Genomic DNA, 56,347 nt, shown 5'->3' on the forward strand with positions numbered 1-56,347 from the left:
CCTTGCTGATGGCGCTGTAATTTTTTGTTTCCAGAAAGTGGAGATGGTCCTGGACGATTTTTGTCGGCAGGGAATCGGCCAGGTTAAGGCGTGTAAGCTGCAGGAGCAGGGATTCCTTGACATTGCGGGCGCCGACTCCGGAAGGGTCCATGTCCTGGATTTGGGCAACCATTTTTTCAGCCATGGCCGCATCGCAGCCGGTGGCTTCCATGATCTCCTCGTTCGTGACCTTGAGGAATCCGTCCTGGTCGAGATTGCCCAGCACATACATACCGACTTCTTTTTCTTCTTCCGTGATGTCGGAAAGATTGAGCTGCCAGCTCAGGTGGCTGTGCAGGTCGGGCTTCTGGGTGAGGATGTCAAAACGGGAAGGCTGCTCTTCGCCGGGGCTTTCCCGCGGTTTGTAAGCGCCGCCGCTTTCGTATTCATTGAAGTAATCGGACCAGTCTATTTCGCCCAGGGTGGAAGGATTTTCTCCGATGTTGACCTCGGTTGTCCTTTCAGTCAGGGCGCCGATGTTGACCTCGGGCGCTGTCTCCATTCCCTGGCCGGATTCACCTTCCGGCATGTTGCCGGGGAGTTCCTCTTCCAACAGGGGATTTTGTTCAATCTCGTGCTGGATGGTATCCACCAGTTCCAGGCGGGAAAGTTGAAGCAACTTGATTGCCTGCTGCAGCTGGGGAGTCATCACCAGTTGCTGAGTCAGTTTAAGATGCTGCTTTAATTCAAGAAATGACATTTTTTGAATTTGTTCCCGATGTTGTATTTCGTGGCTGCCCAAGGCCGCCGCTCAAAATGAAGTTGCTTTCTCTCTGCGATGAGACTCTCTTCTTTTTCTATCACATTACAAAGTTCCGGCCAAGGTACATTCGCCGCGCCTCTTCGCAATTAACGATTTCTTCAGCGGCGCCGCTGGTCAATGTCCGCCCGTTGCTCACTATATAAGCGAAATCACAGACGGCAAGCGTTTCACGCACATTGTGGTCGGAGATCAGCACTCCCAGCCCTTTTTCCTTCAATTCCCTGATGATCACCTGCAGGTCCGCCACCGACAGGGGATCGATGCCGGCAAAGGGTTCATCAAGCAGGATAAAACGTGGATTCGTCGCCAGTGCCCGCATGATTTCCACCCGGCGGCGTTCTCCCCCGGACAGGCTGTGACCTCTGTTTTTGGCCAGATAGCCGATTTTCAGTTCTTCCATCAGTCGGCTGATGCGCTGTTTTATTTCCTGGCGCGGTATGCCGAGCGGCTCCAGGATAATGCGGACATTTTCCTCCACCGTCAGCTTCTTGAAAATTGACGGTTCCTGGGCCAGATAGGAAATGCCGTTGAGCGCCCTTTTGTGAATGGGGAGTGTTGTTATGTCCTTGCCGTCCAGCAAAATTCGGCCGGAGTCAGGCCGGATAAAGCCGGCAATGGTGTAAAACGAGGTGGTTTTCCCCGCTCCGTTCGGGCCCAGCATGCCGATCACCCTGCCGGTATCCACCTGCAGGCAGATGCCGTCGACCACCTTTCGCTTCCGGTAGGTTTTCACGATGTCCCGCGCTTCGAGAGTCGACATCACTTCTTTTCATCCGGGTAAAAAAACGCCTTCACCCGGCCGCCGCCTTCTTTGGCCGGTTCAATAACCGTTGTCTCCGTATTGAGATCAAGAAGAATTTTCTCGCCGGTGACCAGGTTGTTGTCCTGCCAGACTTTGGTGTTGCCGGTCAACAGCACCTTGCGTTCCTCGGCAAAGAATTCCATCTGGTCGCCGGTGGCCACCAGGCCTTCCTGGACAATTTTGACATTGCCCTTGGCAAAGAGCTTTTTGATTTGCTGGGAGCCGGTCTTTTCTTTACCGGTTTTGCCGTCGCCGGACTGGGTCTCATGGTGGACGGTCATTTCATCGGAATAGATGATCAGGTCGCCCTGTTTAGCCTCCACGTCGCCGGTGAAGATGATGGCGTTTTCCTGCTGTTTGGAAACCATGCGGTCCGCCTCGACATGAATCGGGGCCTTGGAGTCCAGGTTGTCCGCGCCGGTGACGATTGACGGAGGCAGCAGGAAAAGGGCGGCGGTGAAAAGAAGGAATATTTTGTGCATTGGCATGAAAAGATTTATCGCGGCTGCCTGCTGTTCGTCAATATGTCTGCGGATGCAAGGGGAAAGTGCTTTGCGCGGCAAAGCACCGCGTGGCATCCCTCCGGTGATTTTGCTATGTCGGTTTTTGTGGTCATGCGTTTGTTCATGCCCGAATAATAATGGTTGAAATGAAGAATGTAAAGAAAGGAAAACTTCAAGGCGCTGAAATTGCAAATATCTGCTTGTTTGCGTTCTTTTCCTTTGCTTCGCGGGAATCTTTGCGGTAAACAAATTCATTTGTCATTCCCTCTAACCCCAGCAGGATGATTTCGTTTATGGAAAAAGGAATAGAAAAAGCGGAAATTCTTATCGAGTCACTTCCTTATATCAAGGAATTTTATGGAAAGACCATTGTCATCAAGTATGGCGGCCATGCCATGGTGGATGAGGAGCTGAAAAAGAATTTCGCCCTTGACATTATTTTGATGAAATATATCGGTATCAACCCGGTGGTGGTGCACGGCGGCGGGCCGCAGATCAACATGTTTCTCAAGAAGATGAATATCCAGTCGAGCTACGTTCAGGGCATGCGGGTCACCGACGGCGAGACCATGGATGTGGTGGAGATGGTGCTGGTGGGCAAGGTCAACAAGGAGATCGTCGGTCTTATCAATTTTCACGGGGGCAAGGCCATCGGCCTGTCCGGCCGTGACGGCGATCTGGTCAAGGCGAAAAAGATGACCATCATGAAAAGCCAGGCGGAAAATGCCCCGCCGGAACTGATCGATCTCGGCCGGGTGGGGGCCGTCACCCAGGTCAATCCCGAGGTGTTGATCGCCCTTGACCGGGAGGATTTTATTCCGGTTATTGCTCCGGTCGGCGTGGGCGAGGACGGCTGTTCCTATAATATCAACGCCGACCTGGTGGCCGGCGCGGTGGCCTCCCGGCTGCGGGCGGAAAAGCTCATCCTGCTCACCGATGTCGAGGGCGTGCTGGATGAGGAGGGCAAGCTGGTTGCCTCGATGAGCAGCGGCGAGGCGGATCAGATGATCTCCTCCGGAGTGGCGGCGGGCGGCATGATTCCCAAAATCAAATGCTGTCAGGATGCCCTGGCCAACGGCGTGGGCAAGGCCCATATCATTGACGGCCGCCTGAAACACGCAATTTTGCTTGAGATGTTCACCCGCGAGGGAATCGGTACCGAGATCGTACGCTAGAGGATGACGGCATGAAAAGTATTATGGAAAAAAGCGACAGCCTTTTTATGAATACCTACGGGCGCTTTCCCGCTGTGATGGTGGAAGGCAGGGGGTACCTGCTGAAAGACGAAAGCGGCAGGGAGTATCTGGATTTTTTGTCCGGCATCGCGGTGTGCGGTCTGGGCCATTGCCACCCTGACGTGACGGCGGCCATTGTTGCCCAGGCCGGAAAACTGGTGCATGTCTCCAACCTCTTTTATACCGCGCCGCAGACGGAACTGGCCGAACTGCTGGTGGCAAACAGCTTTGCCGACCGGATTTTCCTGGCCAACAGCGGGGCCGAGGTGAATGAGGCGGCGATCAAGCTGGCGCGAAAGCATGGCGGCCCCGGTCGTTATGAGATCATTTCGCTGCAGGGCTCCTTTCACGGCCGGACCCTGGCCACGGTTGCCGCCACCGGTCAGGAAAAATTTCACAAGGGTTTCGAGCCGCTGCCCGAGGGATTTGTCCATGCCCCCTTTGGGGATCTCGCTGCCCTGGAGAAGATGATTTCTCCCAAAACCTGCGGCATCCTCTGTGAACCGCTGCAGGGAGAGGGCGGGGTGCGACCGCTGCCGAAAGAATATCTGCGGGGCATCAGAACGCTGTGCGACAAGCACAACCTTGTCCTTCTGTTTGATGAAGTGCAGGTGGGCATGGGCAGAACCGGCACTCTTTTTGCCTATGAACAGTTCGGCGTTGAGCCGGACATCATGACCCTGGCCAAGGCCCTGGGCAACGGACTGCCCATCGGCGCCATGCTGGCCCGGGAAGAGGTGGCCGCCTCATTTTCGCCCGGCGACCATGCCTCCACTTTCGGCGGCAATCCCGTGGCCTGCGCGGCGGCGGTGGCGGTGCTGAAAATTATGCTGGCTGAGGGGTTTCTCGCCGCTGTCGGGAAAAAGGGCGAATACCTGCAAGGCCGCCTGCGGACATTGGTTGATGAGTTTCCCGGGCTGGCGAGCGAGGTGCGGGGACTTGGCCTGATTCAGGGCCTGGTGCTGACCGAAAAGGGCGCATCGCTGGGGGCTGAAATAGTGAAAAGGCTGTTTGATAAGGGTGTGCTGGCCAATTTTGCCGGTGGAGTTGCCCTGCGTTTTATTCCGCCGCTGATTGTCGATGAGGCTGGGGTGGAGAGCATGGTCAGTCGGCTGCGGGAAGTTCTGGCCGGCTTCTGAAAGCGGAAAAAAAACTTCCCAAAGATGTTGTTTTTTTGTATTTGTTACTGTTTGGTTCTTTTATAAAGCCTCGGGGAAAGAGGCCGAAGCAACTCGACAACCAGCAAACGAGCCTTTGAGCCCACAGAGTCGACAGAGCACCAGGTGTGTCTCTCCGGCAAACCTGTGGGCTCTCTGGTTCATATAATGAGCGTGAGATTCATGGCAAAGCATCTTCTGAGCTTAGGTGATTTCGATAAGGAACAACTCTACTCCTACATAAAGCGGGCGTTGAAGCTGAAAGAGGAGTCCCGACAGGGCATCGGCCACAGCCGGCTTGCCGGCAAGGTTATCGGCATGATTTTCGAAAAACCCTCGACCCGCACCCGGGTATCATTCGAGTCGGCCATGTACGGCCTGGGCGGCCAGGTCATTTATCTCTCCGGCCGTGACACCCAGCTGGCCCGCAATGAGCCGTTGAAAGACATGGCCCGCGTCATGTCTCGTTATGTGCACTGCATTGTGGTGCGCACCTTCGGCCAGGAGGTGGTGGAGGAGCTGGGCCGCTATGCCGCGGTGCCGGTGATTAACGCCTTGACCGATCTTTTCCATCCCTGCCAGATTTTAAGCGATATCATGACGGTGGAAGAGGTGAAAGGCGAGATCAGCGGGCTGAAAATAGCCTGGGTCGGTGACGGCAACAATATGGCCAACAGTTGGATTCAGGCGGCCGGGCGCATGGGATTTGAGCTGACGCTGGCCTGTCCGGCAGGCTATGACCCTGATCCGGCTGTCCTCGCCGCCGCGGTGCGGGGAGCGAAAAAACCCATTGTCGTGGTGCGCGATCCCTTTGAGGCGGTGCGGGATGCCGACATCATCAACTGCGATGTGTGGGCCAGCATGGGCCAGGAGGAAGAGCAGAATGAACGCATTGCCGTTTTTCAGCCCTACCAGGTGAACGGCAAACTGTTGGCCGCCGCCAAACCGGACGCCACGGTGCTGCACTGCCTGCCCGCGCATCGCGGTGAAGAAATCACCGACGAGGTGCTGGAGGGACCCCAGTGCTGCGCTTTCGACCAGGCGGAAAACAAGATGCACATTCACAAGGCGATTCTGGAACAACATATCCTGGCAGCAGGTTAAGGGCTGTTACGAAACAATCATTTCCTTTCATTTCGTTACGGCACCCTTGCCGTTAACAGCATTGCTGGGTTCTCGTTTTTTTTGCACGGCGTAAAGGAGCTTTTTATGGCAGGTGAGGTTAAAAAAATAGTGCTGGCCTACTCCGGTGGTCTTGACACCTCGGTAATCCTCAAATGGCTGAAGGAGGAGTATCAGTGTCCGGTGGTGGCCTATGCCGCTGACATCGGTCAGGAAGAAGACTGGGACAAGGTGCGGGCCAAGGGGTTGGCAACCGGCGCGGAAAAGGTGATTGTTTCCGACCTGAAGGAAGAATTTGTCCGGGATTATGTCTTTCCCGCCTTCCGGGCCAATGCCATTTACGAGGGCTCCTATCTGCTTGGCACCTCGCTGGCGCGGCCGGTGATCGCGAAAGAACAGGTGCGGATTGCCCTGGAAGAGGGCGCCGATGCGGTGAGCCATGGCGCCACCGGCAAGGGCAACGATCAGGTTCGTTTTGAAATGGCCTATCTGGGGCTGGCTCCGAAACTCTCCATCATTGCCCCCTGGCGCATCTGGAAGCTCAATTCCCGCACCAAGCTCATGGCCTACGCGGAAAAACACGGCATTCCCATCCCGGTGACCAAGGAAAAACCATACAGTTCCGACGAAAACCTCCTGCATATCAGCTTTGAGGGCGGCATTCTCGAGGATCCCTGGAACGAGCCGGAAGAGTCCATGTTCAAACTGACCCGTTCACTCGACAAGGCGCCGGAAAAACCGACCTATATCGAACTTGCCTTTGCCGGCGGCAATCCGGTGGCAATCAACGGTGAGACGCTGGCCCCTGCCGCCATGCTTGCTCGGCTGAATGAACTGGGCGGCATGAACGGCATCGGCCGTCTGGATATGGTGGAAAACCGTTTTGTCGGCATGAAATCGCGCGGTGTTTATGAAACACCGGGCGGCACCATCCTGCGTATCGCCCACCGCGATCTGGAAACCATCACCCTTGACCGGGAAGTGATGAAAATCCGCGACAGTCTGGTGCCGCGCTATTCCGAGCTGATTTACAACGGCTTTTGGTTCTCGCCGGAGATGAAGCTGCTGCAGAAGACCATGGACGCCACCCAGGAAACGGTAAACGGCGTGGTGCGCCTGAAACTCTACAAGGGCAATTGCATGCCGGTGGGACGGAAATCAGACCAGTCTCTTTACCAGGCGAGTTTCGCCACCTTTGAAGAGGATGAGGTGTATACCCAGTCCGACGCCGGTGGCTTCATCCGCCTCAATGCCTTGCGCATGACCATGCAGGCTTTACGAAAAATCTGATTGGTCGGACTGGTCCAACTGGTCTAACTGGTCGGACTTGTCTGTTGGTCGAAATAATCGAACGAAGCAGGACCAGCAAGACCAGCAGGACCAGCAGGACCAGTCAGACCAATAAGACTAACCGGACCAGTAAGACGAAAATGTCAAACGAAACGAAACTGTGGGGCGGCCGTTTTGCCGAAAAAACCGCTGCCTCGGTGGAGGCCTTCACCGCCTCCATCCATTATGACTGCAGGCTCTACAAACAGGATATCGCCGGCAGTCTGGCCCACGCCAAGATGCTGGTCCGGCAGGGACTGATCTCCGCCGAAGAAGGAGAGCGGATTCGGGTCGGGCTCCTTGAGATTGAACGGGAAATCGAGCAGGGCGTCTTTGCATTCAAACCGGAACTTGAGGATATTCATATGAATATCGAGAAGGTTCTGGTGGATAAGGTGGGCCCGGCCGGGGCAAAACTGCACACCGCCCGCAGCAGGAATGACCAGATCAATCTTGACCTTCGCCTTTATCTGCGCGAAGAAACGGACCGACTGGTTGCGCTGCTCGGCGACGTGCGCGCCTCCTTTGTCCGTCTTGCCCGACGCTACCTGGGCGCCGTGATGCCGGGGTATACCCATCTGCAGCGAGCCCAGCCGGTGCTTATTTCCCATCACATGCTGGCCTATTATGAAATGTTCGGTCGTGACCGGGAGCGGCTGCTTGACTGCGCGAAAAGAATCAATGTGTTGCCCCTTGGCGCGGCCGCTTTGGCCGGTACCGGGCTGCCCATTGACCGGGAATTTGTCGCCCGTGAGCTCGGTTTTCCCAAGGTCACGGCCAACAGCATGGACACGGTGGGCGATCGCGACTTTGCCGTGGAGTTTGTTTCCGCCTGTACCCTGATTCAGCTCCACCTGAGCCGTCTGGCCGAGGAACTTGTTCTTTGGTCCACCGATGAATTCCGCTTTGTCGAACTGGCCGACAGCTTCTGCACCGGCAGCAGCATCATGCCCCAGAAGAAGAACCCCGATATTCCCGAACTGATCCGCGGCAAAAGCGGTCGGGTGGTGGGCAATCTGATATCGCTGATTACCATGTTGAAGGGGTTGCCGCTGACCTATAACCGCGATCTGCAGGAGGACAAGGAACCTGTTTTCGACACGCTCGACACGGTTTCCCGGGAATTGGCCATTACCGCCGAACTGCTCGCCAACATGAAGTTCAATACCGCCCGGCTGGAAGATGCCACCAAAACCGGCTTCATGACCGCGACCGATCTGGCCGATTACCTGGTTGTGAAAAATATTCCGTTCCGGCAGGCCCATGCCATTGTCGGCCGGACCGTTGCCTATTGCGTCAAGCAGAAGAAGGAACTGATCGATCTGTCCCTGGATGAGCTGCAACAGTTCTCCGAGGTGATTGAAGAGGATGTTTTTCATGTTCTGTCGGTGAAGGGTTCTGTCGACAGCCGCCGCTCCATGGGCGGCACCTCCATCAGCCGGGTGCGCGAGGCCCTGGCCCTGGCGGAAAAAGAACTGGGGATTGATGCATGATGCGGCGCGGCTTTGCCATAGGGATCTGCTGTTTGTTGCTGCTGGTCATGACCGGCTGCGGCCGCAAAACTCCGGTTGTTCCTCCCCAGGCGGTGGTTCCGCTTCCCATTGCGGATTTGCAGTGTGTCCTTGACGACAAGGGCGCCACCCTGAGCTGGACCTGTCCTGTCCGGGCGGAAGACGGTTCGCGCATTGAGGATATCAGGACGTTCGCCATCATGAAAAGCGAGGTTTCTTTCGCCAGTTTCTGCGCGGATTGCCCGATTCAGTATCCTTTGCTTATTCCCATGAGCGGCGAGGGGGTGAAACCGGGGTCGAAGCTCACCTATCGCGACACGGATTTAAAAAACCGTCACTACTATAATTACAAGGTGCTTTCCCAAGGCGGCTGGAAGATTGTCAGTCGTGATTCAAACCGGGTTTCCTTTCCGTGGGAAAGCCCGCTTGTCGCTCCGGTCGGCCTGAAGATTGATGTTGCCGATGAGGGACTGACCGTCAGCTGGCAACCTGTCCGAACCCGGCTTGACGGCACTGTGCCCGACCTGCCGGTTGCCTATCAGCTGTACCGCAGCGACGATGGCACGACCTTTGAAAAATTGGGCGAACCCCGTGCCGAACTTTCCCGGATCGATTCGGAAGTGACAATCAACAAAAAATATTTCTATCAGGTACGGGCGGTTGTCATTGCCGACGGCAGTGTGCTGCCGGGCGAAGCCAGTGAAATTATTGCCGGCATGCCGCGGGATTTGACGCCCCCGGCGCCTCCCCACAAATTTACCGTGGCCGCGGGACACGACGGGGTGACCATCCTCTGGGAAAGCACCGAGGTTCGTGATGTCGCCGGTTACCGAATTTACCGCCGCCCGGCGGGCGAAAAAGAGTATGTGCTGGTGGGTGAAACCGGCAGGAGTTCCTTTTCCTTCACCGATACCACCCTGCCGGAGGGAGAGGAAACATTTTTTTACGCCGTGACCGCCTTTGACGCCGCCGTTCCTCCCAACGAAAGTGTTTTTTCACGGGACATAGAATTTCGCCGCAAGGCGCGGCCAAGTTTTTAAGATCAACCAAGAAAGAAAAAAATGAACCATTTTCATTACAGAGACAATGCCCTTTTTTGTGAAGAGGTGGCAGTGGCGGATATTGCCGCCCGGGTGGGAACACCGTTTTACCTCTACAGCGCGGAAACCCTGACCCGCCATTTCAATGCCTTTGACGGCGCCTTTTCCGTGCCGCACATTACCTGTTTCGCCGTCAAGTCGTGCTCCAATATCGCGATCCTCAACCTTTTTGCAAAGCTTGGCGGCGGCGCTGATATCGTCTCGGGCGGCGAGCTTTTCCGGGCGCTCAAGGCCGGAATCGATCCCGGCAGGATCGTCTACTCCGGGGTGGGAAAAACCGAAGAAGAAATGCGTCTTGCCCTCAGCTCCGGCATTCTCATGCTCAATGTCGAGTCCCATCAGGAACTTGAGGCACTGCAGCAGGTGGCGGCATCCATGGGGGTAACGGCCCAGGTTTCCTTCCGGGTCAATCCGGATGTCGATCCCAAAACCCATGCCTACATCTCCACCGGCCTGGCCAAAAACAAGTTCGGCATTCCCATTAACGATGCCCTGGACTCCTATCTGGCGGCGCGGGAGATGGCCAATATCCGTATTGTCGGCGTCAGCTGCCACATCGGCTCGCAGCTCACCGATGTTTCCCCCTTTGTCGAGTCGCTGGTCAAGGTGAGAGGTTTTGTCGGACGGCTGCGGGAAGCGGGCATCGGCATATCGTATCTGGACCTCGGCGGCGGGGTGGGAATCCGTTACAATGAAGAGGCCCCTCCTTTGCCCGCTGCCTATGCCGAAGCACTGGAGCGGGAGATGGGGGGGCTGGACTGTACCCTGATTCTCGAGCCGGGCCGGGTTCTGGTCGGGAATGCCGGCATTCTGGTGACCAAGGTGCTGTATACCAAGCAAGGCGGCAAAAAATTCGTCATTGTCGATGCCGGCATGAATGATCTGGCCCGCCCCAGTCTCTATGACGCCTACCACGCCATCCAGCCGGTAGTGCGGCGGGGAGAGGCAAAGGAAGTTGTCGATGTGGTGGGTCCCATTTGTGAAACCGGTGATTTTCTGGCCCGCGGCAAAGCAATTGCCGTTGCCGAAAGCGGCGACCTCTTGGCGGTGATGAGCGCCGGGGCTTACGGCTTTTCCATGTCTTCCAATTACAACTCCAGGCCGCGGGTAGCGGAGGTGCTGGTCAAAGGCGACACCTTCCACGTTATCCGCAAGCGGGAGAGTTACGAATCCCTTATTGAGGGCGAGACGATTCCCGCCTGATGCCAAATGATTGAAGAACAGATGAATTTCCCAATTGAATTTACCAAGATGAGCGGCACGGGCAATGACTTTATCGTCATTGATCACCGAAAACCCTTCCTTACCAAAGAGGCCATGGGGATTTTTGCCAAGGCGGTGTGCCGTCATAAATTTTCCGTGGGCGCTGACGGGCTGATCCTTATAGAAAATTCCGATCAGGCCGATTTCCGCTGGCATTTTTATAATGCCGACGGCAGCGAGGCGGAGATGTGCGGCAACGGCGCCCGCTGCGCCGCCCGCTTTGCCCACGGCAAAGGCATTGCGCCGGAAAAGATGCGTTTTCTCACCATTGCCGGCGAGATCCGGGCCGAGGTGACGGGCAGCAGCGTCAAACTGGAAATGACACCGCCGACAAATCTTGCCCTGGATCAGCGGGTGGAACTGGACGGCATGGCCCGCACGGTGCATTTTCTCAATACCGGCGTTCCCCATGCCGTCTGTTTTGTTGACGCCAATCAGGACACACCGGTAAAAAACTGGGGCGCAGCCATTCGATTTCATGAACTTTTCCAGCCCGCCGGCACCAATGCCAATTTCGTCGAGGTGCTGGGACCGGACCGGCTCCATGTGCGGACCTATGAACGAGGGGTTGAGGATGAAACCATGGCCTGCGGCACCGGGGCGGTGGCATCGGCCATCATCGCCGGGCTCCTCGGAAAGGTCACGGCGCCGGTCACGGTGACCACTTCCGGCGGCGAAAAACTGATCATTCACTTTGTGCTTGTGGATGGAGGCGGCTTTTCCGGGGTCTGTCTGGAAGGGCCGGCCCATTTCATATATGACGGCCTGCTGCATGCCGAGGCAATTGCATAATAAAGAATAACAAAATTTTTTTATAGAGGATGAGAAGGAGGAAAATATGACACAGTTTCAAGGAGCTTTTGTCGCCATTGTCACCCCTTTTGTTGACGGGAAAATTGATGAGCAGGGCTTGAAGGATCTTATCGAATTTCAGATCGGCAACGGCACCCACGGCATCGTCCCCTGCGGCACCACCGGCGAATCCGCCACCCTGAGCCACGATGAGCACCGCCGGGTGGTGGAACTGACCATCGCCACGGTGAACGGTCGCGTGCCGGTGCTGGCCGGCACCGGTTCGAACTCCACCTCGGAAACCATCGAGTTGACCAAACACGCCAAAGAGGCGGGTGCCGACGGTGCGCTGGTGATCACCCCGTACTATAACAAGCCTTCCCAGGAAGGATTGTACCAGCATTTCAAGACCGTGGCCGAGGCGGTGGACATTCCCTTGATCCTTTATAACGTGCCGTCCCGCACCGCAATTGACATGCAGCCTGCCACCGTAGCCCGCTGCGCCGAGGTCGACAACATCGTCGGCATCAAGGAGGCGACCGGCGACATGAATCGCGCCTGTGACGTGATCCGGCGCTGTCCGAAGGATTTCGCCGTTTTGTCCGGCGATGATTTCACCGCCATGGCCCTGGTGCTGCTGGGTGGAAAAGGTGTTATTTCCGTGACCTCCAATGTTGATCCGAAAAACATGGCGGACCTGATGAACGCGGCGCTGGCCGGTGACGTGGCCAAGGCCCGCGCAATCCAGTACAGCATCTTTCCCCTCATGGGTTCCATGTTTTTTGACACCAACCCGGTGCCGGCCAAAAAGGCGCTGGAACTGATGGGGAAAATCAAGTCAGGCCTGCCGCGCCAGCCCCTGTGGAAAATGGGGGATGAGCCCATGGCCAGAATGCAGGCGGTGTTGAAAGAGCAGGGATTGATCTGAGCCGTTGTGCTGACAATTCTATAAGCGGTGGGTTTAAAGAACGGAGAATTAATATGGCAAAAGTCATTGTGGCCGGTGCCGCCGGCCGGATGGGAAAAAGAATAGGCTACATGGTGACCCAGAACAGCGCTCTCACGCTGGTCGGGGGTTTTGAGCAGGCGGGCAGCCCGGAAGTTGGCAAGGATATCGGCGAGGTGGGCGGTTACGGCGCGGTGGGAGCAACCATTGCCCCGGGTCTTGAATCCATTATTGACACATGCGACGTGATCATTGATTTCACTTTTCATGCCGCCACCATGGAATTTGCCAAGATTGCCGCCAAACACAAAAAGGCGATGGTCATCGGCACAACCGGTCTCAGCCCGGAAAATCTGGCGGAACTGAAAAGGCATGCGGAGCAGATTCCCATCGTCCAGGCGCCCAATATGGCGGTGGGGGTCAACGTGCTGTTCAAGCTGACCCAGAAGGTGGCCGCCATTCTCGGCAATGACTATGACATTGAAATTGTCGAGGCCCATCACCGGATGAAAAAGGACGCTCCCAGCGGCACCGCGCTCAAGCTCGGTGAGATGGCGGCGCTTGGCGTGGGTCGGGATCTCGCCAAGGTCGGCGTTTTTGAGCGCAACGGCATCATCGGCGAGCGCACGGATGAAGAGATCGGTATCCAGACCATCCGCGCCGGCGATATCGTCGGTGAGCACACGGTTTATTTTGCCGGGCCGGGTGAGCGGATCGAGCTCACCCACCGGGCCCACAGTCGCGATAATTTTGCCCGGGGCGCAGCCGTGGCCGCAGCCTGGGTGGCCGGGAAGGCAAACGGCATGTATACCATGTTTGATGTGCTCGGGCTGACCGATATTTAGGAGCCGTTACGAAATAACATGGCCATTTATTTCATCTCGTTACGGCTCCTTATACCCCTCAAGGGGGTACTGAAAAGAGTGCCGTTCCGCGCATTTTTCCGGCCGTGTTATTTGTTTTACAACCGCTTCGTCAAAAGCGCTGCATTATCATGAAGATTGTCCGCTGCCGATTTGACCAAGACGTCCGTTACGGCCTGCTGGAAGGTGATGCAATCCGTCTGCTGCGGGGAACTCCCTATGAGGGTATTGAGCCGGACGGCCGGGTGGTCGGGAGCAGCGAGGTGAAGCTGCTCGCCCCCTGCGAGCCGTCAAAGATTGTGGCGGTGGGCATCAACTATGCGCCCCATGCCAGGGAGCTTGATTTCCAGATTCCGGCGGAGCCGCTCCTGTTTCTCAAGCCGTCCACCGCGGTGATCGGGCCGGATGAGGAAATCATTCTGCCGGCCATGAGCGCCCAGGTCGATTATGAAGGGGAGCTGGCGGTGGTCATCGGGCGGCGTACAAAAAATATCAGTGAAAGCGAGGCGTTGCGGTGCGTTCTCGGCTATACCTGTTGTAACGATGTCACGGCCCGCGATCTGCAGAAAAAGGATGTCCAGTTTACCCGTTCCAAGGGATTTGATACCTTTGCCCCCCTTGGCCCCTGCATTGAAACGGAACTGAACCCGGGTGACGTTGTGATCCGCAGTTTTGTCAACAGCGAGAAGCGGCAGGAGGCCAACACCTCCTCCATGATCCGCTCGGTGGCGGAACTCATCAGTTTTATTTCCAGGGTGATGACCCTGCTGCCCGGCGATGTCATCGCCACCGGCACCCCGGCCGGCGTGGGCCGCCTGCGGAACGGCGACCGGGTAAGCGTCGCGGTCGAGGCCATCGGCATTCTGTCCAATCCGGTGCGGGGGTAGGCGTTGGCACGGGCCGTCATAGGTCTTGGCTCAAATCTTGGAGACGGCCGGGAAAATCTTCTGGCCGCCTGGAAGATGCTTGGGGCAAAAGGGGGCAGATCCATTGCACTTTCTTCCCCTTTTCTCACCGAGCCGGTGGAGATGGAAAGTAATTTTTTCTTTACCAATGCGGTGGGAGTGCTGGAGACTACCCTCCCGCCCCTGCAACTGCTTGCCGTGATGCATGCCGTTGAGGCTGAGTTTGGCCGGGACCGAGCCAAGGGCAAGGACAGGACGGTTGATCTGGACCTGCTTTTTTATGATGAGCTGGTGCTGGAGACGGATGAGCTGGTCCTGCCCCATCCGCGCATCGCCGCCCGCCGCTTTGTTCTGGCTCCTCTTGCCGAGATCGCGCCGGACTTAATTCATCCGCTGCTGAGGCGGACAACGGCGGCCATGCTGCGTGAACTTGACGATGCCGGCGGGGTGACGCCGATGGAGTGGCAAAGGAAATGAGCCCTGTCCGCATCATAATACTGGCGATTCTGGCATATATTCTCTATCGATTGCTCTTCGGCGCCAAAAAACAGAAGCCGCAAGTCCCGCCGGACCACGGCAAATCAGCGCCCACCGAGGATGTCCTGGTCGAGGATCCGGTCTGTCATACCTATGTGCCCAGCAAGCAGGCAATCCGCGCCGTCAAAAACGGCAAACAATATTATTTCTGCAGTGAGAAGTGCTGCCAAACATTTTTAGAGGATAAAGGAGAAAGGCAATGAAATTTTTTATTGATACCGCCAATATTGATGAGATTCGCAAAGGCGTGGACATGGGAATGGTCGACGGCGTTACCACCAATCCATCGCTTATCGCCAAAGAAAAAAAACCGTTCGAAGCCATTCTCAAGGAAATCTGTGAAACCGTGGACGGGCCGATCAGCGCCGAGGTGATCAGTCTCGATGCCGAAGGAATGCTGGAGGAAGGCAGAAAGCTTGCCGCCCTCCACGCCAATATCGTCATCAAGGTGCCGATGATAACCGAGGGGCTCAAGGCGGTGAAACGCTTTACCGGTGAGGGGATCAAGACCAACGTTACCCTGGTTTTCTCCGCTACCCAAGCACTGCTTGCCGCCAAGGCCGGCGCTACCTTTGTCAGTCCCTTTGTCGGACGGCTTGATGATATTTCCCTTACCGGCATGGATCTGGTCAGTGATATCATGACCATCTACGACAACTACGGCTACCAGACCGAGGTCATTGTCGCCAGTGTCCGCAATCCCGTGCATGTGCTTGACGCCGCTTTGATCGGCGCGGATATTGCTACCATTCCCTACAGTGTGATTGCCCAGCTGGCCAAACATCCGTTAACCGATATCGGCATGGAAAAATTTCTGGCTGACTGGAAAAAAAGAAAAAAGTAAGCTGACGTCCGCATTTTCTGCAAGTATAATAGGGAAGTGCCTCGTTGCAGCGAAACTTCCGGTTCGTGCGGACAGCAATGCATTTGCTTCGATGGTTTTATAACCCTTTGAAATTGCGAGATGGGAACAAATCTTCTGAAGGCATGCCTCATAGCTCTGTTGATCGTGTCGGCCATGGCCGCTGGTGCCCATGCGGAAATGTATTCCTTTGTCGACGCGAAGGGAGTGCGCCATTTCTCCAATGTCCCCAATGACCGCCGTTATGCAAAGGTGGAGTGGGTCAAATCCCGGGAAATGCGCATGCCCACGCCGCGATATGTTGACCCGCAAGCGTTTGAAGGGTATTTGCGGGAAGTCGGTGAACATTATCGCCTTGATCCCATGCTGATCAAGGCGGTCATCAAGGCGGAATCAAATTTTGACTGTCTGGCTGTTTCGCCGAAAGGTGCCCAGGGATTGATGCAGCTCATGCCCGGCACGGCGAGGGACATGCGGGTCTTTGACTCCTTTGATCCCCGGCAGAATATCCGGGGCGGCGCTCGTTATCTGCGAAAAATGCTGAATCTTTTTGAAGAGGATATCGCCCTTGCCCTGGCTGCGTACAATGCCGGCCCGGAAGCGGTAAAAAACTACGGCGCCGTTCCCGATTACCCGGAGACAACCGCCTATGTGGAAAGAGTTTTGCGCCACTATAAACGTTATCAGACCGTTGCCGCCTTCAGCAGAGGCGGTTGAAGCGGACAGGTGTAAAAGTCATTGAGCCAGATTGCCTACGTGCCAAACATCCTGACGGGCTACAGATTTCTCGTCGCGCCGCTTCTCCTCTTTTTTCTTTATCCGGGTGCGGGCAAAGTGGTGAGCCTGGTGGGTTTTGCCCTCTACCTTTCCGCCGCCCTCACCGACCTGGCCGATGGCTATATCGCCCGGAAATATCAGGTGGAGTCGGTGCTGGGGAAACTGATGGATCCCCTGGCCGACAAGGTTCTGGTGCTGGCGGTGCTTATCATGCTGATTCCCCTGGGCAGAATGCCGGCCTGGGTCGCTTTTCTTATTCTTTCCCGTGAGATGATCGTTACCGGTCTGCGCGGCATTGCCGCTTCATCCGGCCTGGTTATTGCGGCAAGCAAACTCGGCAAATGGAAAAGCCTGGTGCAGCTCATTGCCCTGGGAACCCTGGTTTTCCCCATGGGGGTACTGCCCCTTCCTTTTCTGCACCAGCTTGGCCTGGTGCTCCTCTATATCGCCCTGTTCCTGACCATCTGGTCGGGAGTCGATTATTTCTACCGTTTTCAGAAGGTTTATCTGAACACCTGAAATTCCATCAGCAAAGAACCATTTTTTTCCTTCTCACTTGTCACTGAATTTTTCGCCCCTGTCTTTTTCGCGCTATTTTCCTATAGCTGATAACGGCATGATCAATATTACCAATTTGACTTCCCTCTGGGATCAGCTATCTTTGGTGCTGATAATTGTTCATGGAATCAGCCGCCCTGAAGGACGGCTGAGACGCATCAGACAAAGGTTTTTGTGGGAGGGAAGCAAACGATGGTGGAATTTGAGGTCAAGGCCTATCCCGAGTTGTGGCAAGAATTGGATATGGATGTGGAGCGGTTCGACAAGGCGCGGCAGATGCTGGGCAACGCCTATGCCGCCATGTACCTGTCCCAGCGGAACAGGCCGGGAAAAATGGCCTATTTCGACACCATGATCGCCGAAATTCACGGTGGCCGGGTGCAGGAACTGGTGGACGCCAAAAAAGAGGGCAGGCCGGTGGTCGGCACCTTCTGCGTCTATATTCCCGAAGAGGTGGTGGTGGCGGCAAACGGCATCTGTGTCGGCCTCTGCGGCGGCTCGCAAGGCTCGATTCCGGATGCGGAAAAAATCCTGCCGCGCAATATCTGCCCCATGGTTAAATCCGCCTTTGGATTCAAAGCGGGCAGGATCTGCCCCTATTTCCAGGCGGTGGATTTCGTCTACGGCGAAACCACCTGTGATGCCAAGAAGAAAACCTGGGAGATCCTTGACCGGCTGGTGCCCACCTATGTCATGGAGATCCCGCAGATGAAAAACAAGCGGGACAAGGCCCTCTGGCTGGAGGAGGTGAAGGATTTCAAGGCCAAGGTGGAAGAGGTCAGCGGCAAAAAGATCAGCGAGGATGACCTGGCCCGGGCCATTAAGGTGATCAACGGCAAACGGCTCGCCCTGCAGCGCCTGACCCGCCTGCGCAGCCATAATCCGGCGCCCATCAGCGGCAAGGACGCCCTGCTCATCGAACAGATCGCCTTTTATGACGAACCGGTCCGTTTCGCCGAAAAAGTCAATGAGCTCTGCGACGAACTGGACGACCGGGTGAAAAGCGGCCACGGCGTGCTCCCCGCCGATGCCCCTCGCGTCATGGTCTCCGGCACGCCCATGGCGCTGCCGAACTGGAAGCTGCATCATATCGTCGAGTCGGCGGAAGCCGTCATCGTCAATGAGGAGAGCTGCATCGGCACCCGCTACTTCAAGGATCTCATCGACGAAGACCGGAAAAGCATGGCCGAGCAGCTCGACGTGCTGACCGACCGCTACATGCGGATCGACTGCTCCTGCTTCACCCCGAACAACGAACGCATCGACCAGGTAATCAAGGAATACCGGCAGTCCGGGGCCCAGGGCATTATTCACTACTCCCTGCAGTTCTGCCATACCTACAATATCGAGGAAATACGGATCAAGGAGGCCTGTCAGCAGGAGGGCATTCCCTATCTTTCCATTGAAACCGATTATTCCCCGGAAGATGTCGGCCAGCTGCAGACCAGGGTCGAGGCCTTTCTCGAGCAGATAAGGGGGTAGGGGATGTACGTCGGCATTGATCTGGGGTCGCGGACGGTGAAAATCGCCGCGTGGCAGGATGGTGAACTGATCGGCCATCAGATCCGGGAAAGCAGCTTCGACCCCCACAAGCAGTCCCTGGAGATGCTCGCCGGCTTTGATCCGGTACGGGTGGTGGCCACCGGCTACGGTCGCCACCTGGCCCACAAGCATTTTGCCCATGAAATGATCACTGAAATCAAGGCCCACGCCCTGGGCGCCCGCCACTATTTTCCTGATTGCCGGACCATTGTCGATATCGGCGGTCAGGATTCCAAGGTGATTTCGCTCGATGAAGCGGGACGGGTCACCAATTTCCAGATGAATGACAAGTGCGCGGCCGGCACCGGGCGATTTCTGGAAATCATGGCCGCCACCCTGGGCTATAGCCTGGATGAATTCGGCCCGGCCGCCCTCGGCTCAGCGGCGGAGGCGTCGATTAACTCCATGTGCACGGTTTTTGCCGAATCGGAGGTGATCTCCATGAAAAACCGGGGGGTGCCGCCGCAGGATATCGCCATGGCTGTGCATCTCTCGGTGGTCAGCCGGCTGGTCGGCATGTTGAACAGGGTCGGTTACGGCGAATGCATAGTCTTTTCCGGTGGTGTTGCCCGGAATCCGTGCATGGTGAAGATGCTGGCCATGAAACTTGACGGGGTCAGGGTCGTGTCGCCCGCGCACCCGGACATTGTCGGCGCACTCGGCGCGGCAATTCAGGCGGGGCGAAATTGAAATGCGTCTTTACCGGACCCCTCTTTTTACCAAGGGGCTGCAGCAGCTTGAAAAAAGCGATAAAAAGGGCGCGCTTGCCGCTGCCCGGGCGGAGGAGATCATCCGCCACCTGACAACCCGGGGCGTGACCTCGCTTGAGCTGAAAATCAAGCTCACCAAGCATGGCGAGCTGCGGATGCGAAATTGTTGCAAGTTTGATCTGGGCAGCGGCTACCGGTTGATCTGCCTGAAACGGCAGGACTGTTTTTTTCTGCTGTATATCGGCAGCCATGATGAATGCGATCGCTGGTTGAACAACAAGCGGAGCAGCAGGCTTGAGGTTGACCCGGCCGATTTTGTCTTTGCCCCGCCCCTCCCGCAAGCGGATGATGCTGTTTGGCTGGATGATGAGCAGGAAAGCGGCAAGGATATCGACGAATATGAACAGCAGCTGGCCGCCCGACTGGATGAAAAAACCCTGCGCCAGGTCTTTCGCGGCATTTGCCGGACCTGATCTTCTTTTTCAGGACCGCAAAAACTCTTGAAAAAGAAGGGGAAGTAGGATATTAGTTGGTGCGGTTCCACTGAAAATCATGCACATGCCGGAGTGGTGAAACTGGTAGACGCACGGGACTCAAAATCCCGCGGGCGCAAGCCCATGTCGGTTCGATTCCGACCTCCGGCACCAATATAAAGGGGTTGCAGCGCGATTGCTGTAACCCCTTTTTCTTTGTTTTTTTGCCTGTGTAATTCCGGTGTAATTACGTCAAGAAAATGATTTCCCTTTCGCCTTGTTAGCCTGCGGTTTTCCAACACATCCATAGCCGCTTGAATATGCTCCCCGTTCTGGCGGCTATAGCGCGCCACCATTTGCGGGGTTTTGTGGCCGGATCATGGTATTGCCGATGCGCTATTGAAAAGGTTGAACAAACCCGGAGTCAATATCTGACAAAGGCTGCCCCATGGGCTTGTCTTCTCCTGCCTGTCATGCCGTCAATATTTCCCCTTTGTGGAGGCTCAAACTTGATTCCCCCTCTGTTGATGTTCTCCTGCGAGGAACCGGCATCAAATCCCTTGACCGGTGCGGCTATTAACTGCTAAGAACGGATATTATCAATCACTCTTGCGGGGCCTATGATGACTGAAAAGCAGGACAATGTGCTCACCATCGAAGAGTTGGCCGTCTATCTGAAAATCTCCAAATCTACCCTTTATAAACTGGCCCAGAAGGGGGAAGTTCCCGGTCAGAAGGTGGGCAAGCACTGGCGGTTCAGGCGGGATATTATCGACCAGTGGCTGGCGGACAGCCAACAAGCAACCAAGAGGAAATAAGACCAATGCCGGACAAGGAGCAAAAGTTTCTCGATTCCCTGGATAAAAAGCTGTGGAATGCGGCGGACAAGCTGCGCTCCACCCTGGATGCGGCCCAGTACAAGCATGCGGTGCTGGGATTGCTCTTTGTCAAATATGTCTCGGATGCCTTTGACATCCGGCGGCTGGAGTTGACCGGGCAGTTCACAAATCCGGAGCATGACTATTTTCTCGATCCCGAGGACTATGCCTCGGATGACGAGTACCGGGCCGAGATTGGTGATGAGCTGGAGGTTCGGGATTACTACACCGAGAAAAATGTTTTCTGGGTGCCGCAACTGGCCCGCTGGCAGACCCTGCGCGATAATGCCACCCTCCCTCCCGGCGCCGAGATCGAAATTACTAATGGTAAAAAACACACCTACACCTTCCGCAGTGTGGGGCGGTTGATTGATGATGCCCTGGAGGCAATCGAGAAGGACAACCCCAAGTTGAAAGGGGTGCTCAATAAATCATACGGACGCTTGCAGATCGACCAGTCAAAGCTCATCGAGCTGATCAACCTGCTCTCGGAGATTCCCTTTGCCCATGAATCCTTGCAGGCCAAGGACATCCTCGGCCATGTCTATGAATATTTCCTCGGCCAGTTCGCCCTGGCCGAAGGCAAAAAGGGCGGCCAGTTCTACACCCCGAAATCCATTGTTTCGCTGATTGTCGAGATGCTGCAGCCCTTCCAGGGTCGGGTTTATGATCCGGCCATGGGCTCCGGCGGTTTCTTTGTCCAGAGTGAGCAGTTCATCAAGGAGCATGGCGGCAGATTAGGCAATGTCTCCATCTACGGCCAGGAGTACAACCACACCACCTGGCAGCTGGCGGCCATGAACATGGTGATCCGGGGGCTGGACTTCAACTTCGGCAAGGAACCGGCCAACACCTTTACCAACGACCAGCACCCGGACCTGCGGGCCGATTACATCATGGCCAATCCGCCCTTTAATATGAAGGAGTGGGACACCGGCGTCAGCGATGATGACCCGCGCTGGCAATACGGCAGGCCCCCGACCGGCAACGCCAACTTTGCCTGGCTCCAGCATATGCTTTATCATCTGGCCCCCAATGGTTCCATGGGCTTGTTGCTGGCCAACGGCTCCATGAGTTCCAACACCAACAACGAGGGGCAGATACGCAAGGCGCTCATCGAAAATGACCTGGTGGAGTGCATGGTGGCCCTGCCCGGCCAGCTCTTTACCAACACCCAGATTCCGGCCTGTATCTGGTTTCTGACCCGGAACAAGGCCCTCACCCCCGGCCCCTCTCCCGGGGGGAGAGGGGAGAGGTTGCGAGACCGCTCCGGCGAGGTGCTGTTTATCGACGCCCGAAGCTTAGGCTATATGAAGGATCGGGTGCTGCGGGATTTCAAGAAGGAGGACATTGAGCGGATCGCCGGAACCTTCCATGCCTGGCGCTCCCTCCCCTCTCCCTCTGGGAAAATCGCCGGGGGTGATGTCTTGCCCTCCTCTCCCTTTGGGAGAGGGGCCGGGGGTGAGGGTACGAAGTACGAGGACGTGGCCGGATTCTGCAAGTCGGCCAACCTTGAAGAGATCGCCAAGCATGACCATGTGCTGACCCCGGGCCGCTATGTGGGGGCGGCGGACGAGGAGGACGACGGCGAACCCTTTGCCGACAAGATGGCCCGCTTGACAGCCCAGCTCTCAGAACAGTTAGCCGAAAGTGCCCGACTGGAGGAGCAGATCAAAGAGAACCTGGCGGGGTTGGGGTATGAGGTATAAAAAGGAGAGACGTCAATGAGTAATACCGATGAAATTCGTTGGCAACAGCGGCTGGACAACTTTGGCAGGGCCATGGCTCAACTTGAGGCTGCATGTGACCAGGAAGTCTACTCCGATCTTGAACGGGCCGGACTGGTACAGGTGTTTGAATTTTCTTTCGAGCTGGCCTGGAAGACTTTGAAGGATTTACTGTTCTATGAAGGCTATGATGTAAAGAGCCCCCGTGCGACAATACGGACCAGCTTTGAGCAGGAATATATCAGTGAAGATGACGCTGAGCTCTTTCTTGAAGCTTTGGATAAACGCAATATCCTGAGTGATACCTACCAGTTGGAAAAGGCCGTTGAGGCTGAAGGCTTGATCCGGGAACAATATTGTCCGCTGCTTAGCCGAATTTACCAAACATTGATACAAAAACGACCATTATGAATAATGGCTTGAAAGATAAATACCGCAAGGCGATTATCGACATTCTCGCCACCAATCCTAGGGTGGAACGGGTGGTGCTTTTCGGTTCCCGGGCCATGGAGACCTATACTCCAGCCTCGGATGTGGACCTGGCCCTCTGCGGTGATGAGTTGACGATTACCGACCAGGCAAGACTCGCCGCCGCCATTGAAGAGCTGCCCATGCCGCAGCGGGTGGATCTGGTGCTCTTCAAGACCATCGACAATGACAGGCTGAAAGAGCACATCAAGAAATATGGAGTGGAGTGGTTTCAGCGGGGTGGGGGGAGGAGTGCTGACCACCTAACCACTATTGGCAATGTGGCAGAGGTCTATGATGGTCCACATGCCACGCCAAAAAAAATAGAACAAGGGCCATATTTTTTAAGCATTTCCAGCCTTGAAAATGGGGCTTTGGATTTGTCTAAATCGGCTCACTTAAGTGAAAAAGATTTCGTCAAATGGACAAAACGGGTAACGCCTCAAGAAGGGGATCTATTATTCTCATATGAAACACGACTAGGTGAAGCCGCTTTAATGCCATCTAATATTACGGCTTGTTTAGGGCGGCGCATGGGCTTGCTACGTCCTAACACTAATAAAGTTATCCCCGAGTATTTGTTATATGCCTATCTCTCACCATCTTTTCAGGAGACCATACGGTCCAAAACAATACATGGCGCAACAGTTGATCGAATAGCTCTGAAGGAAATGCCTAGTTTTCCCATCCGAATACCCCCTAAAGAAGAGCAGATAGTAGTAGTTAATGTTTTAAAAGACCACTGTAGCAAAATCGAACTCAACCGCCGGATCAACCAGACCCTGGAGGAGATGGCCCAGGCCATTTTCAAATCCTGGTTTGTGGATTTCGAGCCGGTCAAGGCCAAGACCCTTGCCAAAGCCAACGGCCAGGACCCGGAACGCGCCGCCATGTGCGCCATCAGCGGAAAGAGTGATGCCGAACTCGACCACCTCCCCCCTGGCCAGCTTGTCCAACTCCGTGCCACCGCCGCCCTCTTTCCCGACGAACTCATCGACTCCGAACTGGGCTTGATCCCGAAGGGGTGGGAGGTGAAGAGTATGAGGGAATTGGCAGAGATAATCACGAAAGGAACAACACCACGCAAGCCGGATGTTTTAGTGGCAAAGGACCCGGCCATAATTCCTTTTATAAAGGTTAAGGATCTAACAGATTCTGGCGAGATTCTTCGTGCTTCACTAGAAATGATACCAGAATCCATACATGAAAAGGCTTTGAAACGATCCATCTTGAAGACGAATGATTTACTGTTTTCAATAGCTGGGACAATAGGAAGAGTGTCTTTAATTGAAAAAGATTTACATAATTCTAATGTAAATCAAGCCCTAGCAATTATACGGCTGAAAGATATTGAAAATCACTTGTGGCTTTGTCTGCAAACATTGAAATGCAGGCGTATTCGAAATGAAATAGCATCAAAAGTAGTTCAAGGTGTTCAGGCTAATGCAAGCCTGGCAAATATAGGAGATATTCGAGTATTAGTCCCAAGAAAAAATTTACTTGCTGCATGGAATAAACTAATAGCTCCTTTCAATTTACAAAAAATGGGGGTTGCCCAGCAAATAAGGGATTTAAGCCAACTCCGCGACACCCTCCTCCCCAAACTCCTCTCCGGTGAAATCAGCGTCAATGCCGCCGAACCCAGCATAAAGGAGGCGGTATGATCGAAATTCACACCCTTGAAGACATCGCCACTCTTTCAGAATCCGTTGATCTGGAGTGTAAGCTGGCGGCCGGCAAAAACGGCAAAGGAGAGCTGCCCACCGACTTCTGGCCTACCTACAGCGCCTTTGCCAACACCCATGGCGGCGTTGTCCTGCTGGGGATACAGGAGAAGCAGGGGCGTTTCTCTCTGCACGGCATTCAGGAGCCGCAGCGTGTCATCACCACCCTCTTTAACCATCTCAATAACCGTCAGAAGGTAAGCATTAATCTGCTCAGCGAGACGGATGTTAAAATCATTCCCATTGACGACCGCACGTTGATTCAGATCAACATTCCCCCGGCCCAACGTAAGCAGAAGCCGGTCTTCCTGGGTATGACTCCTCTTGGCGGCCACACCTACCGGCGCCTTCATGACGGTGACCGTCCCTGCAATGATGAAACCGTTCGGCGGATGTTGGCGGAACAGGTGGAGGATGAACGGGACAACCGGATTCTTCCAGGTTTTGGCATGGATGATATTGATACAGATAGCTTGCTTGCCTACCGCCAGTTATTGCGGGCGGAAAAGCCGGGCCATGTCTGGCTGGAGGAGGACGATGACGGGCTGCTCAAGAAGCTCAAGGGGTGGCGGCGTGATCGGGAGAGCGGTGAGGAAGGTTTGACACTGGCTGGCCTGTTGATGTTTGGCACCTGGGACGCCATCCAGGATGGGGCTCCCCATTACTTTGTTGACTATCAGGAGCGGCCAGAGGCCAAAACCGAGCTGCGCTGGATAGACCGACTCGTCCCGGACGGTACATGGTCCGGAAACCTTTTTGACTTTTATCGGCGGGTGTACCGGAAGCTTATTACTGACCTGAAGGTTCCCTTTGTTCTCAAGGATGGTCTACGGCAGGAGGATACGCCTGTACATGTGGCAATCCGTGAGGCGCTGGTCAATACCCTGGTACATGCCGATTATAGCGGCAGGGTGTCGGTGCTGGTGGTCAAACGCCCGGACCTGTTTGGTTTCCGGAATCCTGGCAATATGCGTATTCCTGTCGAACAGGCAATCCAGGGCGGCGAAAGCGACTGCCGGAATCGAATTATCCACCAGATGTTTCTCATGATCGGCCTGGGTGAGCGTGCCGGCTCCGGGGTCCCAAAGATTTACAGTGGCTGGAAGAGTGGCGATTGGCGGCCACCAGCCCTCTATGAAAAAGACGAACCAGAACAGACGCTTCTTGAGCTGCGGATGATTGACCTGTTCCCGTTAGAGGTCGTGGAGAGTCTCCGCGCCCAACTGGGCCAGGATTTTGATCGGTTTTCCGAGCTTGAGCGGCTCATTTTAGCTACGGTTGCATCAGAACAGGTTGTGAGCCATAGGCGGATCATGGAAATTTCCACGGATCATGCCCATGATTTGACTCAGGCATTTCAACACCTTGTCAAAGAAGGGTGTTTGGCTTCAAAGGGTCATGGCCGTGGCACTGTTTACCATCTTCCAGGCCAGGCCCCACCGACACCTGACCAGGTTTTTGGCGAGGCAACGCCTGCTCCTGAGCTTAGCTCCACATATTTGAGCAAGAGCTCCGCACATTTGAGCAAGAGCTCCGCACATTTGGCCCAGAGCTCCGCACATTTGGAACTTGCTTCAGGCCATACGCTCCGGGACGAGAAGCAAGGCTGGCTTCATGTCGACGGCCTCCAGTTTCCCATTATAGACGATCTAAGTGTCCTGACCCCGGAGCCGCGTCAAGAGTTGTTGCGCAAGGCGGGTGCAGCCCAGAGGAAGAAAAAAATTCCCAGGACAGAAATGGAGGAGATCATTCTTTCACTGTGTGTCGACTGCTTCTTGACCCTGCAAGTATTGGCAGACTTAGTAAATCGTTCATCCAGCGCTTTGAGGCAACATTATTTAAAAACACTGGTTGAAAAGGGTAAGCTCACGCTCGCCTTTCCAGCCACGCCGACCCATCCGCAACAGGCATACAAAAGCCGCCAGAGTGGAAAACGATGATCACCGAAGACCAGCTTGAACAAATCTGCCTGGAGTGGTTCCGCGAGGGTGGCTATGACTACGCCTTTGGGCCGGACATCGCCCCTGACGGAGAAGCACCGCCGGCCAGGGACGGCCGAGTGCCGGGCGAGCCAGGGATGGCGGAAGACCGGCCGGAGCGGGTGGATTACCGGCAGGTGGTGCTTTCTGGTCGTCTACTTTCTGCCATGCAGAAGATTAATCCCCATATCCCCTTGGCGGTTCTGGAAGAGGCGGCCCTTGTTGCCAGCAAGCCGGAATCGCCGGTGCTTATCCATAACAACCGCACCTTTCACCGGCTGCTCTTGGAAGGGGTGCCGGTGGAGTACAGCGACGGCGACGAAACACGAACCGATCATGCCCAGCTCATTGACTTCAACAATTTCCGCAACAATCAGTTTCTGGTGGTCAACCAGTTTACCATCCAGGGCGCCAGGATGAACCGCAGGCCCGATGTGCTGGTGTTTATCAATGGGCTGCCCATTGCGGTGATCGAGCTGAAGAACCCGAGCAACGAGCAGACCGATGTCTGGGACGCCTTCAACCAGTTGCAGACCTATAAGGAGGAGATTCCCGACCTCTTTGTCACAAACTGCGCCCTGGTGGTGAGCGACGGCTGGACGGCCCGGATCGGCTCCCTCACCGCCAACAAGGAACGGTTCATGCCCTGGCGGACATTGAAGCATGAGGATGACAAACCACTGCTGGAATATGAACTGGAAAAGGTGGTGAAGGGTTTTTTCGCCCCGGAACTGCTGCTGGACTATATCCGCTATTTTGTCATCTTTGACCAGGAAGGCGATACCGTTATCAAGAAGATCGCCGGATACCATCAGTTTCATGCGGTGCGTGAGGCGGTGCGGGTGACGGTGATCGCTTCCCGGCAGACCGAAGGCTTGCAGACCGCCGAACCTCGGGCAACCTATGGCCGGGAGGTGGTGCCGGGGTCGCGCAAGGCCGGGGTGGTCTGGCATACCCAAGGGTCGGGAAAAAGTATCTCCATGTGCTGTTATGCCGGGAAACTCCTGCAACAACCGGAAATGAACAATCCGACCATTGTGGTGGTCACTGACCGCAACGACCTGGACGGCCAGCTCTTCAATACCTTCAAGAATGCGCGGGAACTGCTGCGCCAGACCCCGGTGCAGGCCGGCAGTCGAGATGAGTTGCGGGAGATGCTGGCGGCCCGGCAGGCGGGCGGCATCATCTTTACCACGGTGCAGAAGTTTTCCTTGTTGAATGGCGAAGAGAGCCACCCGGTTTTGAGTGGCCGCAGCAACATCGTGGTGATCAGCGACGAGGCCCACCGCAGCCAGTATGGGTTAAAGGCGCGGCTCGACACCAAGACCGGCAAATATATCTATGGTTTTGCCAAACACATGCGGGACGCCATTCCCAATGCCTCGTTCATCGGCTTTACCGGCACCCCGATTTCCATGGAAGACAAGGACACCCGCGCCGTGTTCGGTGATTATGTCTCCATCTACGACATCCAGGATGCGGTGGATGACGGGGCCACCGTGCCGATCTATTACGAATCCCGACTGGCCAAGCTCGACATCAACCGTGACGCCATCGAAGAGCTGAATGAAGAGATGGAAGAGGTCATCGAGGATGAGGAGGACATTGCCTCACGGGAACGGACCAAGAGCAAATGGGCGGCCCTGGAAAAACTGGTGGGGTCGGAACCACGCCTGAAAGAGGTGGCCGAGGACCTGGTGGCCCATTGTGAGGCCAGAACGGAAGTAATCCCCGGTAAGGCGATGATCGTCTGCATGAGCCGGGAAATCTGTGTGCATCTTTATAATGCCATAACCGCTCTGCGGCCTGCCTGGCATGATCCTGATCCTGAGAAAGGGGCGATCAAGATTATCATGACCGGTTCCGCCTCGGACCGTGAACTGCTGCGGCCCCATGTCTACAGTCAGCAGGTCAAAAAACGGCTTGAAAAGCGGTTCAAGGAGGCGGACGACCCGCTGCAACTGGTGATAGTCCGCGATATGTGGTTGACCGGCTTTGACGCGCCCTGCTGCCACACCATGTATGTTGACAAGCCCATGCGGGGCCATAACCTCATGCAGGCCATCGCCCGGGTGAACCGGGTGTTTAAGGACAAGCCGGGCGGCCTGGTGGTGGATTATATCGGCATCGGCAATGAGCTGAAACAGGCATTGAAGGATTATACCGATTCCAAGGGCAAGGGTGCGCCGACCTTACTCGCCGAAGAGGCCTATGCCTTGCTGCTTGAGAAGCTGGAAGTGGTGCGGGCCATGATGCATGGTCTTGATTACAGCGACTATCAGACCAATGCCCTCATGCTGCTGCCCATGGCTGCCAACCATATTTTAGGACTTGAGGACGGCAAGCGGCGCTTTCTGGATGCCATGGCCGCCATCACCAAGGCGTTTTCATTATGCAGCACCCTGGATGAGGCGGCACCGCTCAGAAAAGAGATAGCCTTTTTTTCGGCGATCAAGGCGTCAATCATCAAACACACCACGGTTGATAAGAAACGGACCGAGGAGGAAAAGAACTCCGTCCTCAAGCAGATACTTGATAACGCGGTAGTGGCAGAAGGTGTGGCTGATATTTTTGCCCTGGCCGGGCTGGATACGCCCAATATCAGCCTCTTGTCAGATGAGTTCCTTGAGGATGTGCGCCGGATGCCGAGCAGAAACCTGGCGGTTGAACTGCTGGAAAAATTGCTGCGTGATGCTATCAAGGCCCGTACCCGAAACAATGTGGTCCAGGAGTTGAAATACGGTGAACGGCTGTTGGAGACCCTGCGCAAATATCATAACCGAGCCATCGAGACCGCCCAGGTCATCGAAGAGTTGGTCCAGATGGCCAAGGATTTCCAGGCGGCCATGAAGCGCGACGAAGAGCTTGGCTTGTCACCTGATGAGATCGCCTTTTATGATGCTTTGGCTAATAATGAAAGCGCGGTGCGGGAACTGGGCGACGAAATACTCAAAAAAATTGCCCATGAGCTGACCGAAAAGCTGCGGGCCAGCACCACGGTGGACTGGCAGGTGCGGGACAGTGTGCGGGCCAAGATGCGCAATATGGTGCGGCGGCTGCTGAAGAAGTACAAGTATCCTCCGGATATGCAGGCTGAAGCCATTGAGCTGATCTTGCGGCAGGCTGAGAAGTTGTCGTATTCGTGGACGCAATGAGAGATAAGGTGTTTCGTCTCAGTCAAGAAAAGCTTTAATTTATATCTTCAACTTTGTTTTATTGCTTCTTGTATATGTCGGCCAATTCGCATTTTTGTTGGTCATGTTTTTCGGGACGGGCTATAATAAAAAAAAGGCCGGTAACGCTTTTCAGGTGCGCCATGAAAGATGATTTGCCGAAAAACAACGTGCGCATGAATAGTTTGGTTTTTACTTTTTCCGGCCGGCATCACCCGACAGGAACTGCACGCAATGAAAGCAACCGGCCCTGAGGGCACATCCCGGCGGGTTACGATAAATCCCGGCGAATACTATTCGACAACGGGGGTCGAGGTGATTTCCACCCTCCTCGGTTCGTGCGTGGCCGCCTGTCTCTTTGACCCAAAACTCCATCTGATCGGCATGAACCATTTCATGCTCAGTAATCCCCGCTATTCGAAAGAGCAGTCGCTTCATTTTTCCATAGCCGGGCGTTACGGCATTCAGGCCATGGAACTGCTCATCAACGACATGATGGCCAAAGGGACTGAGCGGTCGAAATTGCGGGCCAAGGTTTTCGGAGGGGCCACCGTCATCGGTATTCACCGGGATGTGGAAAGTTTTTATTGCATTGGCGAGGTCAACTGCAAATTCATCCGCGAATATCTGAAAATGGAAGGGATACCGATTGTTGCGGAGGATCTCGGCGGAAATTATGGCAGAGTCATTCATTTTTCAAATGGTGATTTTGCGGTCTACCGCAGGAAAATTGGCGGGAACTGGAGCGAACGTCTGACCCTGCGCGACCGAAACTGCTGGCAGCAGGCGTTGGCAAAGCAGGAAAAGGCCTCACCGGTTGATCTTTGGTAGCAGCCATGCAATGAATCTGCTCTTGGCTCGTATGCTGTTTTCTGTTTTGTGCCAACTTGCATCCATGTTACGATCACTTGCATTGGATATCCGGGCGCTTGGTGCTGAGTCATCTTACTCTGGTTGATCGGCATCTTCGATTCGGTAATGATCTGTGCTGGATGGCGTTCGGAAGTTGACGACACCTCAGTGCGTTGGTTGCCGATGCGCCCAGCTGAATTCTCCCCATGGTATTTCAGTAAGGAATTGACATGATTTTTGATGTACTTGAAAATGCCGGCCGTTATCTGTCCCTGCATAAGGGATTTCCCAAGGCATTTGCATTTCTCCTGCGGCCGGATCTGGACGAACTGCCGGTGGAGAAGTATGAAATAGATGGTGATCGCGTTTATGCGATGGCGGCAAGGGATCCCGGCCGCAAGAAAGAGGATGGACTCCTCGAAACACATGAAAAGTATATTGATATCCAATTGGTCTTGTCCGGAACCGATGAGATGGGATGGAAGCCGAAATCATCCTGTAAGAAACCGATCGGAGAATATGACAAGGAAGATGATATTCAGTTTTTCGGCGATGAGCCGGATGCCTGGCTTCCTGTCGGCCGTGGATTTTTTGTGATTTTTTTCCCTGAAGATGCGCACATGCCGCTGATTTCGTCTGGACAGCTCCATAAAATTGTTGTCAAGATCGCAGTGGAGCAGGCGTGAAAAGTGCGAATCCGACGTTCGAGTGACTGTGGAGAACTTCGGCGGACGGATGTGACCGGCAGGGCCATCCGGTTGAATGGTATGCGCAAATGGAAAATGAGATGCCGCAACAGCAAAGAATTATTGAAGTAAAATATTCGGACGGCACAAAAGGCAAGGCAATTGCCACAGGCAACAACGCAGCCTGGGTTTGCAAGTGCGGCCGAAAGGAACCTTTGCTTGGAAAGTCCGGGCAGGTGCGCGGCCCTGGCAAAAACACGAAAGTCGTTTGCCCAAACTGTGAAAAAGAATTTTTTGTAGAGCCTGACGTCGGTGATGACAAAAAGGCTGTATCGGTGATAGAGCTATGACCAGCCGGAACAGGGGGCGCGCGAGCAGAAGATACTTGCGGGGGCGGATGCGCGCAGGTTTGCAAAATTCCTTGTCGGTTTCCATCCACTTCGGCGTCCCAGGCAGCGCCAAAGAAAGCTCAACTCGGCGACCCTGCGGGCATTTTTTTTGCGCAGTCATGACACATTGTTTCTAAATGGGGGGGGTATGAGGGATAAGGCGGAAAGGGATGTGGAGAAAAGTTATCCGATGCCGGCTTTTATTGCAAAACTGCGACGTCTTGCAGATTCGCTCGAAAAAGGAAAGCCCTTTGCAATTCAAATTGCCGGTGAAAGAATATACGTTCCCGTTCGTGCAACTTGCAATATCGAGCACGAAAGAGAAGAAGGCCAAGAAGAAATCGAGTTTCAAATAAAGTGGTCGAACGAATAAATAAATTATTTTGTGACTGAAAACGATTCTGTTGTGCAGCGAACTCGCAATTCCAGAGACAGTATCCTTACATTACTTTCATTAAATAAACTCTTCCTGAAATTTATGAATCCCAGCAGTCTTCACGTTTGATGGCCGGAAAATTCTCCCCTTCACGTGACACGGCGGCTCTTTCTGTACGGGGGATTCCCCTTTTTTTGGCGCTGATCCCTTTGTGTGGGTACTCGTTGTGAAAGGAGAATTGTCCGAATTCTGCGAACGATACGATGTTGGGGGTGTCGTAAACATATATCCCGTTGTTTTTGCCATCCGACAATCTTGGAGTGATTTGATATGCGTGGTTCCGATCAAAAGTCCAATGCAAGCTGGGCCATTCTTTTTTTCTGCTGGCTGCTGGCAACTGTTTCCACCTTGGGGAGTTTGTTTTTCAGTCAGGTGATGGATTTTGCCCCCTGCCTTTTGTGTTGGTATCAGCGAATATTTTTGTTTCCCTTGGTCATAATTTTGGCGAGAGGGCTGTTTCCATTGGATAAAAACGTGGTGAAATACGCTCTGCCCTTGGCGGTGGCCGGCTGGCTGGCGGCCCTGTACCATAACCTGCTCTATAGCGGCATCATCCCGGAGAGCATTCAGCCTTGCAGCCAGGGGGTTTCGTGCACGGAAAAATACATAGAGCTGTTTGGTTTTCTGACAATACCGGGGCTTTCCTTGCTGTCCTTTTCCCTGACAATAGTCCTTTTAATTATCTTCAAGAGGAGGTTTGCTGAATGAAATATGTAATTTTTGGGGTTTCGGCTCTGGTGTTGCTGCTTGCCTTTATGTTTGCCGGGTCCTACTACAAGGGGCAACAGGCTGAAAAATTAGGTTTCATGGCCCGGGAAAACGCTTCAATTTTTGTGCGTGACCATTCCCCGACACTGGGCAGTGATGATGCGAAAGTCTATCTGGTTGAGTTCATGGACCCGGCCTGTGAGACCTGCGCGGCTTTTTCCCCACTGGTGAAGCAGATGATGGACGCCGATCCCGGTAAAATCAAACTTGTTCTTCGTTATGCGCCTTTTCATCCGGGAGCCGATTATTTTGTCAAGATTCTCGAGGCCGCCAAAAAACAAGGAAGGTATTGGGAAACCTTGGATGTCATGTACAGGTCGCAAGGATACTGGGCCAGTCACCACAACCCGCAACCGGAGAAAATATGGCAGTTTCTTCCCGCGGCCGGGCTCGATTTGGAAAAAATCAAGCAGGATATGAATGATCCGGCCATAGCGCAACTCATTGCACAGGACCTTGCCGATGCCAAAACGCTCAATGTTCGGAAAACGCCGGGGTTCTTTGCAAACGGAAAACCTCTTCAGACCTTTGGTTATCAACAGTTGCAGGAATTGGTGCAAAATGAAATCAGGGCGAGTTACCCGGATTGATCACTGCGACCGGCCAATGTTTTTTGGGAAAACAGCGATGGAAGAGTGTTAAATCCCCATCTTTTCACATCGCGGCTTCCACGCCTTCGACCCCCAGGTTTTTGTGGATGAAGTCGCGTTCCGGAGCGGACAAGCCCAGGCGGTCAGCGAGTGTTTGCAGATAGGCCCTTTCCGCGTCGCTGTCAACCGTAATTGCCAGCAGGGAAACAGCGTAAAGCTGTCTGGCCGTCTCAGCCGAATGGACCCCGGCCGCCAGCTGGTCGATATCGGCGGGATTCAGCAGCTCACCGGCCAGAAAGGACTGCTCTTCCGGGCTGAGGTTTGCGGCGCGGAATTTTTCCAGAATCCGCTGCCGTTCCTCCTGGTCAACGGTGCCATCCGCATTGGCCGCGGCGATCATGGCCCGGATCAAAAGAACGGCATCCTGTTGCCGATTCGCGGCCTCTGCCTGCATGGCCGGCGGATGAGGAGGGGGCGGCGGGGGTGGCGGAGTTGCCATGGCGGTGGATGCCGCCGTGTAGCCCGATGCCGGAGGATAATCGGCGCCTTTGGTGCCCTGCCGCATGTCCTGGGGCCGGCTGGAAGACTTATTCGCATAATGGTCCACCGCCGCCAGGGCGGCCCCGAGCAGGCCCAACCCGGCCTGGACTTTCAGGTTTCTTGTTGCCCCGCCCCGACCGAGACCGCCCTTCAGCAGACTGCCCAATAATTTTTCCGGATTAAACATGGCTTGCGTCCTTCCGTGATTATGCCCGTGCGGGCGTCTTTGTCAAAATCTGCGTTCATGCATTTTTATACACAGTAGCAGCAAGTGCGACGCTTTTCAACAAGCAGGTGGGGATAGCTGTCGGACGCTTCCATTCCGCCTTGGCTTGGATGAATTTTCCATCAAAACATGATGTATGGAAATAAAAGGGTGCCTCGTTTCAGCAAATCCGGTACCCGGCAATCTTCCTGATTTTAAAAAAAAAATCAGCGGGCAAACAAAAGGAAGAAAATGCCATTCAAGGCGGACCAGGCAAGCACCGTGGCGGTCAGTGCGGCGCAAATCGTGCCGAGCAGCCGGTGCCGCGCGTTTTCTCCTCGCCGTTCTCCGTAGCCCAGCAGAAAACCGAGCAAGGCACCCGCTGCCATGCCCCCGCCGTGTCCCCAGTTGTTGATGCCGGGAACGAGCAGTCCGAAGACAAAAATACTGAGCGCCCATCCGCCGATCTGTCGGTATATATTCATTCCGTAAATGCCGCCCCGGCTTTTTCCGTAATAAAGCATCGCGCCTATCAAGCCGCACACCGCGGCTGACGCCCCAATGGTAAACGATATCCCGGCAAAAAAAGAGAGCAGGTAGCCGCCGACTCCCCCCATGGTGTAGATGGCAAACATCCTTGAGCCGCCATATTCGCGGATGACAAGCGGGGCCAGTTGTTTCAGGGCGATCATGTTGAACAGGATGTGCAGCAGGCTGCCGTGCAGATAGCTTGCCGAAATAAGCGTCCACCAGCGCTGCAGTTCAAGGATGGCGACCGTGCCGGTGGAGCCGAGAATCAGCAGGCTTCTGTTGTCGGGCGACAGAAAGAAGAAAGGATTGAAGGCGAAGCCTGGGCGGGACGGTTTGAGGAGCAGCGAAAGAATATACATGCCGACATTGGCGGCGATGATCATGGAAACAAGCCGGTCAGGGTCGGCAAATCCTCGGGTCAGGGGGTTGTTTTGCCACCAGGAAGCGGGACGCGGCGTGCCGCAGTGCGGACAACGGCGTTCGTCCCGGCTGATCAGGCTGCGGCAGTTGGGGCAGAGCATGGAGTTTTTGCGATGTTGCGCGGTCATCTTTTTTCGAAACCATCGAGGGGCAAGGGTTTGATTTTCGGCACCACTCTCTGCGGTATTTGCAGACGATCGCACCGAAAAAAATTAAAGTCGGATTGTGCTCGGTCAGGGAAAAGCTAAGGCCGGATTTTCATATTACTATCGACTCCGCGGAAAAGCAACGTGCAGAGAAGGAGGATCAATCGAAGGGAAATCAGCATGTATTTGCGTTCCGGCGGGGATTCATTGCCTGGCCTTGGCCATCCCTTCCAAGTCCTTGTCGAGTATTGCGACGGGTCGGAAAATAGAAAAAAAGTCGAAATTACTGCTGATTACACAGCCTTTGCTTTGCAAACCGCGTCTCGCCGGGTATAAAGAAGCCTGGTGATTCTGGTAGTTTGATTCTGTCTTGTAAGAAAATATTATTTATGCCTGAACCTCTTTCGCCTCCCAAGGGCAAGCTGGCGGATGTCTTCGCCAAGATCAACATGAGCGAACTGCCTGCCATGTCGGTGCATGTGCAGGAGCTTCTTGCCTTGACCAGCGGCAAGCGAAGCGCCAATTATGATGATCTGGCCAGGATTATCCTGAAAGATTTTTCCCTTACCCATAAAGTTCTGCAGTTTGCCAATTCCGCCTATTACTCCTTGGGACAGAAGGTGTCAACCGTCTCCATGGCGGTGGCGGTTCTCGGTTTTGATTCGGTGCGGGATATTGCCATCGGGATTGCCCTGTTTGATGATTTTGTCCAGGCCGGTGTCAACACCGATGAAATAAGCGAGTTGCTGGCCCGCTCATTTATGGCGGCCCTGCTGGCCCGAGGCATTGCCGAGACGCGGTATCTGAAAGTATTGCCGGAAGAGGCGTTCATCTGCGGCTTGATGCGTAATCTCGGCAAAATTATTTCCTGCATTTACCTGCCGGAGGTTTATAATGACATAACACGGCAGATGCGAGCCGGCAAAGCCGAAGACGAGGCGGCTCGTGATTTGCTCGACGGTCTCGACTATGCGGGCGTCGGCCGGGAGGTTGCTATTTTCTGGAATATGACGGAAAGTGTGATACACTGTATGAAGCCGGATCCCGTTGTGCCTGAAGAAGCGCATGATCCGAATCAGTATCTGCACTGCATCGTCGATTTCAGCAACAGGTATGTGGACGCGCTTTGGGGCAGGCGAAATATTGATGCTTTGATGGAAAAATACGGTTACGCCCTGTCAATCGACGAACAGGAGGCGGTTGAAATGCTTTCCGCCGCAGCAAAGACCTCAACGGCGATTTTTGATTCGATTCGGCCGGGGATCGGCCGGATCGACTTTCAAAAAAGACTGAAAGAGATGCAATCCGCCGTTGCGGTGCAACCTGCCGCAGGGGAAAAAGCAAAAGGAGTTGATGCCTACTGGCAGGAAATCTCGACGATGCTTGCCGGCCAATTTCAGCTCAAGGACTGCTTGTTGCTGCTGGTTGACGCGCTTTTCCAGGGGGTGGGGCTTGATCGGGTTGTCTTGGCCATGCTTAAGGTGAGTGACGGCAAGAAGGTGCTGGTCGGGCAATTGGGTCGGGGCGATATTTCGCCTGAGCAGATGAAGCAATTTCAAGTGCCCTTGTCGCATCTGGAGCATGAGGGGAGCGCCGCATCGCTGGTAATGGGGGAGGAGATGGCAATAGCCGCGCAAATCATCGGCCAACTGCCGGAAAAAATGCAGTCTTTGCTTCAAGGCCGCAACGGTTGTTTTTTCCCATTGTGTTTGCAGAAAAAAATAGTCGCCCTCCTTTATGTTGATCGGAAGGGCGGCGAAAAACTTGATAAAGCGGCGATTCAGTGGGTGAGAAAATTTCGTGATTCAGCGGTCAGGGCCATTGAATTGAAAAGAAAAAAAGACAGGATGTGAAGATGATGATGTATATCGGTTGGACCACAGTTTCATCTCGGGAAGATGCGGAAAAACTTGCCAGGGAGGCGGTAAGCGAGAAGCTTGTTGCCTGCGCCCAGGTGGAGGGGCCTATTCGTTCATTTTATTTGTGGCAGGAAAATCTGAAAAGTGAAGAGGAATACCGCATTGTTTTCAAGTTTCTTGCCAAGAATGCCGGTAGGCTGGAAATCTGGCTCAAGGGGAATCATCCCTACGAAGTGCCCCAGTGGATCACGGTCCAGGCGGAACACGTGCTGGCCGAGTATCTGCAGTGGGCCAAGGGCAATCTGCAGTCGGACCATAAAAAGGCCATTGAGCTTTCCCGTCAGGGGTCGGAGTTCCTGAAGAAGCGACAGTGGAAGGATGCGGAAGCGACTTTTCTCGAGGCCCTGGAAGTTGACAGCGAAAATACCTATGTCCTGGTCGGGCTGGGGGATGTCCATCGGGAAACAGGGAAATTTCATAAGGCCATCGGTTTTTATGAAAAGACACTGGAGATTGATCCCCTCAATATGTTCGCCCTGCGTGGGGTGGGTGACTCCTACCGGGGATTGGGACAGGCGGGGAAAGCCGTATCCTATTGGCAGCGTTATCTTGAACAGAACCAGGATGACATCCATGTCCTCACCCGCCTTGCCGATTCCTATGTGAAGACCGGCAATTTTGCCGAATCGGAAGGCCTTTACCTGAAGGCATTGTCTTTGGATCAAACGGATAAATACGCCCTGCGCGGCATCGGCAATCTCTATTACAAGCTGGCGGACCATGATAAGGCCCTGGCTTATTTTGAAAAATTCATTGCCCTTGACGATACCTACATTGCCGTGCTCACCATGGCCGGAAATATTTATCGACGCCGAAAACAGTATGAAAAGGCCGCCTATTTTTATGAAAAAGCCTTGAAACAGGAACCGTGGAATATCTTTGCCCTGTACGGCATGGGCGATTCGCAGCGGGGCATGAAAAATCATGAAGGGTCCATTGCCTGCTGGTTGAAAATTCTTGAAAAAGAACCGCAGAACCAGAATCTTCATTCCCGGGTCGGCGATGCGCTGGTTATTCTGGGAAAACTGGACGATGCCATGGATCATTACCGGAAGAGTCTGAAGGTTAATTATGACATGTTCGCCCTGCTCGGGATGGCAAAGGTGCATCGCCTGAAAAAGGAATATGGGGAAGCGGAGAATTACCTGCTGCAGATCCTGGAGAAAAACAAGGATGAGGAGCGGACCCTGGCTGAACTGATCCATCTCTATGATGAAACGGGAGAGGATGCAAAAGCCCGGGCGATCCGGGCCAGATGAGGGTTACGCCAGCACCCTGCCGACAGCTTTCCTGAGATGGGAATTGGGGTGATTCTCGAGTGAAAGGAGAAATTTCCGCGCCTCCGGGTCCTTCATTCTGCCCAGATGTTCCACGGCAAGAACGGTTGTCAGGGCGCAATCCTTGTCCGGCGCGGCAAAATTGTCATCTCCCTTGACAAGATCAATGAGAATCTCCCTGATTTCTTCAATTTCAATGCCGGTCAGCGCTTCCATGGTCCAGGAAAGAATGGTGGGGTCGGGATGGAAGAGGTAGGGGCAAAGCGTGTCGATGAGGGATGGGTCCTTGAAACTGCCCAAGGCCATGATGATTTCTCCGATTACTTCCGTATCGGCGCTTTCCCGCAATGTTTGAATAAGTTCTTGTTTTGCCTCGGTAAGCCCTGATTTACGGCAGCGCCTGATACTGAGCAGTTGAACCCGGTGCGACGGATGGCGAATTCCCGCTTTGATTGCCGCCGGGTCATCCTCCAACAGGCTGAACAGGGTGTGATAAATCATTTCATGGGTCGCCTGTTCGCATTTTTTTTCCGCCAGTAATTGCTGGAGTTGCGGTATCGCCTCTTTCTTCCCTCCCTCTTTGATCTCATCCAGCAGGACCATTTGTTCCATCATGTCTTTTTGGGTGAAATTTTCCAGGTTTTGCATGGTTTCTCCGGAGTGTCAGTGGTAGGCAAAGAGTGCAAACGACAGCACCGGCACAGTGAAAAGCGAGCCCTTTCCTTTGTGCCGGTGCTTGTTTTGATCAGAGATTGTCGGTCCGCTTCAGAAAGATGATCGCCCCTTGATAGGAAACGATAATAAGACCGATCCAGCTGAGTATGAGTATCGCGCTCATGGTTTTCTCCTTGTGAAATTAATACATCTCTTCAGCGTCTTTGCCGGTCAGTTCCGCCAGGGTAAGCCGCTTGCCGTCCATCTGTTTCCAGACATAGGCGATATAGGCCAGCACAAAAGGCACACCCAGCGCTACGTAGGTCATGACGGTCAGGGTATAGTGGCTGCTTGACGCGTTGTAGATGGTCAGGCTGCTCTGCAGGTCATAGCTGGATGGATAAAAGGCGGTGTTGTTGAAACCGGCCAGAAAGAAAACAGCAAGCCCCACCAGCACGGTGCCGATGCCGCCGAACCAGATGCCGTTGTTTTTGCCCTTGAAGCAGGTGACAAACACGCCGTAAATAACCAGGGTAAGCCCGGTAAGAAGGAGCAGCAGGGTTGCCGGGCAGCCGACGAGGTTTTGCAGGTATTTCCCTTTCTGCAGGAAAACAGTGCCGTTTTCAGGGGTTACCGCGTAGCCCTGCATGAAGAGCAGGTTGATCAGGACAAAGAGCAGGAAGGGCAATGACCAGAGAAAGCTCTTCCAGGCCGATTTGCGGCAGCGATCGGTCAATCCCTTATGGTCGATATTATTGACCAGGTACATGGCGCCCAGCACCCTGGCGTTGAATACCAGAAACAGGCCGAGGGAGAGATTGAAGAAATTTTTCGCCGCTTCCAGTCCGCGGTAAGGGGTCTGCCAGGTTACCTGGTTCATGTCGTTCAGGCTGAAGCTCGATCCGGTGAAAAAGGTGCCCACTGCCGCACCGATCAAGAGGATGCCGACACTGCCGTTGATGAAAAGAAAAGCCTCGTAGGTGGTGGAGCCGAGGAAATTCTCCGGTTTTTTGCGGTATTCATAGCTCACGGCCTGGATGATAAAGGTGAAGAGGATCAGCATCCACACCCAGTAGGCGCCGCCGAAGCTGGTGGCGTAGAATTTCGGGAAGGCGGCAAACAGGGCGCCGCCGAAAAGGACCAGGGTGGTGAAGGTCAATTCCCATTTGCGGCCCAGTGAGTTGATGATAAGACTTTTTTCCTCATCGTTTCTCGGCACGGTGAAAAGCAGGGTCTGGCCGCCCTGAACAAAGTTGAGAAAAAGAAAAAGGGAACCCACCACGGAGGCAATGATCCACCAGATCTGCTGCAAAGTAGAATAATCAAGTTTTCCGATCATTTTAGTGTTCCTCCGGTCCGATTTTGATTTGTTTCGCCATGATGCTTATTTCGGCAATCAGCAACAAGGTGAAAAGGCCGAGAAAGATGAAAAAAGTGGTCTGTACCGTGCCGGTGGTGAGATTGGAATTGGCGACCGTTACCGGCAGCAGTCCCTGAATTGCCCAAGGCTGTCGACCGACTTCCGCAACAACCCAGCCCGCCTGGGAAGCAACGTACCCGAGCGGCACACAGAGAACGCCGAGGTTGAGCAGCCAACGCTGGTAAGGAAGGGATTGTTTCACCGCATAGAACAGAAAGGCAAGGAAAACCAAGGGAAAGAGGGTTCCCAGGGCCACCATGATATGGAAAGCATAAAAGGTGGTGCCGATGGGAGGAACGACCTCGGAAGGATGATTCAGGTAGCCGTAGCCGATATGGTCCTGGAAATCCTCAAAGGCGTGCAATGCGGCGAGGGCGATTTTGTCATCCCCGTTTCTTTTGGCTTCCTTGTAGGTTCGCAGCAACTCCACGGCGATTTTGCCTTTTTCAATCCTTTCCTGGGCGCCCATGATGTTCTGTTCGGGGTTGCCGAAGACCAGATCATTGACTCCGGGAACAAAGGAGCCTGCCTCGCGGTTGGCCAGCAGGGAAAGAAGACCGGGGATTTGAATCTCGACGCTGAACGGTTCCTGCGTATCGCCGGGCTCCTTGGCGCTGTTGATCAGGCCCGCGGCAACAAGCGGAGCACTTGTCCGGCCGTCGAAGAGTCCTTCCATCACCGCCAGTTTCATGGGCTGTTTCTGGGCAACGGTGTATGCCGCCTCATCGCCGGTGAAACCGACGTAGGCGGAGGCGAGCAGACCGAATACCGAGGCCACGACGATACTTTTTTTGGCCATGGCCTGGTGGCGTTCCTTCAGAAGGTACCAGCAGGAAATGCCGACCACGAAGAGCGCCGCCAGCTGGAAACTGGAACTGGTCGCATGGGTGAATTTGCTGATGGCCACCGGTGAAAAAAGAACATCCCAGAAATTCTGCATTTCAAAACGGGCGGTATCGGGGTTGAATTTCATGCCGGTGGGAAACTGCATCCAGCCGTTGGCAACGAGGATCCACAGGGCGGAAAGGTTGGAGCCGACGGCCACCATCCAGGTGGAAAACAGGTGGAAATTTTTTGAAACCCGGTTCCAGCCGAAAAACATGACGGCAAAGAAGGTGGCTTCCAGAAAAAAGGCAAAAATACCTTCCACAGCCAGCGGGGCGCCGAAAATATCACCCACCATCCAGGAGTAGTTGGACCAGTTGGTGCCGAATTGAAACTCCAGGATAATACCCGTGGCAACGCCGATGGCGAAGTTGATGCCGAACAGGGTCATCCAGAATTTTGTGAGCCGTTTCCATTCTTCACTGCCGGTGCGTACGTAGATGCTCTCAAAAAAAGCCACCAAGAAGGAAAGTCCCAGGGTCAAAGGGACGAAAATCCAGTGGTACATGGCTGTGAGAGCAAACTGAGCCCGAGCCCAATTGACCTGTGTAAGATCGATTTGTTCAACCATTACAACCTCCGTTGTTGCGTGTTTTGAGGATGCTGTGTGATGTTTTTCATAACATGCGCAGCCCTCTCTTCATCATTTGAAAAATTTGTTTCCAGGTAGTTGGGGAAAAAAAAGGCCTTAAGAATTGCAAACATGACAAAGAGCTTGATGAAAATAATCGCCCAAAGTTTCCGGCCTGTTTTCATTGAGCGGAAGCCGTCGATATAAAAGGTGGAGATTTTTCGTAGCATGGGCAAATTGGTAATAGTTATTAATTTTTTGTAAAACTATTAGAATTTGAAATACTTGTCAATTACAATCTTATTTTATGGGTTATAAAGTCAAGGAAAAAATAAGATAACTCTGGGATATGATGAAAAAAGAAAGTCAATGCGGTCGGGGACGGCGTGAAGTGCGGGCAACTCATTTCAGGAGGATATATTGTATTCCTTGATCTTGTAAAGCAGGGCGGGAAGACTGATTTCCAACAAAGAGGCTGCCTTTGTTTTGTTGCCTTTTGTTTCATCCAGCGCTTTTGCGATGAGCTGCCGTTCGAGTTTTTTCGAGTTGGTCTTGATGGAAAACTCATCCCAGAAAAAGAGATCCTCGCCGGCAAGCGTGCTCTGCCGGAGAAGTTCAGGGGGGAGGATTTCCGTGGTCAGCGTCTCCTCCTCGGCAAGCACCATGCTCCTTTCCATGACATTTTCCAGTTCCCGCACATTGCCCGGCCAGTTGTAGCCCATGAGCCGCTGCAGGCAATCGCTGTGGACGGTTTTAATCTGCAGTCCGAGACGCCGATTGTATTTCTGGACAAAGTGCTCCACCAGCAGGGGGATATCCTCGCGGCGTTCGCGCAGCGGCGGAACCTCGATGGTCAAAACATTGATGCGGTAAAAAAGGTCTTCCCGGAAAAGTTTTTTGTTGACCATGTCGCCGAGATTGCGGGCCGTGGCGGTGATAATACGGACGTCCACCTTGACGGTTTTGCTTTCACCGAGCGGGCGGATTTCATCTTCCTGCAGGGCTCTGAGCAGTTTAACCTGCAGCGACAGGGGGAGTTCTCCCATCTCATCAAGAAACAGGGTGCCGCCGTCCGCCTCCTCAAAAAGCCCTTTCTTGCCTTTGTAGGCATCGGTAAAGGCGCCCTTGGCATGGCCGAACAGCTCACTTTCCAGCAGCGTTTCCGGGATGCCGCCGCAGTTGACGTCGATCATGGGGTTGTCGCGGCGGGGGCTGGAGGCGTGAATCGCCTTGGCAATCAGCTCCTTGCCTGTTCCCGATTCGCCGGTAATAAGAATGGAGGTCTTGTAATCGGCAATTTTTTTTATGGTTTTGAAAATTGCCTGCATTTTGGCGCTGCGGGCAATGATATCGGCAAAGCAATGCATACTTGAATCGTGCATGGTGTTTACGCTGTTTTATTTAAAGGGCTGAAAGTTCCAGAAACGGCGGGATGCTGTGCAGCCGTTCCTCTGTAACCATACCATATGCTATCCATGGAGTAAAAGAGATCGTAAATAAAATTGAATGTCCGGCGCGAAAAAAAGATACAACAAGGCACCGGCGGCCAGAAAAGGGCCATAGGGAATGACGGTCTGGCCGCCTTTTTTCTGTTTGATCATGGCGCCGACCCCGGCAATGGTTCCCAGCAGGGAACTGCTGAAAATAACAAACGGCAATGACTGGTAGCCGAGAAAGGCGCCGATCATGGCCAGCAGTTTGATGTCGCCCCCGCCCATGCCGACCCGCTTTGTCAGCAGATAATAACCGTAGGTGATGAGAAAAAGCGAGCCGCCGCCGAAAAGGATGCCCAGACCGGAATCGGTCCAGGAGGCGAAAGGGTTGGCAAAGGAAAAGGCAAAACCGGCAAATATGCCGGGAATGCTGATGATGTCGGGAATGAGCTGATGTTTGAAATCAATGACGATAATCACCAGCAGGGCGGCGGTGAAGAGAAAAAAACCGATGAAGGGCCAGGGGAAGTTGAAGCGGGAGATCAGCGCCAGGGAAAAAAGGGCCGTGGCCAGTTCGATAAGCGGGTATTGCCAGGATATGGGCGCCCTGCAGTAACGGCAGCGCCGTCCAAGGACAAGAAAGCTTACCAGTGGAATATTGTCATACCAGGCCAGAGGTGTTTTGCATGCCGGGCAGTGGGAGGCGGGGAAGACCACGGATTGCCCCGGATTCGGCAGCCGGAGGATAACCACGTTGAGGAAACTGCCGACTATGGCGCCGAAGACAAAGGCAAAAATGGCACTAAAGGGATTGGTCATGGTGGTTGCTTTTCTTTTCGTTTTTCTGGCTTTTCTTGCAGGGGAAACAAAATATTGGTAAGAATATCACAAGATATAATTTATGGAATACAATGTAAAGATGATCGGTACCGACTGTTCTTTTCCAGGAGAAAAATGTGATCCAGCTTTCCATTGACGAATCAATCAAGCGCTTGAAGGTAGAAATCATCGCGCAGGATTGGGGTCTGAGTGAAAAAAGAATTGATCTGCTCGAGGCGGCGTTTGCATGCCTGAAGCAGCGTTTTAAAAGCAGAAAGGCGGCCCATTCCATTTTGATCATGGCCGGCAGTGTTCTCGAGTATGTCAAGCGAAAGGGGGAAAATACGCCTTCCGAGTCGATTGATTTTCTCAAAGAGGCCATGGCCCATGTAGTCAACCTGTACGAGTCTGATGAGTTTGATCCGGAAAAGGACGAAAAACTGTTCAAGGGATTGTACTACCGTTTTAATTCCCTGAAGGAAAAGATTAAGGCGGAAAGGGCAAAGACGGGGCAAGCCCTGCCCGTCGAGGCGCAGGTCGCCAGGCCACCGGTGCCCCAGCCGGAAAAGGATGAGTTTGACGAGGCTGTTCTTGTCCCGGAAAATATTGAGCAGTTGCGGAAAAAAGTCTTTAACCTGGGCGAAAACGAGCTTGACCGCGGCGAGGTTGACCGGCTTGTTCATGACCTCCAGGCATCCCTTGAGCGGGCCGAGTATGTCGGCGAGACGATTCGGGAATTGCTTAATGAGTTGTTGCGCGTTCGCAGCGGGGAGGAAAGGGACGGCGAATGTCCTTTGCCGGAGGAGGATGTCGAGGAGTATCCCGAAGAACAGCCGGAGGAGGAGAGAGGGTTCCCCGGCTATGCGGCGCTGGAAGAAAGTGCGTTGAAGAATTGCCCTGCGACGGATTTGCGGGGAATGGTTCTTTCCGGCAGTGTTGTCTATGTTCAGGAAAATGCCATTTCCCTGATCCGGGAAGTCGGCAGGGACAAGCTGAAGGAGTATCTGAAAAACAGCAGTGTGCCGCTGGCCCATTTCGGCGGATTTTTCAAGCGGCTGTCCAGGCAGTTCAAGGGGTCGCTCGCCGCTATCGCCGATAAGAAACTCAAAAAACTGTCGTTGCCCATCATGATCCCCAGCGGACTCGGTTTGTCCGATATCCCTGATGAAAACGGTTCGCATCTGGTGTTTGTCACCAACGGGCAGTGGAACGGCGTGCTGGTTTGCTCCCAGGTGGAAAAGGAACCGGTGGCCATGGTCAAGTTCCGCAAGGCAAAGAACGGTGACTTTGTCGGCATGGGCTATGCGGAGGACGGCAGTGAGCTGCCACTGCTCAATGCGGTTTCCGTCTTGAGACGGGAAGGTTTTTTGACGATGGTTTAATGACGCATCGGCCGGGTTGGTGAAATAAGGTCAGGGGAGGCGAAATGGAAAGGCGGAAAAATACCAGGGTTGATTTTCATGTGACGGCACGTGTCCAATGCGGGGGAAAGGATTTCGAGCAGCTCGCAATCAGGGATTTGAGTCTGAAAGGCGTCTATCTGCTTGGTTTGTTCGATTGCCGGCTGGGCGACCGTTGCGCGGTGACTTTGTTTTTGTCCGGAACCAGCAGTGAGCTGAAGTTGTCCATGCAGGGTGAAGTGGTGCGGATGGAAAAAGACGGAGCGGGTGTCCGGTTTGATGAACTGGACCTTGATACGTTTTTGCACTTGAAAAACATCGTATATTATAATGCGGAGGATCCGGACAAACTGGAAGAACCCCTGACGGAGATGCCGCCCGAAGGCCGGTTTGTCGACCAGAATTTTGAATGAGAGGATTTCATGGCGCTTTTGCAGCTCACAGTCATCCCGCTTGGCACCGGCAGCCCAGGTGTCGGGGATTATGTCGCCGACATCCAGAAGGCGCTGGAAAAGGAAAAGGCGCGCTTCCGGCTCAATGATATGGGCACCGTGATCGAAGGCGACGCGCAGGAGCTCCTGGCCCTGGTCGCCAGAATCTATGAGATCCCCTTCGAACATGGCGCGCTGCGGGTTGTTACCCAGATGGTCATTGATGATCGGCGCGATAAGGAGATCGGCATCGGTGATAAAATCGACGCGGTGCGGAAACGACTGTGATTCTGTCGATGCGGAGAATAGGCCATGAGTAAGAAAAAGTTGCGCAAGCTGCCCTTTGTCGTGCTGGTTTTTTTTCTTTTGCTTTTTATTGCCGGGGTGATGAGCGGCGAGCCGTCCCGGGTGCTGGAGCAGTCCTGGCAGATCTGTCTCAGCTGTATCGGGATCGGCTGACATGGAACTGGGCAGAAAGTGGGTTCAGCTCGTCATTGCTTTGCTGACCAACGGTTACTGGGGTTTCCCGGCCACGAAAACCATTTATCAGGGGCCGCTGAAGGTTGTCTGTTCACCGGGGCTGAACTGTTACTCCTGCCCGGCTGCAACCACCTATTGTCCCATCGGCGCCTTGCAGCAGCTCATGTTGAGCATCCGCTTCAATCTGGAGAACGCCCAGTATTTCCTGGGGTGGTATGTCCTCGGCTGCATCGGCGTTGTCGGCAGCTTTCTCGGCAGGCTGGTATGCGGTTGGGCCTGCCCCTTTGGTTTTTTTCAGGAACTCATCCATAAGATTCCGTCCCGGAAATTTTCCATCTGGCGTCCTTTGCGTTTTTTCAAATATTTTTTGTTGCTCTTTTTTGTTTTTCTCCTCCCGTTGGTGGTGGTGAGTGAGTTCGGTCTGGGCGAGCCCTGGTTCTGCAAGTATGTCTGTCCCGCCGGAACCCTGGAGGCGGGCTTGCCGTTGCTCTGGCTGCAGCCGGGCTTGCGCAGCACCATCGGCCTTCTTTTTTACAGCAAGCTGGTGATTCTGGGTGTGTTTGTGGTCTGGAGCGTGGTGGCCAGCCGCCCTTTCTGCCGGGTGGCCTGCCCGCTCGGGGCCTTTTATGGGTTATTCAGCCGGGTCAGGCTGGTGAAGCTCTCGCTTGATCCGGACAAGTGCACCAACTGCAAGGCCTGTCATCATGTCTGCCCCATGGGGGTCAAATTCAATGAGTCTCCTGATGATGCGGAATGCATAACTTGTCTGGCCTGCATGGATCGGGCCTGTAAATTTGACGCCATATCGCTCACTGTCGGCGGTATCCCCCTGCGGGCAGGGGATGTACGAAAAACAGTTGTCGGAAAAGCCGGTTAAGCCGTTGTCAAAAAATGACGTACCATCGCAATACTGCGGACAGGGGGCGATGAAAATGAGAAATATGCTGCGTGTTTCGCGGCGGCCCCTGGTTTTTTTGAGGTTGAAGATCCATGAGAAATAGTGTCCTGGCCGCCATATTTTTTTTCTTTCTGCACGGAGCCGCTGCGGCGGAAATGGTCAGTGTCGCCGCGGAACTGGTGAATATGCGTTCCGGCCCCGGCCATGAACATGAAGTGGTGTGGGAGCTTGGCAAGGGCTATCCCTTGAAGGTGCTGGAAGAAAGGGGCGAGTGGCTGAAGGTGACGGATTATCAGGATGATGTCGGCTGGGTGCAAAAGAACATGGTGACCGCAAAGCCTTCAATGATTGTCGGGAAAAAAATCGTTAATATACGCAGCGGACCGGGGGAAAATTATCGTATCGTCCGCCAGGCCGAGAACGGCGTCGTTTTTTTCACCCTTGAGACCAAGGGGAGCTGGGTCAAGGTGATGCATGAAGAGGAAGATGTCTCGGGCTGGGTTTTGCGCAGTTTGTTGTGGGGCTGGTAGGTGTTCGGCAAGCGTTCAGGAGTTTTCCGGGGAGTAACGTTTGCTGACCCGCGCCTGCAGGCCGGCCGGCGGGGGACATGGACCAACCGAATCATGCCGGAGAAGCATCCAGCCGATGTCGTTGAAGATTTTGTAAAGGGATTTGAATTCGTCAAGCAGTTCCCCGTCGGATAGGTGAGGGGCGTCAAGATCCCGGCGGATTGCGGCGAAAATCGTCTTTATGCTGGCGGCGCCGTCCAGATGGTGAAGGAATTTTGACGTAAAGCGCGAAGGCGTCAGGTGAACGGAAATCCGGTCAGGGCTGGTCAGGGTTATCGTTTTTCCGGGGTTGCCGTCGATTGCTTGCGACAAACCCTGTGGGGTTGTTTTGAAAAAAAAGGGGACATTGTGCAGGTCGTCAGGTTTTGCCTGGGGGGTCGGGCGGCGTGACAGGTAGAAGCTGTGGCGCTGGATGCGGCCTGAGAGGATTTCGGCGATGGCCTGCTGCCGGGGGCGCGGCAACGCACTTATTTTCTTGAGCAGGCCGGGATGGGTGATGAAGGTCTTTGGTTCGTAGCCGATTCTGCTTTCGAATTCCGGCCCGATGAAGTCCACCAAATGCAGTCCGCAGCTTTCCACCCAGTCGTAGATTTCAAGCACGTCAAAGCCGTGATCATGGGAGTGGAGAAAGAGGTCGTAGAGGCCGATATCACCGTACTCCTCCACCTCGGTCAGCCATTCCCGTTCACAACGTTTGAAAGAATTTGAGGGCGGCAGGCTGGACAGGATGATTTTGGTGTTATCCACCTTGGCCTGCATGTTCGTTTCGTCCGTATTGACCAGGCGCATCAGTTCCTGCATCTGGTAAACCGCTGTTCTGGCATGTCTGCCGTAGACCATCACCCCCATGCAGCCGTCATCCTGAAGCTGCCCATGCAGGATCCGTAACCCCTTGTAATGGTCTTCCAGATGATGAAGCACGCCGACGCAGTTGATGTAATCAAAAGGGCCCAGATTCAGTTCCGGCAGGTTGAGAATGGAATTGTTGACCCAGGTAATCCGGGAAAGCCCCCTTATTTCCGCCCTTTTCCGGGCAACATTCATGCTGGCGCTGCTGATGTCAAGGTAGACAATTTCCGCATTCCGGTGATCGCGGAGCTGCTCTGCCAGGAAAACGGCAGCGCTTCCCGTTCCGCCGCCGGCGATCAGAACGCGGAAGTTGTCAAAGTTTTGTCGACCGGCGTAGCAGTAGTGGTTGATTTTGTCGAGATAACCGTCCTCGGTGGCAAGCAGGCGTGTTTTTTCCTCTTCCGGATCCCGGAAAGGGTAGGGATAATTTTCGTATTGTTCTTTGACGTCCTTGAGGTAATCCATGGGCCATTGTAATTCATTCATCAGGAAGCTTCAACCGTCGCGCGTTTTTTTGTCTGCGATCACATTCCGGGCGGCGGCGGTGGAGGCGGGCCGGGCGGAGGCGGCGGGATTTTAAAACCAGGCGACAGAGGGGGAGCCGGCGGCGGGGGAAGTGGTTGTGTTTCCGTCGACCGCGGGCGGCTTCTCAGGTAGAGATGGCCGGGCACGGGAACCAGGTGTCCATTGGCATACATGCACTGGATGTAGGCGTTATCATACCGTTGCTGGGAATAATAGGCGGAAGTCCGGGCTGTCTCGCTGCCGGCCATGGTTCCGATGAGCAGACCTGTGCCGGCCCCGAAGGCGGCTCCTTCCTCTCCGCCTATCAAGGCGCCGGCCGCAGCGCCTACCGCGGTTCCGGTCACGGCGCTGGCTACCCCGGATTGGCCGGCGCTCTGGCCGGGGGAGGCTCCACCCACATGCTCAAGCGCAAAACGCCTGCACATGCTGTCGTCTTCCTGGAACTGGTCAAAGGATTTGCCTGTTCCCGGATAGACCATCATCGACGGACCGGTGGGGAGCGTGGTGCAACTGCTCAGGAGGAGCAGCAGCATGGAAAGCGGAAGCCGTTTCACGGTTGCGGAGGGCATGGGTTTTCCTCCATGATCAGGGGGGTGGTTGCGTTTGGGGAAGGACTTTCAGCCATCCCCCCGGGCATTCTTGGACAGTGGGATAGTATCCCTCGGGGTTGGTGCAGTAGTACCAGTAAGCCTGCTGCGGTGCGACCGGTTCAGCCGGCGGCCGTTCCATGTAGACCGGAGGCTGGGGCGGCGTGAGATAAACCGGCGGGGACGGATAGTAATAGGGCGGAGGGTAGTAATAGGGAGGCGGATACGATCTCCACCCCAACAAGGGCGGGGCAATGTAGATACCGACATTGCCGTGCCAGCCATGACTGCGTCGATGGGCCCAGGCGACTTGGGTCATGCTGAGTCCCAGCAGGAAAACAACAACCATCGTCGTTCGTGTTCGGTTCATCTGCGTCCTCCTCAAGGGAGCAGTTTTGCTTCACGGCGGCTGCGATTCAAAAGGATGAAGCCATGCCGGTCGAGATACATAATTTTACCACAACAACAAAGAATTGTGCAAAAAATATGAAAATGATGACGTGTTCCTGAAGCTTGCGGGCACAGCAAGAGTCGTGGAGTATGGCGTTGGTGGCAAGGATGAAGATCTTTTTTCTTTTCGACATGCGGATCCTTGTCTGTCGGGTTGTGGCAGGCGACAACCTCCATGACAAGGATGGGGGTGGACCGGGACGATGATTGATGGAGGATGAGTCATCGTCCCGGTCCATTGGAGGGAACATTCGTGAAGGGAGGGTGTAAAATAGTTTGTGTAAATGGCTATGACTGAGTAAGTCAAAAAACTACCCTTTAAAAAGGAGCTCATATGGCCATTGATAAAGAAATTTTGGATCGTTTACTTGCCGACTACAATTACCAGAAGCCCGAAGAACTGATCGGTGAAAACGGGCTGCTCAAGCAGCTCACCAAGGCCTTACTGGAGCGGGCGTTACAGGCGGAAATGACCGTCCACCTGGGCCACGAAAAACATGGAACCATCGTCACCAAAGGCGGTAATGCCCGAAATGGTAACTCTGCAAAGACCATCAAGGGCGACTTCGGTAAAATGCCGATTGAGGTCCCGCGCGACCGCGACAGCAGTTTCGATCCGGTCATCATTCCCAAAGGGCAAACCCGCTTTCCCGGCTTTGACGACAAGATTATCTCTCTCTACTCCCGAGGGATGACTACCAGGGAGATTCAGGGGCACTTGGAAGACATTTACGGAGTTGATGTCTCTCCCACCCTGATTTCAACGGTCACCGATGCCGTTGCTGACGAGGTTAAAGTTTGGCAAAATCGCCCGTTGGACCCCATTTATCCCATTGTTTACATGGACGCTATCCGGGTTAAGGTGCGCGACAATGGGCATGTTAAGAACAAGGCGGTCTATCTGGCTATTGGCATCACCATGGACGGCGTCAAGGATGTCCTGGGAATGTGGGTTGCCGAAAACGAGGGCGCCAAGTTCTGGTTGCAGGTAGTGACTGAGCTAAGAAACCGTGGCGTGCAGGATATTTTCATTGCCTGCGTCGATGGCCTCAAGGGTTTTCCTGAAGCCATTGAGACGGTTTTCCCCTTCACCCAGGTCCAGCTCTGTCTCGTCCACATGGTGCGCAATTCCCTGAAATATGTCTCATGGAAACAGCGCAAAGAGGTGGCTGCGGATCTCAAGGCCATTTACCAATCGCCAACAGCCGAGCAGGCCGAAATGGAACTGATGACCTTTGAAGAAAAATGGGACAAAACGCATCCGTCCATCGGCCAATCCTGGCGAAGAAATTGGGAAAGAATCACCCCATTTTTTGCGTATTCGCCCGAGATACGCAAGGTGATATATACCACCAATGCTATTGAGTCGTTGAACATGTCACTGCGCAAAGTTACCAAGAACCGGGGTTCATTTCCCAATGACGAGTCGATGCTTAAACTGCTTTACATGGCGCTGAACAATATCGCCAAAAAATGGACTATGCCAATCAGAGACTGGAAGGCTGCCTTGAACCGCTTTTCAATCTTGTTCGGCGACAGAATGCCTGCATATTGAAAATTAAAAATGAAAACCATTTACACAAAATTCTTTACAGGCCCGCCCGGGACACAGGGATTTCCCGCGAAGGACTTTATCGTGCTTTAGGCACCGATGGCAATCCTGAATTTACAACAATTTTGAAGGTCATTAAGGCTCTTGGTCTGCGTCTGCGCGCAGAACCGACTCATTAAAGCCTGCTGCTACCAGGATGCACATTCACCTGTTTGAAGGAATTTGCATCTCATGGATTGCTGACTTTTGATTTTTACGTCCAGTCTATCCGTGCAAGTTTTCAATCCACCGATGTGCCTCAACGTCCGAAACCTTTTCCAAATACTGTTGTGTTGTCGAAAGATTCGAATGACGAAGGATGATTTTGCTTATTATCTCAAGAGGCACACCGCCCCGTGAGGCATAAGTTGCCGCATGCCTCCGCAGGTCATGTGGTCGCAGTTTGATGCCCACTGCCGCGCCAACGTGGACGACCATTTTCCTCGCACCTGCATAGGTGATGGGGAAAATTCTTTTATCATAGGGAATTTTCTGGTCGCGCACATAATTGATCAGTTTGCTGTTTAATTTTTGCGTAATAAAGACTATCTCCTCATCACGACCGCATTTCGGTACATGCAGGATCAGCTTCCGATCTGCAATATCTAATGGTCGGAGCCCCAACACTTCTCCAATCCTCATGCCTGCTCTGGCCATCAGTTCGAGCATGATCAAAAAAACCAAAAGAGAGTGTTCAGCAAACAACTGAGAAAAAGACGACGTTTTGAATCCCGGACAGAATTGAGCATGTGAAGATATCCACTGGCGCTCTCAAGCCTGGACGAAGACGTGAAACTTGAGACTATTATGATCCATGCATCGCCTTTAATTGCCTGTTTTTATTTTGTTTTGTTGTGGGAATGGCGAGACAAGAAACAGGCATGATTTCTACCCGTTAAGTGGGGAGACGACCCCGCATTTCTTTGGACTAAACCGGACAATAAAAAACCCCGCATCCCATGATGGGTGCGGGGTTTTTGGATTTCTTTGGTCTTTGCTAAACTTAAATGTGGCGGAGAGAGAGGGATTCGAACCCTCGGTAGGACTTTTGATCCTACACTCGCTTAGCAGGCGAGCACCTTCGGCCTCTCGGTCATCTCTCCGTGTGCTTTCAATAAAATGGCGGAGGAAGTAGGATTCGAACCCACGGAACTTTCGTTCAACGGTTTTCAAGACCGCCGCCTTCAACCACTCGGCCATTCCTCCACAATGTTTGACCTGCTATTTACCATCTCAACATTTTCATGTCAATGTTTGATCTTCTTTCTTCAGGTGTGCGGCAGATTTTAATGTTGCCGCATCACGCCTGCCTTGGCGGGCTGTTTGTGAGGGTGGACCGGCACCAGAGAATGCAGCGGCGGCCAGTGCGTCGGTCAGTTTTTCGACGGGGAAAATTTCCAGGCCGGGGATTGCTTTTGCTGGACGGTTTGCCTGGGGGATGATCGCCTGGCGAAAACCGTGCTTTACCGCTTCTTTCAATCGTTCCTGGCCGTTCGGAACCGGCCGGATTTCTCCGGCAAGGCCGATTTCGCCGAAAACAATCAGGTCAACCGGCAATGGTTTGTCGTTGATGCTTGAGGTGATTGACAGGGCAAGGGCGAGGTCGGCACTTGTTTCGTTGACTTTGACCCCGCCCACGACGTTGATGAAAACGTCCTTGTTGTAGCTCGCAATACCGCCGTGGCGATGAAGAACGGCCAGAAGCATGATCAGTCTGTTCTGGTCGATGCCGACGGTGAGTCGACGCGGGCTTTCGCCGTGGCTTTCGTCAACCAGGGATTGCACTTCGACGAGAATGGGCCGGCTTCCCTCCCAGAGCACCATCACCGCGCTGCCGGCCATGGCGTCAGTCGTGCGGCTCAGAAAAATGGCCGAAGGATTTTTGATCTCCTTGAGCCCCTTGTCGGTCATGGCGAAGACTCCAAGTTCATTAACCGCGCCGTAACGGTTTTTCACCGCGCGCATCATCCGGTATCTGCTGTCGCCGGAGCCTTCAAAATAGCAGACCACATCAATAATGTGTTCAAGCACCCTGGGACCGGCCAGGTCGCCGGATTTGGTGACGTGGCCGACCAGAAAAACGGCGATGTTGCTTGCCTTGGCAAACTGGGTGAGTTGCGCGGCTGATTCGCGCACCTGGGAAACGCTGCCGGGGGTGGAGGAGGAAGACGCGGTCTGCATGGTCTGGATGGAGTCAATGACCATGACCTGCGGCTTTTCCTGCAAGGCGGTCAGGCAGATGTTTTCCACCTGGGTTTCCGTCATGAGGAGGAGTTGTTTGCCGGGCAGGCCGAGGCGGGCGGCGCGCATGGCGATCTGCTGGGGAGATTCTTCGCCGGTGACATAGAGGACTTTTCTGGTCTCGCTCAGCAGGCAGCAGATCTGCAGCAGGCACGTGCTTTTGCCGACGCCCGGATCGCCGCCGATCAGCACAACCGAACCGCGCACAAGGCCGCCGCCGAGCACCCGGTCGAATTCCGTCATGCCGGTGGTTATGCGCGGGGTGTCGGAAAAATTTACCGAGCAGATGGGCTGCACCGGGGAAATGATGCCGCTGTAGCCGGTTGCGATGGGTGAAGAAGGCGGGGGCTCAAGTTCCTTGATGCTGTCCCACTCATGGCATTCGGGGCATTGCCCTATCCATTTGCCAAAGGTGGCGCCGCAACTGTCACAGGCAAAAGCTGTTTTTGCTTTGCCCTGTTTCATGTAAATTTCTTTATCTCTTTTTCCAGTTCATTTAACTTTTTTTTGTAGTACTTGAGGCATTTTTTGATGTATCGGGAGCGCTGCCAGTTTGATTGCATGTCGCCGGGGTCAATGGGCGCGTCTTTGCAGGCAAGAATGTGCAGGGCCGGAGAAAGGCGCGTGTTGCTCAGGCAGGCTATCTTGCTCTCGTAATAGAGCTTATAGGTCTGCAGCTGGGCTCTTTTCCTGCTTATGTCGGAGGTTGATTGCATAATGTCCATTGGTTCACCCTGTTTTACAATATCATAAATTATGCAAAATAAAAGCCAAAGTGTTCGGGTGAGCAGGAAAAAGGCGGGTCTGCGGGTTTTTCCGGGAAAGCGGAGCTTTTTTCCGGAAAACCCCGCGACGTTGACGGATCGAGCTGCGTTCGTCGGAATATATCATGCTATTCCGGGCTGTTGGGCCGGTCGGGGCATTGGCTTCTATTTTGCATGGAAATATCAGCATCGAAACAAAAAAATGGCAAGGAGGAATATTATGACTCCAAGACAGGCAATCCGAATTTTGATGTTAAGCCCGATTTATTTTCGACTCGACCTGCCGGCCAGGAAGGTGCTGGTGGATGAGTTCTGCGCCCTGTGCGCCGACAGGGCAAACCGGTAATTCCGGGAAGTCGCGTTTATCCGGTGATCATCTTTTCGGCAAGGCCGGTGATCGGCCCGAGGATTTTTTGTAAAATGCCGGTATAAAAAAGCGCCAGCAGGATGATGAAGCCGAAAGGCTCCAGTTTTGCAAAGGCAGCTGCCTGCCGGGGCGGAAGCAGTCCCATCAGCACTTTGCTGCCGTCCAGGGGAGGGATGGGCAGCAGGTTGAAAATCGCCAGGATGATATTGATCCAGATGCTCGCGCCCACCATCTGAAAGAGCGGGAAGAGGATCGGTTTTGGTATCCAGACGGCAAGGAAAACGAGCAGTTGGGCCAGCAGGCTGCTGGCGATTGCCGTCAACAGGTTGGCTCCGGGGCCTGCCAGGGCCACCCAGATCATGTCCTTCAGCGGATTGCGGAAGTAGCGCGGGTTGACCGGCACCGGTTTTGCCCAGCCGATTTTCATGATAATGAAGGCCAGGACTCCCAGCGGGTCAAGATGTTTCAAGGGGTTCAGGGTGAGGCGGCCGAGATTGTGGGCTGTCGGGTCTCCCAGTCGGTAAGCGACCATGCCGTGGCAATATTCATGGATGGTGAGCGCGAACAGGAAGGGGGGCGCCAGTATGATGATCTGCTGTATGATATTCATGGACTTCCTTTTTTCTTCCCCGCTTCCAGGGGATACTCCTTTCCAAGAAAATTGATCTCGTCTTCACGGCTGGAAAGCTCACCGTCAATGGTTTTTTCCAGCAGGTGATTCAGCATGGTCTGGTATGCCGGGCCGGGAGGGTAGCCGAGTTTTTTCAGGTCTGCGCCGTGCAGGTGGTTTTTGATGTGGCGCAATCGGGTCACATAAAGGGAGACTGCCTGTTTGCCGGTTTTGTTCCGGCAAATGGCCATCAGGAAAAGAAGCCCCTCATGACTCAACCCTTTCAGGAGCCAGTAGATTTCACTT

General features: G+C 54.1%; 60 protein-coding genes, 3 tRNA genes and 1 pseudogene (2 of these 64 only partly in view). 43 read left to right on the top strand and 21 right to left on the bottom strand.

Features of this window, described 5'->3' with window-relative positions; genetic code table 11:
- The 3 genes from BM485_00250 to BM485_00260 all read right to left on the bottom strand — a co-directional run.
- Positions 1 to 739, bottom strand: the 5' portion of a protein-coding gene (locus BM485_00250) for an RNA polymerase sigma-54 factor (GenBank protein OKY76986.1). It extends 737 nt beyond the left edge of the window; 739 of the gene's 1,476 nt are visible here — the first part of the coding sequence; it begins with the start codon at positions 737 to 739; its stop codon lies off the left edge, out of view.
- 100 nt (positions 740 to 839) lie between these two features.
- Entirely contained in the window at positions 840 to 1,562 is a 723-nt protein-coding gene (locus tag BM485_00255) for an LPS export ABC transporter ATP-binding protein (protein OKY76987.1), read from the bottom strand.
- Positions 1,562 to 2,086, bottom strand: coding sequence for a lipopolysaccharide transport periplasmic protein LptA (locus BM485_00260; GenBank protein OKY76988.1), 525 nt, complete (start codon positions 2,084 to 2,086; stop codon positions 1,562 to 1,564). Before BM485_00260 ends, BM485_00255 begins: the two co-directional genes overlap by 1 nt.
- Positions 2,087 to 2,400: 314 nt before the next feature.
- On the opposite strand from BM485_00260, the gene BM485_00265 reads away from it, so the two are divergent.
- The 33 genes and pseudogenes from BM485_00265 to BM485_00425 all read left to right on the top strand — a co-directional run bounded on the left by BM485_00265 (position 2,401) and on the right by BM485_00425 (position 33,459).
- Entirely contained in the window at positions 2,401 to 3,282 is an 882-nt protein-coding gene (locus BM485_00265; GenBank protein ID OKY76989.1) for an acetylglutamate kinase, read from the top strand.
- Between the two features lie 11 nt (positions 3,283 to 3,293).
- Positions 3,294 to 4,481 carry an aspartate aminotransferase family protein gene (locus BM485_00270; protein OKY76990.1) on the top strand — a complete coding sequence of 396 codons (1,188 nt, stop codon included), beginning with the start codon at positions 3,294 to 3,296 and terminating at the stop codon, positions 4,479 to 4,481.
- A gap of 201 nt (positions 4,482 to 4,682) precedes the next feature.
- Positions 4,683 to 5,603, top strand: coding sequence for an ornithine carbamoyltransferase (locus BM485_00275; protein OKY76991.1), 921 nt, complete (start codon positions 4,683 to 4,685; stop codon positions 5,601 to 5,603).
- A gap of 105 nt (positions 5,604 to 5,708) precedes the next feature.
- Positions 5,709 to 6,911 carry an argininosuccinate synthase gene (locus BM485_00280; GenBank protein ID OKY76992.1) on the top strand — a complete coding sequence of 401 codons (1,203 nt, stop codon included), beginning with the start codon at positions 5,709 to 5,711 and terminating at the stop codon, positions 6,909 to 6,911.
- A gap of 140 nt (positions 6,912 to 7,051) precedes the next feature.
- Positions 7,052 to 8,443 carry an argininosuccinate lyase gene (locus BM485_00285; GenBank protein OKY76993.1) on the top strand — a complete coding sequence of 464 codons (1,392 nt, stop codon included), beginning with the start codon at positions 7,052 to 7,054 and terminating at the stop codon, positions 8,441 to 8,443.
- On the top strand, positions 8,440 to 9,501 hold the full coding sequence (locus BM485_00290) for a hypothetical protein (GenBank protein ID OKY76994.1): 1,062 nt from the start codon (positions 8,440 to 8,442) through the stop codon (positions 9,499 to 9,501). The genes BM485_00285 and BM485_00290 overlap by 4 nt, the downstream gene beginning before the upstream one ends.
- 21 nt (positions 9,502 to 9,522) lie before the next feature.
- On the top strand, positions 9,523 to 10,764 hold the full coding sequence (locus tag BM485_00295) for a diaminopimelate decarboxylase (protein OKY76995.1): 1,242 nt from the start codon (positions 9,523 to 9,525) through the stop codon (positions 10,762 to 10,764).
- Between the two features lie 21 nt (positions 10,765 to 10,785).
- Positions 10,786 to 11,616, top strand: a complete 831-nt coding sequence (locus BM485_00300; GenBank protein OKY77065.1) for a diaminopimelate epimerase — start codon at positions 10,786 to 10,788, stop codon at positions 11,614 to 11,616.
- Positions 11,617 to 11,662: 46 nt separating this feature from the next.
- The gene (locus BM485_00305; protein ID OKY76996.1) at positions 11,663 to 12,544 is read left to right on the top strand and encodes a 4-hydroxy-tetrahydrodipicolinate synthase; all 882 of its coding nucleotides are present in this window, start codon (positions 11,663 to 11,665) and stop codon (positions 12,542 to 12,544) included.
- A 53-nt stretch (positions 12,545 to 12,597) separates the two neighbouring features.
- Entirely contained in the window at positions 12,598 to 13,407 is an 810-nt protein-coding gene (locus BM485_00310) for a 4-hydroxy-tetrahydrodipicolinate reductase (protein ID OKY76997.1), read from the top strand.
- Between the two features lie 149 nt (positions 13,408 to 13,556).
- Positions 13,557 to 14,312, top strand: a complete 756-nt coding sequence (locus tag BM485_00315; GenBank protein ID OKY76998.1) for a hypothetical protein — start codon at positions 13,557 to 13,559, stop codon at positions 14,310 to 14,312.
- Between the two features lie 3 nt (positions 14,313 to 14,315).
- Positions 14,316 to 14,807 (top strand): 2-amino-4-hydroxy-6-hydroxymethyldihydropteridine diphosphokinase, encoded by a 492-nt coding sequence (locus BM485_00320; GenBank protein ID OKY76999.1) that lies wholly within the window; start codon positions 14,316 to 14,318, stop codon positions 14,805 to 14,807.
- Entirely contained in the window at positions 14,804 to 15,070 is a 267-nt protein-coding gene (locus tag BM485_00325) for a hypothetical protein (GenBank protein OKY77000.1), read from the top strand. Before BM485_00320 ends, BM485_00325 begins: the two co-directional genes overlap by 4 nt.
- Complete coding sequence (locus BM485_00330) at positions 15,067 to 15,711, top strand: fructose-6-phosphate aldolase (GenBank protein ID OKY77001.1); 645 nt, start codon at positions 15,067 to 15,069, stop codon at positions 15,709 to 15,711. Before BM485_00325 ends, BM485_00330 begins: the two co-directional genes overlap by 4 nt.
- Positions 15,712 to 15,831: 120 nt before the next feature.
- A complete protein-coding gene (locus tag BM485_00335; protein OKY77002.1) occupies positions 15,832 to 16,446 on the top strand; it encodes a hypothetical protein in 615 nt (204 codons plus the stop codon).
- 21 nt (positions 16,447 to 16,467) lie between these two features.
- On the top strand, positions 16,468 to 17,025 hold the full coding sequence (locus BM485_00340; GenBank protein OKY77003.1) for a CDP-diacylglycerol--glycerol-3-phosphate 3-phosphatidyltransferase: 558 nt from the start codon (positions 16,468 to 16,470) through the stop codon (positions 17,023 to 17,025).
- 231 nt (positions 17,026 to 17,256) lie between these two features.
- A complete protein-coding gene (locus BM485_00345) occupies positions 17,257 to 18,546 on the top strand; it encodes a 3-hydroxyacyl-ACP dehydratase (GenBank protein OKY77004.1) in 1,290 nt (429 codons plus the stop codon).
- Positions 18,547 to 18,549: 3 nt separating this feature from the next.
- On the top strand, positions 18,550 to 19,296 hold the full coding sequence (locus BM485_00350; GenBank protein OKY77005.1) for a 3-hydroxyacyl-ACP dehydratase: 747 nt from the start codon (positions 18,550 to 18,552) through the stop codon (positions 19,294 to 19,296).
- A 1-nt stretch (position 19,297) separates the two neighbouring features.
- Positions 19,298 to 19,789: a hypothetical protein gene (locus BM485_00355; protein ID OKY77006.1), complete on the top strand. Its 492-nt coding sequence runs from the start codon at positions 19,298 to 19,300 to the stop codon at positions 19,787 to 19,789.
- Positions 19,790 to 19,876: 87 nt separating this feature from the next.
- Positions 19,877 to 19,963, top strand: a tRNA-Leu gene (locus BM485_00360).
- 449 nt (positions 19,964 to 20,412) lie between these two features.
- On the top strand, positions 20,413 to 20,607 hold the full coding sequence (locus BM485_00365) for a DNA-binding protein (protein OKY77066.1): 195 nt from the start codon (positions 20,413 to 20,415) through the stop codon (positions 20,605 to 20,607).
- 5 nt (positions 20,608 to 20,612) lie between these two features.
- Positions 20,613 to 22,376, top strand: a complete 1,764-nt coding sequence (locus BM485_00370; protein OKY77007.1) for a restriction endonuclease subunit M — start codon at positions 20,613 to 20,615, stop codon at positions 22,374 to 22,376.
- Between the two features lie 15 nt (positions 22,377 to 22,391).
- Entirely contained in the window at positions 22,392 to 22,805 is a 414-nt protein-coding gene (locus BM485_00375) for a nucleotidyltransferase (protein ID OKY77008.1), read from the top strand.
- Positions 22,806 to 22,837: 32 nt separating this feature from the next.
- Positions 22,838 to 23,083, top strand: a pseudogene (locus BM485_00380) (hypothetical protein).
- A gap of 51 nt (positions 23,084 to 23,134) precedes the next feature.
- The gene (locus tag BM485_00385; protein OKY77067.1) at positions 23,135 to 24,526 is read left to right on the top strand and encodes a hypothetical protein; all 1,392 of its coding nucleotides are present in this window, start codon (positions 23,135 to 23,137) and stop codon (positions 24,524 to 24,526) included.
- Positions 24,523 to 26,526 carry an AAA family ATPase gene (locus tag BM485_00390; protein OKY77009.1) on the top strand — a complete coding sequence of 668 codons (2,004 nt, stop codon included), beginning with the start codon at positions 24,523 to 24,525 and terminating at the stop codon, positions 26,524 to 26,526. Before BM485_00385 ends, BM485_00390 begins: the two co-directional genes overlap by 4 nt.
- A complete protein-coding gene (locus BM485_00395) occupies positions 26,523 to 29,720 on the top strand; it encodes a DEAD/DEAH box helicase (protein ID OKY77010.1) in 3,198 nt (1,065 codons plus the stop codon). The genes BM485_00390 and BM485_00395 overlap by 4 nt, the downstream gene beginning before the upstream one ends.
- Positions 29,721 to 29,972: 252 nt before the next feature.
- Positions 29,973 to 30,569, top strand: coding sequence for a chemotaxis protein CheD (locus BM485_00400; protein ID OKY77011.1), 597 nt, complete (start codon positions 29,973 to 29,975; stop codon positions 30,567 to 30,569).
- 251 nt (positions 30,570 to 30,820) lie between these two features.
- Complete coding sequence (locus BM485_00405) at positions 30,821 to 31,276, top strand: hypothetical protein (GenBank protein ID OKY77012.1); 456 nt, start codon at positions 30,821 to 30,823, stop codon at positions 31,274 to 31,276.
- Positions 31,277 to 31,365: 89 nt separating this feature from the next.
- On the top strand, positions 31,366 to 31,626 hold the full coding sequence (locus BM485_00410; protein OKY77013.1) for a hypothetical protein: 261 nt from the start codon (positions 31,366 to 31,368) through the stop codon (positions 31,624 to 31,626).
- 187 nt (positions 31,627 to 31,813) lie between these two features.
- Positions 31,814 to 32,038, top strand: coding sequence for an amphi-Trp domain-containing protein (locus tag BM485_00415; GenBank protein ID OKY77014.1), 225 nt, complete (start codon positions 31,814 to 31,816; stop codon positions 32,036 to 32,038).
- 333 nt (positions 32,039 to 32,371) lie between these two features.
- Positions 32,372 to 32,809: a disulfide bond formation protein B gene (locus tag BM485_00420; GenBank protein ID OKY77015.1), complete on the top strand. Its 438-nt coding sequence runs from the start codon at positions 32,372 to 32,374 to the stop codon at positions 32,807 to 32,809.
- Complete coding sequence (locus BM485_00425) at positions 32,806 to 33,459, top strand: disulfide bond formation protein DsbA (GenBank protein OKY77016.1); 654 nt, start codon at positions 32,806 to 32,808, stop codon at positions 33,457 to 33,459. The genes BM485_00420 and BM485_00425 overlap by 4 nt, the downstream gene beginning before the upstream one ends.
- A gap of 64 nt (positions 33,460 to 33,523) precedes the next feature.
- Here BM485_00425 and BM485_00430 read toward each other — a convergent pair whose 3' ends face one another.
- Both BM485_00430 and BM485_00435 read right to left on the bottom strand, forming a co-directional pair.
- A complete protein-coding gene (locus BM485_00430) occupies positions 33,524 to 34,186 on the bottom strand; it encodes a hypothetical protein (protein ID OKY77017.1) in 663 nt (220 codons plus the stop codon).
- 245 nt (positions 34,187 to 34,431) lie between these two features.
- Positions 34,432 to 35,283, bottom strand: coding sequence for a rhomboid family intramembrane serine protease (locus BM485_00435; GenBank protein OKY77018.1), 852 nt, complete (start codon positions 35,281 to 35,283; stop codon positions 34,432 to 34,434).
- Positions 35,284 to 35,690: 407 nt separating this feature from the next.
- Here BM485_00435 and BM485_00440 point away from each other — a divergent pair, with 407 nt between their 5' ends.
- Entirely contained in the window at positions 35,691 to 37,154 is a 1,464-nt protein-coding gene (locus BM485_00440) for a hypothetical protein (GenBank protein OKY77019.1), read from the top strand.
- A 2-nt stretch (positions 37,155 to 37,156) separates the two neighbouring features.
- Positions 37,157 to 38,479, top strand: coding sequence for a hypothetical protein (locus BM485_00445; protein OKY77020.1), 1,323 nt, complete (start codon positions 37,157 to 37,159; stop codon positions 38,477 to 38,479).
- A gap of 3 nt (positions 38,480 to 38,482) precedes the next feature.
- On the opposite strand, the gene BM485_00450 is transcribed toward BM485_00445, so the two are convergent.
- From BM485_00450 to BM485_00475, 6 genes are all read right to left on the bottom strand, one after another.
- The gene (locus BM485_00450) at positions 38,483 to 39,145 is read right to left on the bottom strand and encodes a hypothetical protein (GenBank protein ID OKY77021.1); all 663 of its coding nucleotides are present in this window, start codon (positions 39,143 to 39,145) and stop codon (positions 38,483 to 38,485) included.
- 208 nt (positions 39,146 to 39,353) lie between these two features.
- A complete protein-coding gene (locus tag BM485_00455; protein ID OKY77022.1) occupies positions 39,354 to 40,490 on the bottom strand; it encodes a cytochrome d ubiquinol oxidase subunit II in 1,137 nt (378 codons plus the stop codon).
- Position 40,491: 1 nt separating this feature from the next.
- On the bottom strand, positions 40,492 to 42,027 hold the full coding sequence (locus tag BM485_00460; protein ID OKY77023.1) for a cytochrome ubiquinol oxidase subunit I: 1,536 nt from the start codon (positions 42,025 to 42,027) through the stop codon (positions 40,492 to 40,494).
- Complete coding sequence (locus BM485_00465; protein ID OKY77024.1) at positions 42,027 to 42,257, bottom strand: DUF4492 domain-containing protein; 231 nt, start codon at positions 42,255 to 42,257, stop codon at positions 42,027 to 42,029. The genes BM485_00460 and BM485_00465 overlap by 1 nt, the downstream gene beginning before the upstream one ends.
- Positions 42,258 to 42,434: 177 nt before the next feature.
- Positions 42,435 to 43,409, bottom strand: coding sequence for a hypothetical protein (locus tag BM485_00470; protein OKY77025.1), 975 nt, complete (start codon positions 43,407 to 43,409; stop codon positions 42,435 to 42,437).
- Between the two features lie 87 nt (positions 43,410 to 43,496).
- The gene (locus BM485_00475; GenBank protein ID OKY77026.1) at positions 43,497 to 44,279 is read right to left on the bottom strand and encodes a prepilin peptidase; all 783 of its coding nucleotides are present in this window, start codon (positions 44,277 to 44,279) and stop codon (positions 43,497 to 43,499) included.
- Between the two features lie 137 nt (positions 44,280 to 44,416).
- On the opposite strand from BM485_00475, the gene BM485_00480 reads away from it, so the two are divergent.
- The 5 genes from BM485_00480 to BM485_00500 all read left to right on the top strand — a co-directional run bounded on the left by BM485_00480 (position 44,417) and on the right by BM485_00500 (position 48,018).
- Complete coding sequence (locus tag BM485_00480) at positions 44,417 to 45,661, top strand: hypothetical protein (GenBank protein OKY77027.1); 1,245 nt, start codon at positions 44,417 to 44,419, stop codon at positions 45,659 to 45,661.
- Positions 45,662 to 45,705: 44 nt separating this feature from the next.
- Entirely contained in the window at positions 45,706 to 46,092 is a 387-nt protein-coding gene (locus BM485_00485) for a hypothetical protein (protein OKY77028.1), read from the top strand.
- A gap of 9 nt (positions 46,093 to 46,101) precedes the next feature.
- Positions 46,102 to 46,398, top strand: coding sequence for a hypothetical protein (locus tag BM485_00490; GenBank protein OKY77029.1), 297 nt, complete (start codon positions 46,102 to 46,104; stop codon positions 46,396 to 46,398).
- A 172-nt stretch (positions 46,399 to 46,570) separates the two neighbouring features.
- Positions 46,571 to 47,467 (top strand): (4Fe-4S)-binding protein, encoded by an 897-nt coding sequence (locus tag BM485_00495; GenBank protein ID OKY77030.1) that lies wholly within the window; start codon positions 46,571 to 46,573, stop codon positions 47,465 to 47,467.
- Between the two features lie 113 nt (positions 47,468 to 47,580).
- Positions 47,581 to 48,018 carry a hypothetical protein gene (locus BM485_00500; GenBank protein OKY77031.1) on the top strand — a complete coding sequence of 146 codons (438 nt, stop codon included), beginning with the start codon at positions 47,581 to 47,583 and terminating at the stop codon, positions 48,016 to 48,018.
- Between the two features lie 15 nt (positions 48,019 to 48,033).
- Here the strand turns inward: BM485_00500 and BM485_00505 are convergent, their stop codons facing one another.
- The 3 genes from BM485_00505 to BM485_00515 are packed head-to-tail and all read right to left on the bottom strand — an operon-like array spanning position 48,034 to position 50,388.
- Positions 48,034 to 49,371: a hypothetical protein gene (locus BM485_00505; GenBank protein OKY77032.1), complete on the bottom strand. Its 1,338-nt coding sequence runs from the start codon at positions 49,369 to 49,371 to the stop codon at positions 48,034 to 48,036.
- A gap of 59 nt (positions 49,372 to 49,430) precedes the next feature.
- Positions 49,431 to 50,000, bottom strand: a complete 570-nt coding sequence (locus tag BM485_00510; protein ID OKY77033.1) for a hypothetical protein — start codon at positions 49,998 to 50,000, stop codon at positions 49,431 to 49,433.
- A 16-nt stretch (positions 50,001 to 50,016) separates the two neighbouring features.
- A complete protein-coding gene (locus BM485_00515; GenBank protein OKY77034.1) occupies positions 50,017 to 50,388 on the bottom strand; it encodes a hypothetical protein in 372 nt (123 codons plus the stop codon).
- Between the two features lie 414 nt (positions 50,389 to 50,802).
- Here BM485_00515 and BM485_00520 point away from each other — a divergent pair, with 414 nt between their 5' ends.
- Positions 50,803 to 52,023, top strand: coding sequence for an IS256 family transposase (locus tag BM485_00520; GenBank protein OKY77035.1), 1,221 nt, complete (start codon positions 50,803 to 50,805; stop codon positions 52,021 to 52,023).
- A complete protein-coding gene (locus BM485_00525; protein OKY77036.1) occupies positions 51,942 to 52,199 on the top strand; it encodes a hypothetical protein in 258 nt (85 codons plus the stop codon). Before BM485_00520 ends, BM485_00525 begins: the two co-directional genes overlap by 82 nt.
- 85 nt (positions 52,200 to 52,284) lie before the next feature.
- Here BM485_00525 and BM485_00530 read toward each other — a convergent pair whose 3' ends face one another.
- The 5 genes from BM485_00530 to BM485_00550 all read right to left on the bottom strand — a co-directional run bounded on the left by BM485_00530 (position 52,285) and on the right by BM485_00550 (position 55,025).
- Entirely contained in the window at positions 52,285 to 52,743 is a 459-nt protein-coding gene (locus BM485_00530; protein OKY77037.1) for a hypothetical protein, read from the bottom strand.
- A 326-nt stretch (positions 52,744 to 53,069) separates the two neighbouring features.
- A tRNA-Ser gene (locus BM485_00535) sits at positions 53,070 to 53,162 on the bottom strand.
- A 17-nt stretch (positions 53,163 to 53,179) separates the two neighbouring features.
- A tRNA-Ser gene (locus BM485_00540) sits at positions 53,180 to 53,265 on the bottom strand.
- Between the two features lie 36 nt (positions 53,266 to 53,301).
- Positions 53,302 to 54,765, bottom strand: a complete 1,464-nt coding sequence (locus tag BM485_00545; GenBank protein ID OKY77038.1) for a DNA repair protein RadA — start codon at positions 54,763 to 54,765, stop codon at positions 53,302 to 53,304.
- On the bottom strand, positions 54,762 to 55,025 hold the full coding sequence (locus tag BM485_00550) for a hypothetical protein (protein OKY77039.1): 264 nt from the start codon (positions 55,023 to 55,025) through the stop codon (positions 54,762 to 54,764). The genes BM485_00545 and BM485_00550 overlap by 4 nt, the downstream gene beginning before the upstream one ends.
- A gap of 31 nt (positions 55,026 to 55,056) precedes the next feature.
- Here BM485_00550 and BM485_00555 point away from each other — a divergent pair, with 31 nt between their 5' ends.
- Positions 55,057 to 55,410, top strand: a complete 354-nt coding sequence (locus tag BM485_00555) for a hypothetical protein (GenBank protein ID OKY77040.1) — start codon at positions 55,057 to 55,059, stop codon at positions 55,408 to 55,410.
- 16 nt (positions 55,411 to 55,426) lie between these two features.
- On the opposite strand, the gene BM485_00560 is transcribed toward BM485_00555, so the two are convergent.
- Together BM485_00560 and BM485_00565 are read right to left on the bottom strand one after the other, a co-directional pair.
- The gene (locus BM485_00560; GenBank protein OKY77041.1) at positions 55,427 to 56,041 is read right to left on the bottom strand and encodes a site-2 protease family protein; all 615 of its coding nucleotides are present in this window, start codon (positions 56,039 to 56,041) and stop codon (positions 55,427 to 55,429) included.
- Positions 56,038 to 56,347 carry the final stretch of a prohead protease gene (locus BM485_00565; protein OKY77042.1) on the bottom strand. The gene runs 2,339 nt beyond the window's last position, so only the last 310 of its 2,649 coding nucleotides appear in the window; the start codon falls outside the window, past its right edge; the stop codon is at positions 56,038 to 56,040. Before BM485_00565 ends, BM485_00560 begins: the two co-directional genes overlap by 4 nt.

Source organism: Desulfobulbaceae bacterium DB1 (assembly GCA_001914235.1).
Classification (GTDB): Bacteria; Desulfobacterota; Desulfobulbia; order Desulfobulbales; family SURF-16; genus DB1.

Coding starts and splice junctions, on each gene's coding strand:
- BM485_00255 (OKY76987.1), bottom strand. CDS start 1,562: ATGTCGACTCTCGAAGCGCGGGACATCGTGAAAACCTACCGGAAGCGA.
- BM485_00260 (OKY76988.1), bottom strand. CDS start 2,086: ATGCACAAAATATTCCTTCTTTTCACCGCCGCCCTTTTCCTGCTGCCT.
- BM485_00265 (OKY76989.1), top strand. CDS start 2,401: ATGGAAAAAGGAATAGAAAAAGCGGAAATTCTTATCGAGTCACTTCCT.
- BM485_00270 (OKY76990.1), top strand. CDS start 3,294: ATGAAAAGTATTATGGAAAAAAGCGACAGCCTTTTTATGAATACCTAC.
- BM485_00275 (OKY76991.1), top strand. CDS start 4,683: ATGGCAAAGCATCTTCTGAGCTTAGGTGATTTCGATAAGGAACAACTC.
- BM485_00280 (OKY76992.1), top strand. CDS start 5,709: ATGGCAGGTGAGGTTAAAAAAATAGTGCTGGCCTACTCCGGTGGTCTT.
- BM485_00285 (OKY76993.1), top strand. CDS start 7,052: ATGTCAAACGAAACGAAACTGTGGGGCGGCCGTTTTGCCGAAAAAACC.
- BM485_00290 (OKY76994.1), top strand. CDS start 8,440: ATGATGCGGCGCGGCTTTGCCATAGGGATCTGCTGTTTGTTGCTGCTG.
- BM485_00295 (OKY76995.1), top strand. CDS start 9,523: ATGAACCATTTTCATTACAGAGACAATGCCCTTTTTTGTGAAGAGGTG.
- BM485_00300 (OKY77065.1), top strand. CDS start 10,786: ATGAATTTCCCAATTGAATTTACCAAGATGAGCGGCACGGGCAATGAC.
- BM485_00305 (OKY76996.1), top strand. CDS start 11,663: ATGACACAGTTTCAAGGAGCTTTTGTCGCCATTGTCACCCCTTTTGTT.
- BM485_00310 (OKY76997.1), top strand. CDS start 12,598: ATGGCAAAAGTCATTGTGGCCGGTGCCGCCGGCCGGATGGGAAAAAGA.
- BM485_00315 (OKY76998.1), top strand. CDS start 13,557: ATGAAGATTGTCCGCTGCCGATTTGACCAAGACGTCCGTTACGGCCTG.
- BM485_00325 (OKY77000.1), top strand. CDS start 14,804: ATGAGCCCTGTCCGCATCATAATACTGGCGATTCTGGCATATATTCTC.
- BM485_00330 (OKY77001.1), top strand. CDS start 15,067: ATGAAATTTTTTATTGATACCGCCAATATTGATGAGATTCGCAAAGGC.
- BM485_00335 (OKY77002.1), top strand. CDS start 15,832: ATGGGAACAAATCTTCTGAAGGCATGCCTCATAGCTCTGTTGATCGTG.
- BM485_00345 (OKY77004.1), top strand. CDS start 17,257: ATGGTGGAATTTGAGGTCAAGGCCTATCCCGAGTTGTGGCAAGAATTG.
- BM485_00350 (OKY77005.1), top strand. CDS start 18,550: ATGTACGTCGGCATTGATCTGGGGTCGCGGACGGTGAAAATCGCCGCG.
- BM485_00355 (OKY77006.1), top strand. CDS start 19,298: ATGCGTCTTTACCGGACCCCTCTTTTTACCAAGGGGCTGCAGCAGCTT.
- BM485_00365 (OKY77066.1), top strand. CDS start 20,413: ATGACTGAAAAGCAGGACAATGTGCTCACCATCGAAGAGTTGGCCGTC.
- BM485_00370 (OKY77007.1), top strand. CDS start 20,613: ATGCCGGACAAGGAGCAAAAGTTTCTCGATTCCCTGGATAAAAAGCTG.
- BM485_00375 (OKY77008.1), top strand. CDS start 22,392: ATGAGTAATACCGATGAAATTCGTTGGCAACAGCGGCTGGACAACTTT.
- BM485_00390 (OKY77009.1), top strand. CDS start 24,523: ATGATCGAAATTCACACCCTTGAAGACATCGCCACTCTTTCAGAATCC.
- BM485_00395 (OKY77010.1), top strand. CDS start 26,523: ATGATCACCGAAGACCAGCTTGAACAAATCTGCCTGGAGTGGTTCCGC.
- BM485_00400 (OKY77011.1), top strand. CDS start 29,973: ATGAAAGCAACCGGCCCTGAGGGCACATCCCGGCGGGTTACGATAAAT.
- BM485_00405 (OKY77012.1), top strand. CDS start 30,821: ATGATTTTTGATGTACTTGAAAATGCCGGCCGTTATCTGTCCCTGCAT.
- BM485_00410 (OKY77013.1), top strand. CDS start 31,366: ATGGAAAATGAGATGCCGCAACAGCAAAGAATTATTGAAGTAAAATAT.
- BM485_00415 (OKY77014.1), top strand. CDS start 31,814: ATGAGGGATAAGGCGGAAAGGGATGTGGAGAAAAGTTATCCGATGCCG.
- BM485_00420 (OKY77015.1), top strand. CDS start 32,372: ATGCGTGGTTCCGATCAAAAGTCCAATGCAAGCTGGGCCATTCTTTTT.
- BM485_00425 (OKY77016.1), top strand. CDS start 32,806: ATGAAATATGTAATTTTTGGGGTTTCGGCTCTGGTGTTGCTGCTTGCC.
- BM485_00430 (OKY77017.1), bottom strand. CDS start 34,186: ATGTTTAATCCGGAAAAATTATTGGGCAGTCTGCTGAAGGGCGGTCTC.
- BM485_00435 (OKY77018.1), bottom strand. CDS start 35,283: ATGACCGCGCAACATCGCAAAAACTCCATGCTCTGCCCCAACTGCCGC.
- BM485_00440 (OKY77019.1), top strand. CDS start 35,691: ATGCCTGAACCTCTTTCGCCTCCCAAGGGCAAGCTGGCGGATGTCTTC.
- BM485_00445 (OKY77020.1), top strand. CDS start 37,157: ATGATGATGTATATCGGTTGGACCACAGTTTCATCTCGGGAAGATGCG.
- BM485_00450 (OKY77021.1), bottom strand. CDS start 39,145: ATGCAAAACCTGGAAAATTTCACCCAAAAAGACATGATGGAACAAATG.
- BM485_00455 (OKY77022.1), bottom strand. CDS start 40,490: ATGATCGGAAAACTTGATTATTCTACTTTGCAGCAGATCTGGTGGATC.
- BM485_00460 (OKY77023.1), bottom strand. CDS start 42,027: ATGGTTGAACAAATCGATCTTACACAGGTCAATTGGGCTCGGGCTCAG.
- BM485_00465 (OKY77024.1), bottom strand. CDS start 42,257: ATGCTACGAAAAATCTCCACCTTTTATATCGACGGCTTCCGCTCAATG.
- BM485_00470 (OKY77025.1), bottom strand. CDS start 43,409: ATGCACGATTCAAGTATGCATTGCTTTGCCGATATCATTGCCCGCAGC.
- BM485_00475 (OKY77026.1), bottom strand. CDS start 44,279: ATGACCAATCCCTTTAGTGCCATTTTTGCCTTTGTCTTCGGCGCCATA.
- BM485_00485 (OKY77028.1), top strand. CDS start 45,706: ATGGAAAGGCGGAAAAATACCAGGGTTGATTTTCATGTGACGGCACGT.
- BM485_00490 (OKY77029.1), top strand. CDS start 46,102: ATGGCGCTTTTGCAGCTCACAGTCATCCCGCTTGGCACCGGCAGCCCA.
- BM485_00495 (OKY77030.1), top strand. CDS start 46,571: ATGGAACTGGGCAGAAAGTGGGTTCAGCTCGTCATTGCTTTGCTGACC.
- BM485_00500 (OKY77031.1), top strand. CDS start 47,581: ATGAGAAATAGTGTCCTGGCCGCCATATTTTTTTTCTTTCTGCACGGA.
- BM485_00505 (OKY77032.1), bottom strand. CDS start 49,371: ATGGATTACCTCAAGGACGTCAAAGAACAATACGAAAATTATCCCTAC.
- BM485_00510 (OKY77033.1), bottom strand. CDS start 50,000: ATGCCCTCCGCAACCGTGAAACGGCTTCCGCTTTCCATGCTGCTGCTC.
- BM485_00515 (OKY77034.1), bottom strand. CDS start 50,388: ATGAACCGAACACGAACGACGATGGTTGTTGTTTTCCTGCTGGGACTC.
- BM485_00520 (OKY77035.1), top strand. CDS start 50,803: ATGGCCATTGATAAAGAAATTTTGGATCGTTTACTTGCCGACTACAAT.
- BM485_00525 (OKY77036.1), top strand. CDS start 51,942: ATGGACTATGCCAATCAGAGACTGGAAGGCTGCCTTGAACCGCTTTTC.
- BM485_00545 (OKY77038.1), bottom strand. CDS start 54,765: ATGAAACAGGGCAAAGCAAAAACAGCTTTTGCCTGTGACAGTTGCGGC.
- BM485_00550 (OKY77039.1), bottom strand. CDS start 55,025: ATGGACATTATGCAATCAACCTCCGACATAAGCAGGAAAAGAGCCCAG.
- BM485_00555 (OKY77040.1), top strand. CDS start 55,057: ATGCAAAATAAAAGCCAAAGTGTTCGGGTGAGCAGGAAAAAGGCGGGT.
- BM485_00560 (OKY77041.1), bottom strand. CDS start 56,041: ATGAATATCATACAGCAGATCATCATACTGGCGCCCCCCTTCCTGTTC.